This window comes from Streptomyces sp. NPDC127100, from assembly GCF_042724095.1.
Taxonomy (GTDB): domain Bacteria; phylum Actinomycetota; class Actinomycetes; order Streptomycetales; family Streptomycetaceae; genus Streptomyces.
The window spans coordinates 1-54,682 of sequence record NZ_JBHXFL010000019.1 but is presented as its reverse complement, the minus strand read 5'-3'; the positions used below and the strand labels follow the sequence as shown (position 1 = coordinate 54,682).

The window sequence follows — 54,682 nt, the reverse complement described above, 5'->3', positions numbered from 1 at the left end:
CGCGCGTCGACCCCGGCGAACGGCCGCGTGGACACGGCCGCGCCCCCGGTGTGCGCGAGGCGCTCCAGCACCAGCACGGAGCGCCCGGCCCGGGCCAGGTAGGCGGCGGCGACCAGTCCGTTGTGGCCGCCGCCGACGATGACGGCGTCGTAGGTGCGCGGTGTGCGCGGTGGGGTCATGGCTCTTGGTAGCACGAGGTGATCCCGGGCGGCCAGGGGCGGAAGGCCGGTGGCGGTACCCGTCGAGGCACGCCGCGCCAGGCCGTGACGACGCACGGCCGGGCCGCTCACCCGCGCGGCGCCGGTTCCGTCTCAGCGCAGCGTGGCGAGGAACTCTCCGCAGGCCCGGGCGCAGGCGCGGCACGCCTCGGCGCTGTCCTCGGCGCCCGGCTGCCCGTCGAAGGCGTGCGCGCTCTCCAGGCACACCTGCATGCACCACTCCAGCTGGACGCGGATCGCGGCCTCGTCCACCTGGTTCTGCTCGGACAGCACCCGGCACGTCGCGTCGCACACCTCCGCGCACATGATGCCCTTGCGCCGTACGAGTTCCTGGTGCTCGCCCCCGTCCGGGTCCACCAGACTCGCCCGCAGCGCGCAGGCCCGAGCACACTCGGTACACGCCTGTGCACACGCAAAGCGGTCCTCGAGGAAGCGGAACAGTTCCTGCTGGGAAGTCGTCGTCGATGTCACACCGCGCGGGTTGCCGCCGCGGTCGGCGCCAAACCCGCCGAGGCCCGTGTTCCCAAGGGATCCGGCCCGTTTTCGCCGGTGCGTCGCCGGGCACCCGGCGACGCACCGCAGGCGAGACCCGACGATGCGTGGAGGTGCATGACATGCCGGGACGACAGGAACTGCCGTCGACCCTGGAGCGGTCCCCCGAGGGCGCCCGGCGCACGTGGATCGAGGCCCACGACTCGGCCGTGAAGGAGTACGGCGAGGGTGAACGCGCCCACCGGGTGGCGTACGGGGCGCTCAAGCACACGTACGAGAAGGTCGGCGACCACTGGGAGCGCAAGGAGGGTGGCCGCAAGGGCCCCTCGGACCCGCAGTCGGGACGGCCCCGGCAGCAGGGCGGGCGCAGCGGCGAGGGGGTGGACGAGAAGGCGTCGAAGGAACACCTCTACGGCGTCGCCAAGCGGCTGGACGTGGCGGGGCGGTCGCGGATGTCCAAGGCGGAACTGCTCGCCGCGATCCGGAAGGCGAACCGTTCGCGGACGCGAGCGGCCCGGTCGGACTGAGCTGGTTCGTCCGGTCGGCCGGGGGTACACGCGGTCCATGACTAGCACAAGCATGGACATGGCCGCCGGCTCCGGTGCCGCCGGCGTCTGGCTGGTGGTGGCGGCCGTCGTGGTGGTGGCGGTACTGATCGGCGCCTTCGTCTTCGGAAGCCGCATGAAGCGCAAGGAGCCGCCGCCGCCCCTTCCCGAGGAGCAGCCCCGCATGCCGGACGGCGGACCGGTCCGGGAGGTCCGGGAGAACCGGGAGCCCGAGGAGATGCCCCGAACCGACGACCGGACGCTGCCGCACGAGCTCCGGCACCAGGGCAGCCGCACCGCGTCCGGCCAGGACCGGCCGCGCTGGGGCGAGGGCACCAGTGGTTCGTTCGGCGGTGGCGGCCCGGGCGGCGGACGCTGACCGTCAGCCGTTCCGCTTCCGGGCGGACACCGCTCCCGACGGCCCGTGCACGGTCTCGCCGACCGTGCACGGGCCGTCGGCGTGTCCCCGCACGGCACACCAGGGCGTGACTGTGCGTAACGATGGTGCGACGCACGGCTAGTTTCCGTCGCGGGCACCGGGGAATCCATGCGCCGTGCTGTTGAAGAGGAGAAGGGCCCGCGCCGGCGCGCGGGCCCGCATCGCGGCCGAACGCACCGCCGACTGGGCCGACGGACGCCTGCCCGTGTCCGAGGGCGGGGGCCTGCTGCGCAAGGCCTTCCCCGAGCACTGGTCGTTCCTGCTGGGTGAGATCGCCCTCTACAGCTTCGTGGTCCTGCTGCTGACCGGCGTCTGGCTGACCCTGTTCTTCCATCCGTCGATGACGGAGGTCGTGTACGACGGCTCCTACGAGCCGCTGGCCGGGGTGCGCATGTCGGAGGCGTACCGCTCGACCCTGGACATCGGTTTCGACGTCCGCGGCGGACTGCTGATCCGGCAGCTTCACCACTGGGCGGCCCTGGTCTTCCTGTCGGCCATCGGAGTGCATCTGCTGCGGGTGTTCCTCACGGGCGCGTTCCGCCGCCCGCGTGAGGTCAACTGGCTGATCGGCGTCACGCTGTTCGTGCTCGCGCTCGCCGAGGGCTTCGCCGGCTACTCCCTCCCCGACGACCTGCTGTCCGGGACGGGACTGCGCATCGCGCAGGGCATCATGCTCTCCGTCCCCGTGGTGGGGACGTACGTCAGCATGTTCGTGTTCGGCGGCGAGTATCCCGGCCACGACTTCATCCCGCGTCTGTACTCGGTGCACATCCTGCTGGTCCCGGGACTGCTGCTGGCGCTCGTCACCCTCCACCTCGTCCTGGTCTTCTACCTCAAGCACACCCAGTGGGCGGGCCGGGGCCGCACGGAGCGCAACGCGGTCGGCAAGCCGATGTTCCCGCAGTTCGCGGCGAGTTCGACCGGCCTGTTCCTCATGGTGTCCGGGGTCCTGACGGTGCTCGCGGCGGTGGCGCAGGTCAACCCCATCTGGGCGTACGGCCCCTACCGCACCGACGTCGTCTCGACGGGCTCGCAGCCGGACTGGTACGTCGGCTTCCTGGAGGGCTCGCTGCGCCTGATGCCGCCCTTCGAGACCACGGTGGCCGGTCACACCGTGATGTGGAACGTCCTGGTCCCGGCCGTGCTGCTGCCGACCCTGTTCTTCGCCGTGCTGTACGCGTACCCGTTCGCCGAACAGTGGGTGACGGGCGACCGCCGGGAGCACCATCTGTGCGACCGGCCCCGGGACAGGCCGGTGCGGACCGGTCTCGGGGTCGCCGGGATCGTCTTCTACGCGGTGCTGCTCACCGCGGGCGGCAACGACATCATCGCCTACACGTTCGACCTGTCCCTGAACGTGCTGACGTGGGTGTTCCGGGTCTGCCTGGTGGTGCTGCCGCCGGCCGCCTTCATGGTGACCAAGCGGGTCTGCCTGGCGATGCGGGAGTCGGAGCGCGTCCTGCTGGCCGAGGGCGAGGAGACGGGCGAGCTGCGGCAGACCCTCGCGGGCGGTTACACCGAGAGCCACGCGCCGCTCGACGCCGAAAAGCGGTACGTGCTGCGGTCGAGCGAGGAACCCGAGCCGCTCGCGCGGACCGCGCCCGACGCCGAGGCGCCGCACGTGGGGCGGCTGCGCGCGACGCTCAGCGAGTGGTACTACGGCGACCGGGTGGACGTCGAGGAGCCGGAACGGGAGCCCTCCCCCTCGGGCCCGGGCGACGCGGAGCGCTGAACGCCCCGGCCCGCGTACTGGAACACCAGCCCGCAGACGGCGAGGGCGAGCAGGCCGAAGCCGATCAGGGCGAGCCACAGGCCGAAGACGATGCCGAGCGCGAGGACGACGGCGCCCAGCGCGATCGTGACCGGCCAGGGGCTGTGCGGCGGGAAGAAGTCCAGCGGGCCCGCGGAGTCGGCGACCTCGGCGTCGTCGAGGTCCTGGGCGCGCGGCCCGCGCTTGTGGTGCTGCACGCGGAAGAAGAAGGCGACGAGCGAGGCCATCAGGAACGCGACGGTCAGCGCGGCGGTGCCGGCCGGCTCGGACGACCACCAGCCGTAGAGGACGGCGGTGGCGGCGAAGAAGACGGCCACACCGGTGAACAGACGGGCTTCGGTCCTCAACTCACGTGCCTCTGGTCGTGTCGGGTGATCGCGGGGTGGTGCAGGTCGAACGCCGGGGACTCGGAGCGCACCCGGGGCAGCGCCGTGAAGTTGTGGCGCGGGGGCGGGCAGGACGTGGCCCATTCGAGGGAACGGCCGTAGCCCCAGGGGTCGTCGTGCTCCACCCGGGCGCCGTACTGGTGGGTGCGCCAGACGTTGTAGAGGAACGGCAGCGTGGACAGGCCCAGCAGGAAGGCGCCGACGGAGCTGACGGTGTTGAGCAGGGTGAAGCCGTCCGCGGCCAGGTAGTCGGCGTAGCGGCGCGGCATGCCCCGCTCACCGAGCCAGTGCTGGACGAGGAACGTGGTCTGGAAGCCGACGAAGAGCGTCCAGAAGTGGATCTTCCCCAGGCGTTCGTCGAGGAGTTTGCCGGTGAACTTGGGCCACCAGAAGTAGAAGCCGGCGAACATCGCGAATACGACCGTGCCGAACAGCACGTAGTGCAGGTGGGCGACGATGAAGTACGAGTCCGTCAGCTGGAAGTCCAGCGGCGGCGAGGCGATGAGGACGCCGCTCATGCCGCCGAGCAGGAACGTCACCAGGAAGCCGGCCGACCACAGCATGGGTGTCTCGAAGGACAGCGAGCCGCGGATCATCGTGCCGATCCAGTTGAAGAACTTCACGCCCGTGGGCACCGCGATGAGGAACGACATCACCGAGAAGAACGGCAGGAGCACGGCCCCGGTGGCGAACATGTGGTGGGCCCACACCACCGCGGAGAGCATCGTGATGGCGATGGTGGCGCCGATCAGGGTGACGTAGCCGAAGATCGGCTTGCGGCTGAACACCGGGATGATCTCGGAGACGATGCCGAAGAACGGCAGCGCGACGATGTACACCTCGGGATGCCCGAAGAACCAGAACAGGTGCTGCCACAGCAACGCCCCGCCGTTCGCGGGGTCGAAGATGTGCGCGCCGAGCTTCCGGTCGGCCTCCAGCGCGAACAGGGCCGCCGTGAGCACGGGGAAGGCGGGCAGCACCAGGATCGACGTGAACAGCACGTTCCAGGTGAAGATCGGCATCCGGAACATGGTCATGCCGGGGGCACGCAGACACACGATGGTGGTGATGAAGTTGACCGCGCTGAGCGTGGTCGACACGCCGCTCACCACGAGGCCCATGGTCCACAGGTCACCGCCGGACCCCGGGCTGAACGTGGCGCTGTTCAGCGGTGCGTAGGCGAACCATCCGAAGGAGGCCGCCCCTCCCGGGGTGAGGAACCCGGACACCACCATCAGGCCGCCGAACAGGTACATCCAGTAGGACAGCGCGTTCAGCCGGGGGAACGCCATGTCCGGCGCGCCGATCTGCAGCGGCATGACGGCGTTGGTGAAGCCGGCGAACAGCGGGGTCGCGAACAGCAGCATCATGACGGTGCCGTGCACGGTGAAGAGCTGGTTGTACTGCTCGGCGGAGAACAGCTGCAGGCCCGGGCGGGCGAGTTCGGTGCGCATCAGCATGGCCAGCACGCCGCCGAGGAGGAAGAAGCCGAACGCCGTGGTCATGTACAGGTTGCCGATCACCTTGTGATCGGTCGTCCTCGCCCACCGCGCCAGCGCCCGCCCGAGGGTGCGGTCGGTCCGCTGCCGCGTCGGCGTCCGGCGCGGCGGTTCGGTCGTTTCGTCCACCGCCATGCGGCGGAGGGTACCCAGGCGGCCGAGCGACGGATGCCCGGCCACGCCGCACCGCCGTCGGTCGCCGCGCCGATCGTCCTCCCGGGACGGGTCGGGTGGGCCACCTGGCGGGTACCCCGGCGTCCACGACGGCCTCGGCTCCCGGCCGGCCGGCATGCTCAGCCCACGGGCTCGGCGACGGTGGGAACGGCGGTTTCCAGGCCCGGGCAGTCGTCGCTGGAGCGGCCGGCCAGCCGGCCGCCGGGCTGCTCCACGGTCACCTGTGCACTGCCCAGCTCGGGGTCCTGGTGCAGCCGGGCCCCGGCGACCGTGCAGGCCAGCTGGTCGACGGCGGTGTCGCTCAGCCCGGCGGCGGCCGGCGGGAGTTCGACGGTGACTGTGGCCCCGTCGGTCCGGATGGTGGGGGCGGTGGCGGTGGGCGGCAGGTCGGTCGTGAGCCCCTTCCTCCGTTCCTCCGCGTCCGGTCCCTTGAACAGCATCAGTACCGTGCTGCCGAGCTCCGCCCCGCCGGGCAGGGTGCGGGTGACGGGGACCAGGGCACCGTCGGAGACGAAGTACAGCGGCACCACGGCGGCCGGCACGGCCCGGGTCTCCCTCGGTTCCGGGGTGGCGCCCGGCGGTTCGAGGATGCCGGTGGCGGGCTCGCCCGCCTCGACCACGCCGGTCGCGGGGATGTCGCAGGCGGACAGGGCGAGGGCCGCCGTCAGCAGGGCCGGCAGCGCGCGCCGGACGTTCGTCACCGGTCCTCCTTCGTCGGGGTCCCCGTTCCGTCCGCCGCGCCGTCCTGGCGCAGGGGGAGGACGACCGTGAAGACGGCGCCGCCGTCCGGATGGTTGGCCGCCCGCACGGTGCCGCCGTGCAGGCGGACGTTCTCCGTGGTGATGGCCAGCCCGAGCCCGCTGCCCTCGCTCCGGACCCGGGCGGTGTCCGACTTGTAGAAACGGTCGAAGACGTGCGGCAGGACGCTGTCGGGGATGCCGTCCCCGCTGTCGCGGACCTCGACGACCGCCTGCCGGCCCGTCACGGGATCGTTCCCCTCGCGGAGGTCGAGGCGCACCGGGGGACGCCCGTGGCGGAGGGCGTTCGCGACGAGGTTGGCGACGACGACGTCGAGGCGGCGCGGGTCGACCTGCCCGCGCAGGGCGCCGGGTTCCGGCAGGCCGGTCTCCACCGTGCGGGTCCAGCCGCGGGCGGCGAGGGTGCGCCGTACGGACTCGGCGAGGTCGATGTCGTCGAGGTGGAGGGCGGCCGCGCCCGCGTCGAACCGGGAGATCTCCATCAGGTCGTTCACCAGGCCGGCGAGCTTGGTCGTCTCCTCGCTGATGAGGCGCACGGCCGTCGCGGTGTCCTCGTCCAGGGCGGCCGCGTCCTCGTCCAGCACGTCGGTGACCGCCGTCATCGCCGCCAGCGGGGTGCGCAGCTCGTGCGAGACGTCCGCGGCGAAGCGCCGGGCCCCTGCCTCCATACGCCGCAGTTCCGCCACCGACCCCTCCAGCGCCTCGGCGGTCTCGTTGAAGGTGCGGGAGAGCTCGGCGAGTTCGTCGGTGCCCTGCACCGCGAGGCGGGTGTCGAGCCGTCCCTCGGCGATGCTGCGGGTCGCCCGGCGCAGCTCCCTGACGGGCCGCAGCACCCCGCGCGCGGCCAGCAGGGCGAGGACGACGGCCAGGGCGAGGGCGGGCACGGTGGCGCGTTCCGCGGCGGCGACCAGGGCGTCGACGTATCCCTGTTCCTCGGTCTGGGGCACCGTGAGGTAGACCTCGAGCCCGGACGCCGGCCTCGAGGTGACGTACGGGCCGGCGAAGGTGACGGGCATGCCGACGACCAGGGAGGACCTGCCGTCCCTCGTCACCCGCTGGAAGACCGTGGCGCGGCGCGACCGGACGGCCTCGCGCATCCCCGGGGACAGTTCGGCGAAGGCGTCGCCGGGGACGGAGGTCGCACTCGACGCCCGGTAGGCGGCCAGCACCCGCCAGTTCTGGGACCGGCCGCCGCGCGCCACGTCGGCGGCGAACGACTCGAGATCGGTCCGGTCGGGCGGGAACCGGTAGTTGGGCACCAGGGTGTTCACCCGGTCCCGGAAGTCCTCGATCACCGTGTCCTGGCTCTGCTGGAGGATGCCGGTCCGCGCCTCGCGGAAGGTCAGGGCGCCCGTGGTGACCGTGGCCGCGGCGGCGACGAAGGCGAAGGCCACCACCAGCCGCACCCGCAGTCCGCCCAGCGTGCGCAGCAGCCCGACGGTCCTCACCGGGCACCGAAGCGGTAGCCGAATCCGCGCACGGTGTGGATGTGACGCGGCCGGTCGGCGGGCTCCCCGATCTTGGACCTGAGCCGCTTGACGCAGGCGTCCACGAGCCGCGCGTCCCCGTGGTAGTTGTGCTCCCACACGGCCTCCAGGAGCTGCTGGCGGCTGAAGACCTGGCCGGGCGAGGCGGACAGGGTGAGCAGCAGCCGCAGTTCGGACGGCGCGAGGGCGACGGGCCGCCCCTGGTGGGTGACGGTGAGTCCGGCGCGGTCGATGGTCAGGTCGCCGTGCTGCTCGGGGCGCGGGCCGCCGTGCTCGTCCGGCGGGCCGCCGGCGCGGCGCAGCACCGCCCGGATGCGCGCGTCCAGGACGCGTGCGCGGACGGGCTTGACCACGTAGTCGTCCGCTCCGGCCTCGAGGCCGACGACGACGTCGGCGTCGTCGCCGCGGGCGGTGGCCATGATGATGGGCACCTGGTGGTGGTCGCGGATGCGGCGGCACACCTCCAGGCCGGACATGCCGGGCAGCATCAGGTCGAGGACGACGGCGTCGGGCCGGAACGACCGCAGTTCCCGCAGTCCGTCCTCGCCGGTCGCGGCGGCGGCGACCTCGTGCCCCTGGCGGCGCAGGGCGAGGCGGACGCCCTCCCGGACGGCGCGGTCGTCTTCGATGATCAGGACCCGTGGCATGGGTCTCAGTATGCGTCGGGACGAACGGGTGTTCGCGCACGGGTGGGTGGCTGTTACAGAGCGGTCCACAAGCGGTCCACGGGCGATCACACGGCCGGGGCACGCTGCGTGATCATGAACGCGCACCGATCGACGCCCTCACAGTCCGCCGACAGGGCCCGCCGCCGCCGGCGCGCGGGACGCGCCCGCCGGCGGCGGGGCCGGAAGACACCGGCACTCTGGGCGGGACTCGCGGCCGCCGTCGTGCTGCTGCTCGCCGGGGGGCTGGCCCTGAAGGGCGGTACGTCCGCCCCCGGGCGTCCCGCCGGCGCCGCCGGACCGGTCACGACGGTCGAGGCCCGTCCGCCCGCCGGTGCCCCCTCCCCCGCCGGGCGCCCCGTGCCGGGCACGGCGGCGCAGGAGGAGGAAGAGGTCCGGCCGGAGGACTCCGGGACCCCCGGCCCGATCCCGTCGTCGGGACCGGGGACGTTCGTCACCGCACAGGGTGGTGGCGACCGGGTCGGCGGGAGCGGGCGCACGCTGACCTACGCGGTCCAGGTCGAGGACGGCATCGGGCTGCCGGCGGGGGACGTCGCCGCGGAGGTCGAGCGGATCCTCGCCGACGACCGGGGCTGGACGGCCGACGGCGAGGTGGGCTTCCGCCGCGTGTCCGGCGGCGCGTCCGACTTCCGGGTGCGCCTCGCCACGGCGGGGACGGTGGACGACATCTGCGGCAGGTACGGCCTGGACACCGGCGGCGAGGTCAACTGCAACGTCGGCCAGGACGTCATGGTCAACCTCAAGCGGTGGCTGCTGGCGACGCAGTACTACGCGGACGACGTGACGTCGTACCGGGCGCTCATCGTCAACCACGAGGTCGGGCACTTCCTGGGCCACGGCCACGAGGGGTGCCCCGGCCCCGGGCGGCCCGCCCCGGTGATGATGCAGCAGATCAAGGGGCTGCACGGCTGCACCACCAACGTCTGGCCCTACGACGAGGCCGGCAGGCCGGTCACCGGCCCCGGCGTCGGCTGAGTCGACGTCCCCCGCCGGCCCGCGCGAGCCACCGCCGGCCGCTTCGGGCGCGCGCCCCGCGGGCACCCGTGGCAGGCTCCGGATGAGGACGGGTCCCCCGGCCGGGGAACCGGACGTCACGGGCGACAGGGGCGTGGAGGTACGGGCATGACCGAACAGAGCGCCGGCGCCGGCGGCCGTACGAAGCACGCCCACCGGCTCTCCGGGCCGGAGCCCGACGTGGCGGCCGCGGCCGGTCATCCGGACCCCCCGCCCCGCGTCGGCTTCTTCACCGACACGTCCGTGTGCATCGGCTGCAAGGCCTGCGAGGTGGCCTGCAAGGAGTGGAACGCCGTCCCCGAGGACGGCCTGCTGTTCACCGGCATGTCCTACGACAACACGCAGGGGCTCGGCGCCGACACCTGGCGGCACGTCGCCTTCGTCGAACAGCGCAAGCCGCTCGGCGGCCAGGAGCCGGGGATCGGTCACGGGAGCGTGGACGTCTTCGAGGCCGCGCGGAGTCTCGGGCCCCCCGAGGCGGCGACGGTGACCGCCCCGCCCGTGGCACCGGACGGGCGCACCGAGCTGCGCTGGCTCATGGCCTCCGACGTGTGCAAGCACTGCACCCACGCCGCGTGCCTGGACGTGTGCCCCACCGGGTCCCTGTTCCGCACCGAGTTCGGCACGGTCGTCGTGCAGGAGGACATCTGCAACGGCTGCGGCTACTGCGTCCCCGCCTGCCCCTACGGCGTCATCGACCAGCGCCGGGACGACGGACGGGCCTGGAAGTGCACGCTGTGCTACGACCGGCTCGGCGTGGGCATGGAACCGGCCTGCGCCAAGGCGTGCCCGACCGACTCCATCCAGTTCGGCCCGCTGGACGAACTGCGGGAGCGGGCGGCGTCGCGGGTAGCGCGACTGCACGCGGCCGGCGTGACCGACGCCCGGCTGTACGGGGAGAGTCCGGACGACGGGGTCGGTGGCGACGGCGCCTTCTTCCTGCTGCTGGACGAGCCGGAGGTGTACGGGCTGCCGCCCGACCCGGTGGTCACCACCCGGGACCTGCCCTCGATGTGGCGGCACGCGGCGGTGGCCGCCGCCTCGCTCGCCGCGCTCGCCGCCGCCGGTTTCGCCGGGAGGTCCCGATGAGCGGTTCGGACGTCACGCGCGACGGGGTCAGGGGCGCGCGGCCCGGCCGGGACGCCCCGACGGGAGCGCACGCCGGACGCCGCCGGCGCCGCCGTGGGCGCGGCGAGCAACCGGTGGTGCCGGACGCCGAGTTCTCCTCGTACTACGGCAGACCGGTGCTGAACGAGCCGAGCTGGGCGGCCCTGGACATCGCGGGCTACCTCTGGCTGGGCGGGCTCGCGGGCGCCTCGTCGCCGCTGGCGGCCGGCGCGCACGCCACGGGGCGTCCCGCCCTGGCGCGGACGGCGAAGCTGGGAGCGGCGGGCGCCGTCTCGCTGTCGCTGGCCGCGCTGGTCCACGACCTGGGCAGGCCCGCCCGTTTCCTCAACATGCTCCGCGTGTTCAAGCCCACCTCGCCGATGAACGTGGGGTCCTGGCTGCTGGCCGGATACGCACCGCTCGCCCTGGCCGCCGCGGCCGCCGACGTGACGGGCCGCTTCCGGCCCGCCGGGGCCGTCGCCACTGCGGCGGCCTCCGTGCTCGGCCCGGCGGTCGCCACGTACACCGCCGTGCTGCTGTCGGACACCGCGGTGCCCTCCTGGCACGGCGGCTACCGGGAGCTGCCGTTCGTCTTCGCCGGTTCCGCGGCGACCGCGGCGGCGGGGCTGGCGCTGACCTCCGTGCCGTCGGCGCAGACGGGGCCCGCGCGCCGCACGGCGGTGCTGGGGGCGGCCCTGGAGCTGGGGGCGTTCCGGCTGATGAAGCGGCGGATGGGACTGGTGGCCGAGCCCCTCGAGCGGGGCAGGGCGGGCCGGCTGCTGCGCGGGGCGGAGGCGCTGACGGCGGGCGGCGCGGTCCTCGCCGTCGTGGCGGGCCGGCGCCGCGGCGCGGCCGCGCCGGCCGGGATCGCGCTGCTGGCGGGTTCGGCGGCCCTGCGGTTCGGGGTGTTCCACGCGGGCGTGGCTTCCGCCCGGGATCCGAAGTACACCGTCGTTCCGCAGCGGGAGCGGCTGGAGGCCCGCACGGACTGACCGGTCCGCGCGGGCCGCGGTCCGCCGGACGACAGGAGCATGAGACTGGACCGCCGGAACCGGGACACCCGGGGCCGGCAGAACACACCGCGAGAGGGCGGAGGGACGGCATGGGCGTACGGACCTGGATCGACTCCTGGCCGGTCTACCGCCAGCTCAAGGGAACCGATCCCCTGGGCCGCGGAGCCGCCGCCAGGAGCGCGGCCACGGCACGGCTCACTCCCCGGGTGGCCTCGGCCGACCGGGTGGTCAAGTCCGTCTGCCCGTACTGCGCCGTGGGCTGCGGCCAGAACGTGTACGTCGAGGACGGGCGCGTCACCCAGATCGAGGGCGACCCCGACTCCCCCATCTCGCGCGGCCGGCTGTGCCCCAAGGGCTCGGCCAGCCTCCAGCTCACGACCGGCGGTGCACGCGAGCACCACGTCCTGTACCGGCGCCCGCACGGCACCGACTGGGAGCGCCTGGACCTGGACACGGCGATGGACATGATCGCCGACCGGGTGATCGAGGCACGGCGCGCGGGCTGGCAGTGGGAGGTCGACGAGACCCGTACCCGCCGCACCCTGGGCATCGCGAGCCTCGGCGGGGCGACCCTGGACAACGAGGAGAACTACCTGATCAAGAAGCTGTTCACCGCGCTGGGCGCGGTGCAGATCGAGAATCAGGCGCGTGTTTGACACTCCTCCACCGTTCCCGGTCTGGGAACCTCGTTCGGCCGCGGCGGCGCGACCACCTTCCAGCAGGACCTGCAGAACTCGGACTGCATCGTCATCCAGGGCTCGAACATGGCCGAGTGCCATCCGGTCGGGTTCCAGTGGGTGATGGAGGCCAAGGCACGCGGCGCGAAGGTGATCCACGTCGACCCGCGGTTCACCCGCACCAGCGCCCTGGCCGACGTGCACGTGCCGCTGCGCGCGGGCTCGGACATCGCCTTCCTCGGCGGGATCGTCAACCACGTCCTCTCCCGGGACGCGTACTTCCGCGACTACGTGGTGGCCTACACCAACGGCCCCGTGGTGCTGCGCGAGGACTTCCGCGACACCGAGGACCTCGACGGCGTCTTCTCCGGCCTCGACCCCGACAGCCGTAGCTACGACAACGGCAGCTGGCAGTACGAGGGCACGGAGATGCAGGCCGCGTCCGGTGAACGGGACCTGCAGTACGGCAAGCGCGCCGGCGGCGGCTCCTCGGTCACGGAGGCGGCGCGCGGCGAGTCCCACGGCTCGGGCGGCGCCGACATCGGCGAGGGGGAGATCGAACGGGACGAGACCATGACGCACCCGCGCTGCGTCTTCCAGGTGCTGAAGCGGCACTACGCCCGCTACACACCCGAGATGGTCGAGCGTGTCTGCGGGGTGCCGCAGGACCTGTTCCGGCAGGTGTGCGATCTGGTCACGGAGAACTCGGGCCGCGACCGGACCACCGCCTTCGCCTACGCGGTCGGCTGGACGCAGCACACGGTGGGCGTGCAGTACATCCGCGCGGCCTCCGTGCTGCAGAGCCTTCTCGGCAACATCGGCCGGCCCGGCGGCGGCATCCTGGCCCTGCGCGGACACGCCTCCATCCAGGGGTCCACGGACATCCCGACCCTGTTCAACCTGCTGCCCGGCTACATCCCGATGCCGCACGCGCACCAGCGGGAGGACCTGGACGCGTTCGTGCGCGCCGAGGCGGCCCGAAAGGGCTACTGGGGCAACATGCGCGCCTACCTGGTGAGCCTGCTCAAGGCCTACTGGGGCGACGCGGCGACGGCCGAGAACGACTTCTGCTTCGACTACCTGCCGCGGCTGACGGGCTCCCACTCCACGTACGAGACGGTCGTGGAGCAGATGCGGGGGACCTGCAAGGGCTACTTCCTGATGGGCGAGAACCCGGCGGTCGGCTCGGCCAACGCCAAGATGCAGCGGCTCGGCATGGCGAACCTGGACTGGCTGGTGGTGCGGGACTTCTCGCTCATCGAGTCGGCGACCTGGTGGAAGGACGGCCCGGAGATCGAGACCGGCGAGATGCGCACGGAGGACATCGGCACCGAGGTGTTCTTCCTCCCGGCCGCCGCCCACACCGAGAAGGACGGCAGCTTCACCAACACCCAGCGGCTGCTGCAGTGGCACCACCAGGCGGTCCCGCCGCCGGGCGAGGCGCGCAGCGACCTGTGGTTCACGTACCACCTGGGGCGGATCATCCGCCACAAGCTCGCCGAGTCGACCGACCCCATGGACCGGCCGCTGATCGACCTGGCCTGGGACTATCCGGTGAAGGGTGAGCTGTCCGAGCCGGACGCGGAGGCGGTGCTGGCCGAGATCAACGGCTACGACGCCGACGGCGGTCCCCTGTCCTCCTACGAGCAGCTGAGCGGCGACGGTTCCACGGTGTGCGGCTGCTGGATCTACTGCGGTGTCCACGCCGACGGCGTCAACCAGGCCGCCCGCCGCAAACCGGGTGAGCAGCAGGACTGGGTGGCGAGCGAGTGGGGCTGGGCGTGGCCCGCCAACCGCCGTGTGCTGTACAACCGCGCCTCGGCCGATCCCGACGGCAGGCCGTGGAGCGAGCGCAAGGCGCTGGTGTGGTGGGACGAGGGCCAGGAGAAGTGGGTCGGGCACGACGTCCCGGACTTCTCGCCCGGCAAGTCGCCCCACTACGTGCCCCCACCGGACGCGACGGGGCCCGAGGCCCTCTCCGGCACGGACGCGTTCGTCATGCAGGCCGACGGCAAGGCGTGGCTGTACGCGCCCACCGGGCTCACCGACGGCCCGCTGCCCGCGCACTACGAGCCGCAGGACTCCCCCTTCCCCAACCTGCTGTACGGGCAGCAGCGCAACCCCGTACGGCACTTGCTGCCACCTCACCCCGACAACCGCTACCAGCCGAGTGCGGGCGCGCCCGGCACCGAGGTGTTCCCGTACGTCGCCACCACGTACCGGCTCACCGAGCACCACACAGCGGGCGGCATGTCGCGCTGGCAGCCGTATCTCGCGGAGCTGCAACCGGAGTTCTTCTGCGAGGTCTCCCCGGAGCTGGCCGCCGAACGCGCCCTGGAGCACACCGGCTGGGCGACGATCGTCAGCGCCCGGGGCGTGATCGAGGCGCGGGTCCTGGTCACCGACCGCATGGCTCCGCTGACCGTGCACGGCCGGACCCTGCACCAGGTGGGGCTGCCCTACCACTGGGGTCCGAACGGCTACAGCACGGGCGACGCGGCCAACGAGCTGGTGCACCTGTCCCTCGATCCGAACACGCACATCCAGGAGACCAAGGCGCTCGCCGTGGACATCCGGCCGGGACGGCGCCCGAGGGGACCGGCGGCCCCGGAACTGGTGCGGGAGTACCGGGCCCGTGCGGGCATCGACGAGCACACCGGCACGGAGCTGTGAGGCGCGTCCGGCGGGCGCGCACCGGTCAGCGCAGGACGACCGAGTGCGACCCGCGGGCGACCAGTTCGCCGATCACCGGCGCCCCCGGCACCTCGCCGGCCACGAGCAGTCCGCCGGAGGTCTGGGCGTCGGCCAGCAGCAGGCGGGTGTCGGCGTCGGTCTCCCCGAAGTCGGTGAACGGCGCGACCCACTCCAGGTTGCGCCGGGTGCCACCGCTGACGTAACCGTCCCGCACCGCCTCCCGGGCGCCGTCCAGGAAGGGCACGGCCGCGGTGTCGAGCACGGCGGTCACGCCGGAGGCCCGGGCCAGCTTGTGCAGATGGCCGAGGAGACCAAAACCGGTGACGTCGGTGGCGCAGACCGCTCCGGCGTCCAGGGCCGCCGCGGCGGCGTCCCGGTTGAGGGCGACCATCGTGGCGACCGCCTGCTCGAACCGCTCACCGGTCGCCTTGTGACGGTTGTTCAGCACCCCCAGGCCGAGCGGTTTGGTCAGCGACAGCGGTACGCCGGGCCGGCCGGCGTCGTTGCGCAGCAGCCGGCCGGGGTCGGCGAGGCCGGTGACGGCCATGCCGTACTTGGGTTCGGGGTCGTCGACGCTGTGGCCGCCGCCCACGTGGCAGCCGGCCTCGGCGGCGACGTGCAGGCCGCCGCGCAGCACCTCGCGGGCCAGCTCGAAGGGCAGGACGTCGCGCGGCCAGGCCAGCAGGTTGACCGCGAGGACCGGGATGCCGCCCATCGCGTAGACGTCGGAGAGCGCGTTGGCGGCGGCGATGCGCCCCCAGTCGTAGGGGTCGTCGACGACCGGGGTGAAGAAGTCGGCCGTGGACACCACGGCCCGCGCGGGACCGCCGGGCGGTGCGGGCAGGGTGACGACGGCGGCGTCGTCGCCGGTGGCCAGTCCGACCAGGAGCGGGAAGTCGCCGGTGGCGGTCCGCGTCCGGGCCAGCGGACCGAGTACGTCCTCGAGTTCGCCGGGCGGGATCTTGCAGGCGCAGCCGCCGCCGTGGGCGTACTGGGTCAGGCGGACGGCCGTGTCGCGCGTCGATGTCATGCCGGTGCTCCTTGGTGGTGAGGGACCCGGTGGTGACGGGACCCGGTGGTGACGGGCCGCGGTGGTGCCGGGCCGTGGCCGGGGGTCCGTGTAGCCTGGCCGGGCGGTGGAGGCGTGTGGGTGCCTGGTGGCCCTCCCGGTCTTCAAAACCGAGGTGTCCGAGGATCTCGGGCAGGCGGGTTCGATTCCCGTCCGCCTCCGTCCCCGCCGTTCGCGGGGGCCGGCCGGCAGCGCCGGCGCTGGTCGTCCACCCGCTCCGTCAGTCCTCGCGCGTCCAGGTGCTCCAGCAGCGGTACGGCCACCCGGCGGGTCGTGTCCAGCGCCCGGCGGGCCTCGCTGAGGGTGAACGGCTGGGGCAGCCGGGCCAGGACGGCGGCGGCCTCGGTGTCCGCACCCGGCAACAGCACGGTGTCGCCGACCCGCAGGAGCGCCCCGGCGGTGACGGCCGCGGCCAGCGCCCTGCGGGTGAGGCCGAGTTCGCTCAGCCGGTCCGCCTCGGGCGCTCGGAAGGGCGCACGGGCCAGGTCCCGGCGTACGGCGTCGACGGCGTCGCGCAGGCCCGGCGGCAGGGTGGGCCCGGTGGCGGACCCGTACAACCGCCCGTTCCTGCAGTGGACTTCGGGGCGGCCGGAGGTCCGGGCGAGGGCGTCGATCAGCGTCCGGTCGGGCAGGCCGAGCAGGCGGCGCGCGGCCTCGGCGGGCAGCCCCGGCTCCATCGGGTGCTGCCGGGCGTGCCGCTCGACCTCCTCGACGAGGCGCGCGCGCAGCCGTGCCCAGTGGCCGGCGTCGGCCAGCCAGTCCCCGGCGACGGGCTCGGCGGGCGGGGGCACTCCCATCGCGAGCAGTTCCGCACGCCGGACGAGCCGGCGCCGCCGGAGCTCGGCCGCGCCGTCCGGGCATCCGGTCGTCGCGGCCAGCTCCTCGGCGCGGGCGCGGCCGGCGCCCCGCCGGATCAGCGGTGGCGGACGCACGTCGAGGACGGTCACCGCGCAGGGGACGCGGGTGCCGCCCGGTTCGCGCAGGACGGCGCGGTCACCGACGCGCAGGGGCAGCGGGCGGCTCAGCGTCAGCCTCGCGGTGCCCGCGCCCAGCGGGCGGACGGTCACCGGCACCGCGGCCGTCCCGATGTGCAGCGTCGGGTTCCGGGGCAGTTCGGCGACCGGTTCCCCGGTGACGCGGACGTCGGTCAGCGCGGTGAGCAGCCAGCGGTCCGGTGACAGCAGGACGTGGCCCCGGCGCAGGCCGGCCTCGGCGGCCCCGTGCACGTCGACGGCCACCCGGGCCACTCCGCTCACGGCGGTGCGTTCCTCGTGCAGGCACTGCAGCCCGCGCACCCGCAGCTCCCCCGTGCCGTCCCCCGTGAGCAGCCGGTCGCCGACACGCAGGGTGCCCGCCCCGAGCGTGCCCGTCACCACCGTGCCGCGTCCGCGGACCGTGAAGGCCCGGTCCAGCCACAGCCTGACGTCCGCGTCGGCCGGCGGGACGGGCAGCGAACGGGCCATCCGCCCCAACTCGCCGCGCAGCTCGTCGAGTCCGGTACCGGTGACCGAACTCACCGCGACGGAAGGCACCTTGCCGAGCGAGGTGGCGGCGAGGCGTTCGACCGCGTCGGCCCGTGCGGGTCCGGGGTCGGCGAGGTCGCTGCGGGTCACCGCCAGGACCGCGTGCCGTACGCCGAGGGCGTCGATGATCGCCAGGTGTTCCTGTGTCTGCTGCTGCCAGCCCTGGTCGGCGGCGACCACGAAGAGCACGGCGGGCACCGGTCCGACGCCCGCCAGCATGGTGGCGACGAACCGCTCGTGTCCGGGCACGTCGACGAAGGCGAGGTCCCCGTCGTCTTCCGTACGGGTCCAGACGAATCCCAGGTCCAGGGTGAGTCCGCGCCGGCGCTCCTCCTCGTGGCGGTCGGGCTCCATGCCGGTCAGCGCCCGCACCAGAGCGGACTTGCCGTGGTCGACGTGACCGGCGGTGGCCACCACCTGCATGGCGCTCACCTCTCCGCCGCGGCGCGCACGGCCTCGGCCAGCCGCTCGTCGTCCTCGGCCGGTACGGCGCGCAGGTCGAGCAGGCAGCGGCCGCCCTCCAGCCGCCCGACCACGGGGGTCCGCCCGGTGCGCAGCGCGGCGGCGTACGCCTCGGGCAGGGACAGCGCGGCGCTGGGCAGCGTCACACCGGGGGCACCGCCGCCGCCCACCGTCGCGTCGCTCGGCACGGCCCGCGCGTCGACCCCGTCGGCGCCCAGCGCGGCGGCCAGCCGCTCGGCGCGCCGCGCGAGCCGCGCCGGGTCGGCGGCGAGGGCGCCGGCGGTCGGGGTGGCGGGTCCGGTCAGGGTGGCCTGCAGCGCGGCCAGGGTCAGCTTGTCCACCCGCAGAGCACGGGCGAGGGGATGCCGGGACACCGTCCGCACGAGGTCCTCGTCGCCGAGCAGCAGTCCGCACTGGGGTCCGCCGAGCAGTTTGTCGCCGCTGGCCGTCACCAGGGAGGCACCGGCCCGCAGATGGCTCTCGGCGTCCGGTTCCTCGCGCAGCACCGGGTGGGGCGCGAGCAGTCCGGAGCCGATGTCGACGACGACCGGGACGCCCAGCACGGCCAGTTCGGCGGTGCCGGCGGCGCGGGTGAATCCGCTGATGCGGAAGTTCGAGGGGTGCACCTTCAGGACGAAGCCCGTCTCCGGGCCGAGGGCGTCGGCGTAGTCGTCGACGGAGGTGCGGTTGGTGGTGCCGACCTCGCGCAGCCGGGCGCCGGTCGACACCAGCAGGTCGGGCAGGCGGAAGCCGTCGCCGATCTCCACCATCTCCCCCCGGCTGATGACGATCTCGCGGCCCGCGGCGAGCGCGGTCGCCGCCAGCACCAGTGCGGCGGCACCGTTGTTGACGACGTGCGCGGCACCGGCCGAGGGCACCCGGGCCCGCAGGGCGGCGAGTGCGGTGCGTCCCCGGCGGGCGCGTACGCCGGTGCCCAGGTCGAGTTCCACGTCCGTCGGACCGGCGGCGTCCCGCACGGCGCGGAGGGCCGCCTCGGACAGCGGGGCACGGCCGAGGTTGGTGTGCAGCAGCACCCCGGTCGCGTTGATCACCGGCCGCAGTCCGCCGGCCGTGGGCGGCAGGAGTCCTAGGGCCGTGTCCGTCACCTCCTCGGGCGGGACCGTTCCCGCCCTGGCCTGCTCCTGGGCCTGCCGGACGGCCGATCCCACCGCCTCGGGGCCGAGCCGGCGCACCGCCTCCGCGAGCCTCGGGTCCCGCAGCACGGTGTCGGTGCGGGGGATGCGCCGCCGGGCGTCCGGCGCCCCGCCGCCCCGAGTGCGGGCCGGGGCCGGCCCGCGTCGCGGCGCGGCTGCCTCCCGTACGGCCCGCTGGTCCACGTGCCCTCCCTGTCCGGCCGGTCCCGTTTGTCTGCCCGGGGAACGTCCATCGTCCCTCAGCGCCCAGCGGGGACGACACGACACGCCGGGGCGTTGCGGCACCCCCCTCAACGTTCATGGTGATGAACAGGAATCATGTACACATCCATTGACGCGTTCACGGCAAGCCCTTACGGTCCCGCTTGAAAGCGCTCTCCCCCCACTGTTCCCGCTCACCGAGTCCTGGTGTGCCCCGACCCACCTGGAGACACGATGCACGTGAGACCCCTGGCCGCATGCGCCGGCCTGCTGGCCGGCACCCTCGTCGCCCTGTCCGGACCCACGGCGCAGGCCGCGTCCGTCCGCCAGGAGGCCGAGAGCTCCCCGGCGGTCTGTACCGGCACCATCGACTCCGACTGGACCGGCTACTCCGGCAGCGGATTCTGCAACGGCACCAACAAGACCGGCGCCTACGCCCAGTTCACGGTCGACGCCGCCGCCGCGGGCACGGCGACGCTGAAGGTCCGCTTCGCCAACGGCACCACCGGAACACGGGCCGCGGACATCATCGTGAACGGCACCACCGTCGCCTCGGCCGCCTTCGAGACCACCGGCACCTGGACGGCGTGGACGACGAAGACGCTCACCGTGCCGGTGAGGGCGGGCGGCAACACCGTACGGCTCAGCCCCACCACCTCCGCCGGCCTGCCCAACGTCGACTACCTCGACGCCGAGGTGGTGGGCGACGGCACGACACCGCCGCCCGCCGGTTCCGCGCTGTACGTGTCGCCCACCGGCAGCGACGGCGCGGCCGGCACGCTGTCCGACCCCACGACGCTCACCGCCGCGATCGGCCGCGTCGCCCCCGGCGGCACGATCCACCTGCGCGGCGGGACCTACCGCTACGCACAGACCGTCACCATCCCGCAGGGCGACGACGGCACCTCCGCCGACCGCACGGAACTGTCCGCCTACCCGGGCGAGACCCCGGTGCTGAACTTCTCCGCGCAGAGTGAGGACCCGGCCAACCGCGGCCTCGCCCTGAACGCCTCGTACTGGCACATCAAGGGCCTCGTCGTCGAACACGCCGGGGACAACGGCATCTTCGTCGGCGGCAGCGGCAACGTCATCGAGCGCACGGTCACCCGCTTCAACCGCGACACCGGCCTCCAGCTCTCCCGGACGGCCTCCACGACGCCCCGCGACCAGTGGCCGTCGAACAACCTGATCCTGAGCGCGGAGTCGCACGACAACGCCGACTCCGACGGCGAGGACGCCGACGGCTTCGCCGCGAAGCTCACCGTCGGGCCGGGCAACGTCTTCCGCTACGCCGTGTCCCACAACAACATCGACGACGGCTGGGACCTCTACACCAAGATGGTCACCGGCCCCATCGGCCCGGTGACCATCGAGGACTCCCTCGCCTACAGGAACGGCACCCTCTCCGACGGCACCCAGAACTCCAGCGGTGACCGCAACGGCTACAAGCTCGGCGGCGAGGACATCGAGGTCGACCACGTCGTCCGGCGCAGCATCGCCTACGCCAACGGCAAGCACGGGTTCACCTACAACAGCAACCCGGGCTCGATGACGGTGTCGGACAACGTCAGCATCGACAACGCCCAGCGCAACTTCTCGTTCGACAAGGGCACATCGGTGTTCCGCGGCAACACCTCGTGCCGCGGCGACGACGGTTCGAACGACAAGACCGTGGGCGACGCCGACGGCACGAACCAGTTCTGGACCGGCTCGAACGGCTCCCGGTGCTCCGCCTACGGCGGTGCCCTGAAGTGGTCCTTCGCCTCGGACGGCCGCCTCGTCGTGACCTTCGGCGGCACCGCGGTGGCGCCCTGACCGACCCGGGCCGCCGGCCGGGCGCCCGCTCAGCCGGCGGTCCGCTCCACCGGGATCCACACCTCCGCCTCCGCCTCCGCCTCCGCCTGGGCCCCGTCCCCGGACACACGGACACGGAGGATCTCGGGGCCCGGTCTGCTCCGGTACGGGTTCGAGGGGAACCACTGCGTGTACACGTCACGCCACAGGTACTGGAGGGCCAGCGGGAACGGGCCGGAGCTGTCGAAGACCGCCCACGTCCCCGCGGGCACCTCGAGGACGTCCATGTCCCCGGGGGCCTCGGCCCCGGTCACCACCGCGTGGTAGTAGTCGAGTTCCGTCCCCTCGGCCCGGCTCGGGTCGAGCCGGTCGCTCACCCCCACGACGCCCTCCGGTTCCTGGTCGGACAGTTCCTCCAGGCGCCGCAGCGTCTCGGGGCCGACGCCCCGGACGAACTCGGCGATCGCCGGATTGACCCCCTCGTGGACCAGCGGCACCCGGGCCTTCCTGCCGACGACCCGGAACTCCTTCTTGTCGAGGATCCGGTACCGGATGCTGCTGCTCCCTTCCACGACGATCCGGAAGGACATCCGGGGCTGGGAGCGCAGCGCCGCACCGGTCCGCCGGGCCTCGCCGGGTCCGACACCGTGCATGGCGCGGAACGCCCGCGCGAAGGCCTCGCCCGAGCCGTAGCCGTGACGGACCGCCACCTCCAGCAGCGTCCGCTCACCGGCGAGCACCTCGGCCCCTGCCACCGTCAGCCGCCTGCGCCGGACGTACTCCGACAACGGCATGCCGGACAGCGCGGAGAACATGCGCCGGAAGTGGTACTCCGACGTCCACGCGATACGCGCCAGTTCCGCCGCGTCGACCTGCCGGTCGAGATGCGACTCGATGTGCTCCATGGCCTGGTTCAGCCGCTCCAGCACCCCGGCCTCCTTCCCTTCGGACCCGCTCACGCTACAGAGCGCTCGCGGGGGCGGACCCGACATCCTGTGCCCGGTCCGGTCGGGTCGGTGGAGGCGGGGGTGCGGGAAGGGCCGGGGTGGCGAGGGAGCGGCGGCGGCCGTGCCGGCCGGGGGCGGGGGCCGGCGGGGAGCGCCGGGCGTCACCGCGTGCCGCGCTCCTTGCGGGCCTGCTGGAAGGCGTCCGAGATGGTCTCCGCGGCCCCGGACAGGATTCCCTTGGTCGCGCCGTGGGCTCCCGACTCCTTCATGCGGCCCGGCAGCTCCGCCAGCCCGGCCGGCTTGCGCGGTCCTGCCTCCAGGTCGAGCCGGTTGCAGGCCTCGGCGAAGCGCAGGTAGGTGTCGACGCTGGCCACCACGATGCGTATGTCGATCTTCAGGATCTCGATGCCGACGAGGGAGACCCGTACGAAGGCGTCGATCACCAGACCCCGGTCGAGAATCAGTTCCAGCACGTCGTAGAGGCCGCTGGAGCCGCCCCCGCCGCCCTGCCGCGCCACTGTGGTCACCGCGACCAGTCCCTTCCCCAGATGGTGTGGGTCCGCCTCGGCGGCCTGCCGGCCTCCCGGTCCGCCGCGCGCGGGAGGCGGCCGCGGCCGCGGGCGCCCCACGGCTCTCGGCTGCCCGGCGGGCAGCGTCCCCCATGCGGATAACCGTTGCCCCGCCGGTCAAACAGGTGTCCGGGTCCGGGCGGAGTGCCCGTCGGGACCGGCCCGGCTCAGTTCTGCTCCGGATGCAGTCCCGGGCCGTCTCCGTGGCCGGTGAGCGGGGTCGGGGACAGGGCCGTCTGCTCCTCGCCGGGCTCCAGCAGGGTGTCCGCCGCACCGACGATCAGCGGATCGGGCTTGCCGACGACGTCCAGGTCCTTGGCCGGATAGTCGCAGCGGTAGAGCAGGCTCCGCATGGCCTCGAGCCGTCCGCGGCGCTTGTCGTTGTTCTTCACCACCGTCCACGGCGCGTGCACGGTGTCCGTGGCGCGGAACATGTCGACCTTGGCGGCCGTGTAGTCGTCCCAGCGGTCCAGCGAGGCCAGGTCGGTCGGTGAGAGCTTCCAGCGGCGCACCGGGTCGACCTGCCGGATGGCGAAGCGGGTGCGCTGCTCGGCGCGGGAGACGGAGAACCAGAACTTGACCAGCATGATGCCGTCGTCGGTCAGCAGTTGCTCGAACATCGGCGCCTGAGCCAGGAAGTGGCGGTACTCGGCGTCCGTGCAGAAGTCCATGACGCGTTCCACGCCGGCCCGGTTGTACCAGGAGCGGTCGAAGAAGACGATCTCCCCGCGGGCCGGCAGATGGGAGACGTACCGCTGGAAGTACCACTGCCCGGCCTCGCGCTCGGTGGGCTTCTCCAGGGCCACCACCCTGGCGCCGCGAGGGTTCAAACGTTCGGTGAAGCGCTGGATGGTGCCGCCCTTGCCGGCCGCGTCCCGGCCCTCGCACACCACGACGACACGCCGTCCGGTCTCCTTCACCCAGCGCTGCATCTTCAGCAGTTCGATCTGGAGCACGCGCTTGGTCCGCTCGTACTCGCTCCTGCGCATCTTGCGGTCGTAGGGGTAGTTCTCCCGCCACGTCTCGACGGGACTGCCGTCGGCGTTCAGCAGGAGCGGCCGCTCCGGCCGCCGGTCGTCCACGCGCAGCCCGTCCAGCAGCTCCGACTCCGTCGTACCGTCGTCGGACCCGCCGGTCCCCGTGCTCACCTTGCCGTCGTTCGCCACCGCACCGCCCTCTCTGCTCACAGCCCCAGTGCCCCGCAGGACGCCCGCGAACCGTGGCGCCGGTCCGGCGGCCGGGGCGCGCCCATGGCGTTCCCGCGCGTGACCTTCGCTGCCGCAAGACCGATACTGCCGAGAGCGGCACCCCAGCCGGGACCCGCCCGTCCGTCCGACCGCCGGAATCCGTTCCCGCCGTCGCGCACGCCGGGAGCACGACTGTCCGTGACCGCTCCGACCAGCACGAAGACTTCCCAGGAGGTACCCGTGAAGATGCTCATCAACGTCCACGAGACCGTTGTCGCGGACGCGCTGCGGGGTATGGCCGCCGCCCATCCCGAGCTGACCGTGGATGTCGAGAACCGGGTGATCGTGCGGCGGGACGCCCCCGTGGACGGGAAGGTCGCCCTGGTGTCCGGCGGCGGATCGGGGCATGAGCCGCTGCACGGCGGGTTCGTGGGCCCGGGGATGCTGTCGGCGGCCTGTCCGGGCGAGGTGTTCACCTCGCCGGTCCCCGACCAGATGGTGCGGGCCGCGGCCGCCGTGGACAGCGGGGCCGGGGTGCTGTTCGTCGTGAAGAACTACACCGGTGACGTGCTCAACTTCGACATGGCCGCCGAGCTGGCCGAGGACGAGGGCATCCGGGTCGCGAAGGTACTGGTCAACGACGACGTGGCGGTGACGGACAGCCTGTACACGGCGGGGCGGCGCGGCACGGGCGCCACGCTGTTCGTGGAGAAGATCGCGGGCGCCGCGGCGCAGGAGGGCCGCCCGCTGGAGCAGGTGGAGGAGATCGCCCGCCGGGTCAACGAGTCCTCCCGGAGCTTCGGCGTCGCGCTCAGTGCCTGCACCACGCCGGCCAAGGGCAGCCCCACCTTCGACCTGCCCGCCGGTGAGCTGGAGCTCGGCATCGGCATCCACGGCGAGCCCGGCCGGGAGCGGCGGCCGATGATGACCTCGGGCGAGATCGCCGAGGCCGCCGTGGAGGCGGTCCTGACCGACCTCGCCCCCCGCGGTCCCGTGCTGGTCCTCGTGAACGGCATGGGCGCGACGCCGCTGCTGGAGCTGTACGGCTTCAACGCCGAGGTGCAGCGGGTGCTCGCCGAGCGCGGCGTCGCCGTCGCCCGTACCCTCGTCGGCAACTACGTGACGTCCCTCGACATGGCGGGTGCCTCGGTCACCCTGTGCGAGATCGACGAGGAGCTGCTCGGGCTCTGGGACGCGCCGGTGAGCACGCCCGGGCTGAGGTGGGGCATGTGACGGTGGACGGGGAAAGGATCCTCACGTACCTACGAGGCAAGGAGACCCAGTGCTCGACGCCGACTTCTTCCGCCGCTGGATGACGGCGACCGCCGCGTCGGTCGACCGCGAGGCGGAGCGGCTCACCGCCCTCGACTCGCCCATCGGCGACGCCGACCACGGCAGCAATCTGCAACGCGGGTTCAGGGCCGTGACGGCCACGCTGGAGAAGGAGGCCCCCGGCACGCCCGGTGCGGTCCTGACACTCGCCGGGCGGCAGCTCATCTCGACGGTCGGCGGCGCCTCGGGACCCCTGTACGGCACGCTGCTGCGCCGCACCGGCAAGGCGCTCGGCGACGCCGCCGAGGTGAGCACGGAGCAGCTGGCCGACGCCCTGCGGACGGGGGTGGACGCGGTCCGGACCCTCGGGGGCGCGGCGCCGGGCGACAAGACGATGATCGATGCCCTGGTGCCGGCCGTGGAGGCCCTCGGTGACTCCTTCGCCGCGGCCACCGCCGCCGCCGAGGAGGGTGCCGTGGCGACCACTCCCATGCTGGCGCGCAAGGGCAGGGCGAGTTATCTGGGCGAGCGCAGCATCGGGCACCAGGATCCCGGTGCCACGTCCGCGGCGCTGCTGATCGCGGGACTTCAGGAGGCGTCCGGTGAGTGACGAGAGGCTGGTCGGGATCGTGCTGGTGTCGCACAGCGCCGAGGTCGCCGCGTCGGTGGCCGAGCTGGCGAAGGCGCTGTCGGGTGGTGGCGTGGCGGTGCCGGTGGCGCCGGCGGGCGGCACCGCGGCCGGCGGGTTCGGTACCAGTTCCGAGCTGGTGTCCGCCGCCGCCGCGTCCGTGGACCGGGGTGCGGGCGTCGCCGTGCTGGCCGATCTGGGCAGCGCGGTGCTCACCGTGAAGGCCCTGCTGGCCGAGGGGGACGAGCTGCCGGACAACACCCGCCTGGTGGACGCCCCGTTCGTCGAGGGCGCGGTGGCCGCGGTCGTGACGGCGGCGACGGGCGCGGACGTCGCGGCGGTGGAGGCGGCGGCCGCGGAGGCGTACTCCTACCGGAAGGTGTAGCGCGCCGGGGCGGGAGGTCGTCGCCCCGGCCGCTCAGTCTCCGTCGACGAAGTGGCGGGCCAGCCGCTCCCCCGTGCGCCGGGTGGCGGCCGTGTCCTCGATGGGCCCGGTCCCGGTGTCCTTGAAGACGATGTACGTCACCCCGGAGGCGACGCCGCCGGTGCTCGGGTCGGCGGGCACGCCGAGGGCCTCGGCGGCCGCGTAGGACGCCTCGCCGATGATGTCGCGCGGGCCGACGTCGCCGACGACCGCGTAGCCCACCCGGTCCCCGTGGACGAGGGCCACGACCGAGCCGCCCTGCACCCCGTCCGCCCGGTGGTCCCAGATGCCGCTGGGCTGGGGCACGACGACGTAGGGCAGCTTCTCCGCGTCCAGCGGGCCGCCGTCGGACCGGGTCCAGGCCGTGGCGTCGGTGAAGTGCGGGTCGGTGCGGGCGTTGCAGTGCTTGCCGCGCCGGCCGTCGCAGTCGATGTCCAGGTCGGCCTGCCAGAACACGGCGTCCCGGGTGCCGCAGACCGGGATGTCCGCCGGGGTGCCCGCGTCGCTGCGGTAGCGGCCGCGGGAGACGGGCGTGCAGTCCCGGGTCCTGGCCAGCAGGTCGGCGGCGCGGACGGGCTCCTCGGACGCGCCGTCCGCCGGCCGGGGACCGGCGTCGCGGCGCGGTACCGGCCGGACAGCGGAGCGGGAGCCGGCCCCGCGCTCCGGCCTGAGGCGGGAGAGGACCTCGGGCACGGACGCCGCCCGGGGCCGGGGGCCGGCCTCCGGCGTGGGCCGGGTCTGCGCGTGCGGCCCCGGCCGGGACGGCAGGGGTGCGGCGGGGAACGCCGTGGGGGCGAGCAGGGCGGCGCTGGCCGCGACCAGTGTCAGCGACTGGACACGCACGTTGGGGCCTCTCCTGGGGGACATGGACGGACACTCGGCCCCATCTGTCCCCGGATCGGGCGCGCGGACCACCAGGACAGGGCCAGACGGTGCACACCCGGGACGCGTCGGGCGGCGGGCGGGCCGGCTCGGGTGCCGGTCACGGCCCGCCCGGCCGCCCGTGCCGGCGCGGGATCAGCGACGACAGCGGCCCGCGCCGCCGGCCGCAACTCCCGTGTCCTCGCGGGCAGTCGGGCCGTCAGTGGGTTCAGGATACGTAACCCCTCCGGGTGATCGCTCGGGACCACCCTCTTGATGTGATCGCGTCACGACGGCATATTGGTCCGGACCATTGCCGTCTGGCCGCCCCGGGAGGCAGAGCCATGCGAGGCGTTCCCGTTCCCGCCGTCCACCACGTCCCGCCCGGCTCCGTCCTGCGCCGCGGTCTCCTGCTCTGCGGCGCCCTCGCGCTCGTCTCGTCCTGCGGCTGGGGCACGGGCGGAGACAGCGGGGGCGACCGTCCGCCCGGGGCACCGACGGGCGTCACCGCCGCGGCGGGCAGCGCGACGAGCGTGCACGTGATGTGGAACGCCGTCGGCGAGGCCGAGACGTACGAGGTGTACCGCGGCTCCACCAAGGTGAAGGAGGTGCCGGCCGCCGACCGCATGACCGACGTCACCCGGCTCCGCCCGTCGACCGCCTACGTCTTCACCGTGCGGGCGCGCGACGCCGGCGGGCGGCTCGGGCCGAGCAGCACGGAGGTCCGGGCGACGACCCCGGCGGCCGCGGCGGCGGACCGCACCGCTCCCACGGTTCCGACGGGTGCGCACGGCCGGGCGGCGGGCAGCCGGGCGGTCCAGCTCACCTGGTCCGCCGCGACGGACGACCGGGGCGTCGTCTCGTACGACGTCTACCAGGGCGGCGCGAAGGTCCACAGCGTCGGCGGCGCCCAGACCGCGGCCGTCGTCACCGGACTGCGCCCGGGCACCCGCTACGCGTTCACCGTCCGGGCGCGGGACGCCGCCGACAACGTCTCCCCCGCCAGCGCCGCGGTCCGCCTCGCCACCCCGGGCTCGGACGACGGCCGCGCCACCGCGCCCACCGGCCTGCGCGCGGCGACCCACCGCGCCGACGGGGCCTACTACATCGACCTCGGCTGGGTGCCGCCACGGACGGACGGTGTGGTCACCGAGTACGAGATCCACCTGGACGGCAGCCGGGCCACCTCGCTCGTGTACGGCGGCGACGCGCCGCGCGACCGGGCCGAGTACAGCTTCTACGCCGGGCAGGAGGCCGGCGTCTCGCACCGGGTGCGGCTCCGCGCCAGGCTGCCCGACGGCACCTGGGGCGGTTTCTCGGCGGAGCGGACGGTGACGACGGGCGGGCAGCGGTGACGTCCCGCCGGCCGCCCGCACGGCCGGCGGGCGCGTCACCTGGCCGGTCCCGTTCCGCATGCGGGCCCGGCCGCCGCCCTGTTGGCTGCCTCTGAGGGGCACGGGCGATCCGATCGGGCGGCGCAAGGCATGTCCCGACCGTGCCGCCGGAGGGCAGTCCACATGCGCATCCCGTCACCACTTCTCCGCTCCGGCCTGACCGTCGCGGCCGCCGCGGTGCCCATCGCCCTGGCCACCGGGCCGGCCGCCGCGGGTCCGGGGATCTCGGTGAGCACCACCGGGAGCACGGTCTCGGTCACGACCACCGCCTGCGCACAGCTGAACGGAAGCTGGGGCACGGCCTCGCTGCTCACCGGCGGCCAGGGCAGCTTCGCCGAGGGCCGTCAGGTCGCGCTTTCGGGGAGCGCCGCGGGCCAGTCCGCCGCGTGGTCGGGCATCGCACCGGGCACCTACACGGTCGTCGTGGTGTGCTCGAACAACAGCACCGCCGGCACCCAGACGGTCATCGTGTCCTCGGCGCCCTCGCCCTCCGCCTCCCCCGGCCGGCCCGCCTCCCCCTCGCCGTCCGCCTCGCGCGGAGTCCTCGGCGGTCTCGGCGGGGCCGTCCAGGACCACGGCACGGCCACCCTGGTGACGGGCGGCGCGCTGGTGGGGAGCGGGGTCATCGCGGCGGCCTGGTTCCTGCGCCGCCGCTCGAAGCCGTACCGGTTCTGAGCGCGTCCGGCGGGCGTCAGGACGGGCCGTCGCCCGGCAGTCCGGTCAGTTCCGCCAGCGCGTGCCGGAGCCACTGGGTCCAGAAGGTCTCGAGGTCGATGCCGGCGCGCAGCACCAGGTGCCGCAGCCGGTCCTCGGCGCTGTCCTTCCCGGGCGGGAAGTCGCGCTTCTCGATCTCCTCGTACTCCGACAACTGCCTCTCGTGCAGCTCCAGATGGCGACGCAGGTCCGCCTCGATGCCGCTGGTGCCGACCACTGCGGCCGCCCGCAGCCGCAGCAGCATGGTGTCCCGCATGGGGCGCGGGTCCTGCGGGGCGGCGGTCCACCGGGCCAGTTCGTCCCGGCCCGCGGGCAGGACCTCGTAGCTCTTCTTCTGTCCGCGCGCGGGCGCCTGCGCGGGCAGTGCGCGGATCAGCCCCTGGGCCTCCAGCCTTCCCAGCTCGCGGTAGATCTGCTGGTGCGTCGCCGACCAGAAGTAGCCGATCGACTTGTCGAACCGGCGGGTCAGCTCCAGCCCCGACGACGGCTTTTCGACCAGGGCGGTGAGGATCGCGTGCGGGAGTGACATGGGCTCATCCTAGGGACGGCCCACGCCGCTCCCCCGCGCCTCCTACAGCGCCGCCGCCACCTCGGTGCCCTGCTTGATGGCGCGCTTGGCGTCCAGTTCGGCGGCCACGTCGGCGCCGCCGACGAGATGGGCGCTGCGCCCGGCGGCGACCAGCTCCTCGTACAGGCCGCGGCGCGGCTCCTGTCCGGTGCACAGGACGACCGTGTCGACCTCGAGCACCGTGGACTCGTCGCCGATCGTGACGTGCAGGCCGGCGTCGTCGATGCGGTCGTAGCGGACGCCCGGGACCATGGTGACGCCGCGGTGCCTGAGCTCGGTGCGGTGGATCCAGCCGGTGGTTCTGCCGAGTCCGGCGCCGACCTTGGAGGTCTTGCGCTGGAGCAGGTGGACGGTGCGCGGCGGGGCCGGGCGCTCGGGTGCGGCGAGGCCGCCGGGCGCGCGGTACTCGGTGTCGACGCCCCACAGGCGGAAGTACGTCTCGGGGTCCTCGTGCGCCTTGTCGCCGCCGTCGGTGAGGAACTCGGCGACGTCGAAGCCGATGCCGCCGGCGCCGAGGATCGCGACCCGGTCGCCGACGGGGGCGCCGTCGCGCAGGACGTCCAGGTAGCCGACGACACAGGGGTGGTCGACGCCGGGGATGTCCGGCGTGCGCGGGGTGACGCCGGTGGCGACGACGACCTCGTCGTGGCCGGTGAGGTCGTCGACTCCGACCCGGGTGTTCAGCCGTACGTCTACGCCGTGCGCGTCGAGCTGGGTACGGAAGTAGCGCAGCGTCTCGTCGAACTCCTGCTTGCCGGGGACCTTGCGGGCGACGTTCAGCTGCCCGCCGATCTCGCTCGCGGCGTCGAACAGGGTGACCATGTGGCCGCGTTCGGCCGCGCTCACGGCGCAGGCCAGCCCGGCGGGTCCGGCGCCGACGACCGCGACGCGCTTGCGCCTCCGGGTCGGGGAGAGGACCAGTTCGGTCTCGTGGCAGGCGCGCGGGTTGACCAGGCAGGAGGTGATCTGCCCGCTGAACGTGTGGTCCAGGCAGGCCTGGTTGCAGCCGATGCAGGTGTTGATGGCCTCGGGCCGGCCGGCCTCGGCCTTGGCGACGAAGTCGGGGTCGGCGAGCATCGGGCGGGCCATCGACACCATGTCCGCGGTGCCCTCGGCGAGCAACCGCTCGGCCACCTCGGGGGTGTTGATGCGGTTGGTGGTGACCAGTGGCACTGACACCTCGCCCATCAGCCGCTTGGTCACCCAGGTGTACGCGCCGCGCGGCACGGAGGTGGCGATGGTGGGGATGCGGGCCTCGTGCCAGCCGATGCCGGTGTTGATGATGGTCGCTCCGGCGGCCTCGACGGCCTTGGCGAGCGTGACGACCTCCTCCAGCGTCGAGCCGCCGGGGACCAGGTCGAGCATGGACAGCCGGTAGACGAGGATGAAGTCCTCGCCGACCGCCGCGCGCACCCGGCGGACGATCTCGACGGGGAAGCGCGTGCGGTTCTCGTAGGAGCCGCCCCAGCGGTCGGTGCGCCGGTTGGTGCGCTCGGCGATGAACTCGTTGATCAGGTAGCCCTCGGAGCCCATGATCTCGACGCCGTCGTAACCGGCCTCGCGGGCGAGGCGGGCGGCGCGGACGTAGTCGTCGATCGTGCGCTCGACCTCGTCGTCGGTCAGCTCGCGGGGCACGTGCGGGCTGATCGGCGCCTGGAGCGCGCTCGGCGCGACCAGGTCGGCGTGGTAGGCGTAGCGGCCGAAGTGCAGGATCTGCATCGCGATCCGGCCGCCCTCACGGTGCACGGCCTCGGTGACGACCCGGTGCCGCGCGGCCTCCCCTTCGGTGGTGAGCTTGGCGCCGCCCTCGTAGGGCCGGCCCTCGTCGTTGGGGGCGATGCCGCCGGTGACGATGAGGCCCACCCCACCGCGGGCCCGGGCGGCGTAGAAGGCGGCCATGCGCTCGAAGCCCCGCTCGGCCTCCTCCAGGCCCACGTGCATGGAGCCCATGAGGACCCGGTTGGGCAAGGTGGTGAAGCCCAGGTCGAGCGGGCTCAGCAGGTGGGGGTAACGGCTCATCGGGCCCTCCGTGCGCGGTGTGGTGCCTCTGTTGTAGAGGACGGCCGCCTCTTTGTGCAACTAGTTGCACAAAGAGGCGGCGCACGCCACACCGCCGCGTCCGGCGGGCCTCGGTCAGCGGCTCTCCAGCCGTACGTGCAGTTCGCGCTCCTGGTCACCGGAGGCCGTGCTCATGTCCTGCACGGTGAACAGGGAGTCGAGGGTGGTGCGGAACCGTTCGATCGCCCAGTAGCCTCCCTGCACGTCGGCCTCCACCGACGCGTGGAGCCGGGTCGGACCGCACTCGCCCTGGTGGGTGTCGGCCACGTCGAAGGTGCCGAGCCACACGGTCGGGCGCACCTCGTCGTACTCCCGGGTCACGTCGCCCGCGTGCCGGTCGGACGAGAAGCACGCGCACAGGGCGTCGAACACGGTGCAGGCGTCCTCCTTGTCGCACCCGCTCAGCTCCACCGAGACGGACTCCGGATGCATTCGCTCGCCGTCCATCGTGATCGCTCCTCTCCTGGCCGCGGTGCGGTGCCGCGGGCCGCTCCACGGCGTGGACGCCCCACGGAGACCGCACCCGTACCCCCAGAAAAGCACCACCCGGGGCGGAGCACTACCGGCGCGGGCCGGCGGCCGGCTCAGCCGCGCGTGAACCGGTACGTCTTGCTGTCGGTCAGCACGCAGAAGCCCGGGGAGACGACGATCACGCGCAGGGTGCCGGTGCGGCGGTCGTAGTCGATGCCCTCCGCCTCGAAGCTGCCGGAGCAGGAGCTGCGCAGCGGCAGCTGCCGCAGGGCGGTGACGTGGCCCGTGACGTCGGCGGCGCCGGTCGGCGCGGCCGAGAGGTCGATCCTCAGCAGCGGCTTGGTGAGGCCGAAGAGCGTGCCCTCGGGGTCGTCGGAGGAGCACAGCAGGGTGGTCGCGTCGAGGAAGTCGCAGCCCTGGACGTCGCGCACGGCGTGGTCCAGGCGGACGGTGGCCGCCTGCGGCAGGTTCGCCGAGGGCGAGGTGTCCGGGTTGACGCCGGGCGTCGGGAAGACCAGCAGCCGGTCCATGGTGCCCCACTCGCCGGAGAGCATCCACCGGCCGTCCGGCGAGATCGCGACCCAGGAGTTGTTCAGCGCCTCGCCCGCGCTCAGCGTGTGCACGTACTCCGACCAGCGCCCGTCCGGCGCCTGCACGCGGAACAGCTTCGCGTTGCCGTCGTCGCGCTGGTACGGCTCGACGTAGTACCCGTCGTAGGACGCGTCGGGATCGCCGACGTGGTTCCAGCCCCGGCCGGCGAGACCCCAGTCGACGGTGCCGATCCCGGTGTAGCGGTTGGGACTGCCCGCCGGCACTTCCACCGAGGCCAGCCCCTGGCTCTCGGTGAGCGGATCGGCCCGGTCCGAGCCGGCCTCCGTCCAGGTGCCGGCGGCGGGGGCGGCTGCCGTGGCGGGCGGAGCGGCGAGGAAGAGGGCGAGGGCGGCGAGTCCGGTCAGGACGGCATGACGGCGCAGCCGGGCGCGCAGAGGCATGGGTCGGCTCCTCGGTGGGGGGGGGTGGGCGGCACGCACTCGGCGCACAGTGTGACCGGCCCCCCACAGTCATGTACAGACCAAAACGCACCGGATGCGGACGTCCCGTGGAGCGGTCGCCGCCGCGCGGGGAGATGCTGGAAGGAACGGCGGATGCCTCGGAGAGGGGGCTCCGTGTGCGGTGGAACGCGGTAGAACGGGGAGTCGGTACCGGTAGGACGTGCCGCGTGGAACGGCGAAGGCGGGGCGTGGGATGAATGCGACCGGGTCTGCCGGAATCGAGGGCGCCGTGCCACCGCGCGGACCGATGCGCCCCAGCGGACTGCTCGACGTGCTGAACGTGGCCTCGGTGGTGCTGGACACCGAGGGCAGGATCGTCCTGTGGAGCCCGCAGGCCGAGGAGTTGTTCGGTTACTCCGCCCAGGAGGCACTGGGCGAGTACGCCGCCCGGATCATGGTCCACGAGGAGCACGTCGACCTCGCCGTGAAGCTGTTCACCGAGGTGATGCGGACCGGCCGGAGCTGGGCCGGAGCCTTTCCCGTCCGCCGCAAGGACGGCGGCACCCGGCTGGTGGAGTTCCGGAACATGCGGCTGCTCGACGACCGGGGCGACGTCTACGCGCTCGGGCTCGCCGCCGACCGGTCGACCGTGCGCCGGCTGGAGCGCGACGTGGCACTGTCCGCCCGGGTGATCACGCAGTCCCCGATCGGGCTGGCCGTCCTGGACACGGAGCTGCGGTACGTGTCAGTCAACCCGGCGCTGGAGCGGATCAACGGTGTCCCCGCGGAGGCCCACATCGGCCGGACGGTCCGGGAGGTGCTGCCGCAGGTCGACACCGACGCGCTGGAGGGCGCGGCACGCAGGGTGCTGGAGACCGGGCGGCCGGTCATCGACCGGTCCGCGACCGGCCGGACCCCGGCCGACCCGGACGAGGACCACGCCTGGTCGGTGTCGCTGTACCGGCTGGAGGACGCCTTCGGTGCGGTGCTGGGCGTGGCCGTCTCGATCGTGGACGTCACCGAGCAGTACCGGGCGGGCGTGGAGGCCGAGGCCGCGCGGCGCCGGCTCGCCGCCGTCGCCGACGCCTCCGCCAGGATCGGCACCACCCTGGAGCTGGACCGCACGGCCCGTGAACTCGCCGAAGTGGCCGTGCCGGACCTCGCCGACATAGCGGCGGTGGATCTGCTGGAGGCCGTGGTCAAGGGCCGGCGCAGCACCCTGAGCCCGGCCGAGCCGGCGGTGATCAGGGCCCTGGCCGTCCAGGCGGACGACGCCCCCGATGCGCTGCGGGCGGCCGACCCACCCGGACAGGTCGCCAGGTACGGGCCGGACCGCCTGGTCACCGAGTGCGTGCGCACCGCCCGGCCCGTGCTGGTGGCACGGGTGACGGACGAGGACCTGGGCCGTATCGCCCGCTCCCCCGAGGCGACCGGGATGCTGCGCCGGGCCGGCGTGCACTCGTACCTGGCCGTGCCGCTGATCGCGCGCGGCGAGGTGCTCGGCGCCCTGGACCTGAAGCGGATCGGCAATCCGCTGCCGTTCGACGAGGACGACCTGCTGCTGGCCCGGGAACTGGCGTCGCGGGCGGCGGTGCAGATCGACAACGCCCGTTGGTACCAGAACGCCCGCGACGCCGCCCTCACCCTGCAGCGCAGCATGCTGCCGAGCCACCCGCGGGAGACGGGCGGTCTGGAGGTCGCCTCCCGCTACCAGCCCGCCGAGGCCACCAGCGAGGTCGGCGGCGACTGGTTCGACGTGATCCCGCTGGAGGACCGCAAGACGGCGCTCGTCGTGGGCGACGTGATGGGCAGCGGCATCGCGGCGGCGGCGTCCATGGGGAGGCTGCGCACCGCGACGAACACGCTGGCCGCCCTGGACCTGGACCCGGCGCTGCTGCTCGAACACCTCGACCGGACCACGGCCGGTCTCGACCATGCCATCGCGACCTGCCTCTACGCCGTCCACGACCCGCACGCCCGGCAGTGCCGCATCGCCAACGCCGGGCACCTGCCGCCGGTGCGGGTGCGCGCCGGCCGCCCTCCGGAGCTGCTGGACCTGCCCACCGGGGTGCCGCTCGGGGTGGGCGGCGTCGCCTTCCGCACCACCACGGTCGATCTGGACCCCGGCGACCGGCTGGTGCTCTACACCGACGGACTCGTCGAGACGCGGCAGCAGCCGATCGACGAGCGGCTGGCCGCGCTGCTGGCCGTGCTGGAGGGCCCGGACCGTCCTCTGGAGGAGGTCTGCGACCTGCTCCTGCGCACGCTGCCCGAGCCGCGGAACTCCGACGACGTGGCCCTGCTGATCGCACGGGCCACGCCGCCGGAGTAGACCCGCGCCCCGTTACCGCCCGACGCCGACCACCACATGGGCGTAGAGCTCGTCGCTGACGGCGAGGCGGGTGGTCAGGCCGGCGCGGGTGAAGGCCTCGACGGCGGCCTGAGCCTGGCGTTCACTCGTCTCGACCAGCAGGCAGCCGCCGGGCGCGAGCCAGCCGGACGCCTCGGCGGCGACCCGGCGGAGCACGTCGAGACCGTCGGAGCCGCCGTCGAGGGCGACCAGCGGCTCGTGGTCGCGGGCCTCGGCGGGCAGCAGGGCGACCTCACCGGTGGGGACGTAGGGCACATTGGCGGCGAGTATGTCGACTCGGCCGCGCAGCGCGACGGGCAGCGCCTCGAACAGGTCGCCGGTGTGCACGTGGCCGCCGGCGGCGGCGAGGTTGCCGCGGGCGCAGCGCACCGCGGCCGGGTCGACGTCCGCGGCGTGCACCTCGGGCCGGTCGAGGGCGGCGGCCAGGGCCGCTCCGACGGCGCCCGAGCCGCAGCACAGGTCCACCACGACGCCCGCGTCGGGCGCGTGGGCGAGGGCCTCGGCCACCAGGAACTCGGTACGGCGCCGTGGGACGAAGACGCCGGGGGCCACGGCGATGCGCAGTCCGCGGAACCCGGCCCAGCCGAGGACCAGTTCGAGAGGCAGGCCGGAGACGCGGCGGTCGACCAGGCCGGCGAGTTCGCCGGGGGTGCGGGCGGCGTCGATGATCAGCTCCGCCTCGTCCTCGGCGAAGACGCACCCCGCGGCGCGGAGCGCGGCCACGACGGAGTCACGGGAGGGGAAGGCGGAGTCGGAGGAGGACGCGGAGAAGAGTGGAGGCATGGAAGCCGGGAGCCTTTCGAGAACCGAAGGGCGCTCTCCCGGTCACCCGTTGCCGGTGACCGCGCTGCCGAGAGGTGAGAGCACCCGGGCCGACACAGCGGTAATGGGTCTCACCTCCCAGGTGTCCGGCGGCCGGGACGGTCCGCGGCCGTCGGTCACACTACCCCAACGATCAGACGCCGACGGTCTCCTCGGCCTCTTCCTCCGCCTCCTCCCGCTCCTCTTCCCCGGCCTTCCCGCCGGCTGCCGCTTCCGCCTGCTCCCCGTCCGGCCGCGCGTGCTCCGGACGGTCCGGGGCGACGGCCCGCTCGCGGAGGGCGGCGACACCGGTCACCACGAGGCCGAGCAGCAGCCAGGCGACCAGCGTCCAGACGCTGCGGCCCAGTCCGTCGCCGTCGAAGTACAGCAGGCTGCGGATGCCCTCGACGAAGCCGGCGCCGTTCCAGAAGGCGTGCAGGGTGCCGAAGAAGCCGTTCTGCAGCTCGGGCCGGAACAGGCCGCCGGAGGAGGTGAAGTTGAGCATCACGAACAGCACCATCATGGCGAGGGTGGTCCACCGCTTGAGGAAGGTGTGCAGACCCACGCCGATGAACAGGATGCCCGCGGCGTAGAGCCAGGCCATGCCCCACAGGCCGGCCAGGTCGTGGTGCGCGAGGTGGAAGACGGGCCCGGCGAGCAGGGCGCCGATGCCGGCGACCACGGCCGAGACGCCGAGCGTCAGCAGGGCGCGGATCCGCATCGGCAGCGCCGACCCGGCGGCGCCGAGCGCGGCCACGGAGGCGTAGGAGCCGATGCTCACCGCGATCAGCAGGAAGAACAGGCCCTGTCCGGTGGGGTCGTCGTCGACCGGGACGGCGACGTCGGTGACCTTCAGCGGGACACCCTGCCGCTCGGCGAGCGGGGTGAAGACCTTCTCCGCGGCCAGGGCGCCCATGTCGGAGGCGGCGGTGGCCACGACGGCCTCGGGCGCCTTCCCGCCGGGCACGTAGACGCCGGTGATGGCACGGTGCCGGAGCAGGTCGACGGCGTCGGCCCGGGTCGGGACGGTCCGTACGTCGAGCGCGTCGCCGCCTTCGTCCTTGACCGTCTGGGCGAGCACCTTGGCCTCGGGGCCGGAGCCGACGACGGCGACCGGCAGGTGGTTCGGCTCGGGGGTGACGAAGGCCCCCATGTAGGCGAGCCCCATCCCGATGCACATCAGCAGCGGAGTGATCAGGTGTGTGAGCACGTGGCGCAGGGCGTGCGACCTCATCGGCCCGCGACCTCCAAAGGTTGGCTTATACAACTCATCTTCAAGTTGTACTATACAACCAACACTGCGAGGGAGGATCCGTGACGGCAGCCGACAGGCCCGACGAGACGACCGCCACCCCCGGCGCCCGTGCGGCGGACGCGGCCGTGGAGACCATCCAGCGGGAGATGACGGCCTTCGCCCGCCGTGCCCGCGCCTCGGCGGGGCGCATGCACCCCGAGCTGTCGCTGGTGTCGTACACGCTGCTGGGGCACCTGGAGGAGCGGGACGGCTGCCGGGCCACGGACCTGGCCGCCCACTACGCCCTGGACAAGTCCACCGTGAGCCGCCAGGTGGCCGCCCTGGAGCGCATCGGCCTGGTCGAGCGGCGCGTCGACCCGGACGACCACCGCGTCCAGGTCCTGCACCTGACGGACGCCGGCCGCAGCATCCTGGCGCAGGTCACCGAGAGCCGCAGGACCGCCTTCCGGGAACGGCTCGCGGACTGGTCCGCCGAGGACCTGACCCGCTTCGCCGCGTACCTGGAGCGCTACAACGCGTGGCAGCAGGCCGGGCCCGGCGAGGACCGGGACCGAGCTGCCGTCGCGGGCACGTACCGTTGACCGCGTACGCACCGATCACGCCGACCGCGGGCCCTCCTCCCCGTCGGCCGAAAGGCCCCGCCGCATGAACACCACCCGAGGCTTCACCGGGCGCGCGCGCTCCGCCCGGCCCGGGCTTCCGCCCGGCCAGTACGACGCGGGCGACGACTGGCCCGTACTGTCCGCCGAGGTCACGCCCGACCTGGCCCCCGACGACTGGTCCTTCCGCGTCGGCGGGCTGGTGGCCGGGCCCCGCACCTGGAAGTGGGCCGATCTCGACGCCCTGCCCCCCTCGGCCTACGCGGGCGACATCCACTGCGTGACCGGCTGGTCGAAGTTCGGCGTGCGGTTCGCGGGCGTGTCCCTGGACACCTTCCTGGACGCGGCCGGTCCGCTGCCGGCCGCCACGCACGCCGTCGCCTACGCCCACACCGGCTACACCGCGAACCTGCCGCTGGCGGACCTGACCGGCGGGCGCGCCTGGATCGTGCGGGAGTACGACGGGCGGCCGCTGGCCCCCGAGCACGGCGGTCCGGCGCGGCTGGTGGTGCCGCACCTGTACTTCTGGAAGAGCGTCAAGTGGATCGCGGGCCTGGAACTCCTCGACCACGACGAGCCGGGTTTCTGGGAGCAGAACGGCTACCACGCACGCGGCAATCCCTGGGAGGAGCAGCGGTACTCCGGTGACTGAGACGGTGACGACACACAGGGCACCCGCCTTCACCCCACCGACGCGGTTCGCCGTGCCCGGGCGCATCGAGGTGGACGGCGGGGCGGCCGGGACGTGGCAGACGGCCACGCTGACGGAGATCCGCCGCGAGACGCCACGCGCGGCCACCTTCCGGCTGGCGGTGCCCGGCTGGGCGGGCCACCTGCCCGGCCAGCACCTGATGCTGCGGCTGACGGCGCCCGACGGGTACGTGGCCCAGCGCCACTACTCCCTGGCGTCCGCACCCGACGACTCGGGGCACATCGAGCTGACCCTCGACCACGTGGCGGACGGCGAGGTGTCGGGCTGGTTCCACACGGTGGCCCGGCCCGGTGACCGGATCGAGGTGCGGGGCCCGCTGAGCGGCTTCTTCGCCTGGCCCGGCGACCGTCCCGCACTGCTGCTCGGCGCCGGCTCCGGCGTGGTGCCGCTCATGTCGATGGTGCGCCACCGGCGGGCACGGGGACTGCGGGTGCCGGTGCGGCTGCTGGTGTCGGCGCGCAGTCCGGAGGAGCTGATCTACGCGCGGGAGTTCGGCGCGGAGACGACGCCCCTGTTCACCCGGAGCGCTCCCGAGGGGACGCCGGTGGGGCGGCTGGCGGCCACGCACCTGGCGCCCCTGCTCGCCGACCCGCCCGCCGGGGGCTGGGAGGCGTACGTCTGCGGCTCGAACTCCTTTGCGGAGCACGCCTCGCGGCTGCTGGTGGCGGCGGGACAGCCGGTGGACCGGATCCGCATCGAGCGCTTCGGCTGACCCCGCGGCGGGCCGTGTTTCCCCGGCTCTCCGGTGGGGCACTTGGGCGGCGGCACGGCCGTCCGGCGACGCGGCGCGAGCGACGCGTCGGACGGTGAGCGGTACCTGCCGGACGGGCATCCAACCTGTGCGGACACTCGCACGCGTGACGCGACGGGGACGACGGCGGCCCACGCACGGCCACTTGTCCGGTCCTCCGGTCGCGGTGATCGCGAGGAGGTCGACATGCGAACAGGGGTGCGCGGCTGGCGCTGGCGGCGCAATCCGCTGCGGCGCCGGTCGGACGTCGTCGAGGCGTGGACCGCTCTGGTCGTCGCCGTCCTGCTGGTCGTCGGTGCCCCGCTGCTGGGGGCGGTCGCGGCCCGGTGGGCCCAGGGAACGGCGCAGGCGGTCGCGGCGCAGCAGCGCGCCGAGCGCCACCGGGTCCAGGCCACGGTGGTCGAACGCCTCCCCGAGACCCTGTCGTCGGTGGAGGGCGGCGGGCAGCAGACGTACCACGCGACCGTGCGCTGGACCGCGCCGGGCGGTGACGCGCGGACCACCACGAGCCAGGTCCCGGCCGGTGCCCGGCAGGGCGACGTGGTCGCCCTGTGGCTCGACGCCCGCGGCCGGAACGTGCCGCCGCCGGCGGGCGAGTCCGCGGTCTGGGAGCACACCGTCACCGTCGGCGCGTTCACGGCGCTGGGTGCCGCCCTCACGGTCCTGCTCGGCAACTGCGTCGTGCACCGGACGGCGCTCCGGCGCCGGATGGCCGAGTGGGAGCGCGACTGGGCGCGCACGGAACCGCGGTGGACGCACCGCCGGGCATGACGCCGGCGCCGCCGCCCGCACGCCTCGGGGCCGGCTTCCGGCGCGGGTGACCCGACGACCTGGCCCGGCCCGGCCGGGCGCCCGGCCACGTCGTGACCGCTCCCGGAACCGGCGCACCCCTGTGACCAGTGACGTCGCGGGGTCACTCGGTCGCTGCACCGCGCCCGGGGCGGAGCCGGGTCCGGCAGGACCTGGTCAGTCGTCCGACCATTCACGTACGGTGTGATCATCAGTACGGTCCGGCACTGTCTCCCCGCAAAGGCGGTTCTCGATGGCCCTGTTCGACCTCTCGCGCGAGGAACTGCGCGCGTACCGCAGCGAGTCCGCTGAACCCGGGGACTTCGACGCGTTCTGGGGCAAGACGCTCCAGGAGGCACGCGCACACGACCTCGACGCCCGCTTCGAACCGGTCGACACGGGACTGTCCACGGTACGGGTGCACGACGTGACGTTCGCGGGCTTCGGCGGTCACCCGGTGAAGGGCTGGCTGATCCTGCCCGCCGCGGCCGAGGAGCCGCTGCCGCTGGTCGTGGAGTTCGTCGGGTACGGCGGCGGGCGCGGGCTGCCGCACGAGCATCTGCTGTGGGCGTCCACGGGCCGGGCCCACTTCGTGATGGACACCCGCGGCCAGGGCAGCGCGTGGGGCGGCGGTGGCGGGACCGCGGACCCGGTCGGGGGCACGCCCGCGTACCCGGGCTTCATGACCCGCGGCCTCGACGCCCCGGAGAACTACTACTACCGCCGTGTCTTCACCGACGCGGTGCGCGCGGTCGAGGCGGCCCGCTCGCACCCGCTGACCGACCCGGCGCGGACCGTCGCGCTCGGCAGCAGCCAGGGCGGCGGCATCGCGATCGCGGTCGGCGGCCTGGTGCCGGACCTGGCGGCCGTCGCGCCCGACGTGCCGTTCCTCTGCGACTTCCCCCGCGCGGTGACGCTCACCGACCGCCACCCGTACCGGGAGGTCGGCCTGTACCTGAAGACGCACCGCGGCCGTACCGAGGACGCCCTGCGCACGCTGTCCTACTTCGACGGCGTGCACTTCGCGGCGCGCGGCCGGGCTCCCGCCCTGTTCTCGGCGGCCCTGGAGGACCAGACCTGCCCGCCGTCGACCGTCTTCGCGGCCTTCAACGCGTGGGCGCAGGAGGACAAGGCGATCGAGGTCTACGACTTCAACGACCACGAGGGCGGCGGTCCCTACCAGGAGGCCGCGAAGCTCCGCTGGCTGCGCTCGTACGCCTGATCCCGGGCGGGCGGTGTTCGCGGGCTTCCGCCCGGTCCGACCAGTCGGTACGTTCTTCGGGCCCGGACCGTGACACGGCGGTCCGGTTCCCGGCGTACGACGGAGGGCCCATGGCAGAGCACGAGGCACCGGTTCACGGCCGCTGCGACGCCCGCTTCGCGGCGGTGCGCACCGCGTTCGAGGAGAACTTCCGGGAGCGGGGGGAGCTGGGCGCCGCCGTGACCGTCACCGTCGACGGCGCGACGGTGGTGGACCTGTGGGGCGGCTGGGCCGACGAGGCCCGCAGCCGTCCCTGGGAGCGCGACACCCTGGTGAACCTGTGGTCGACCTCCAAGGGCCCGACCGCCCTGTGCGCCCACATCCTCGCCGACCGCGGACTGCTCGACCTCGACGCGCCGGTGGCCGCCTACTGGCCCGAGTTCGCCGCCTCGGGCAAGGAGAAGGTGCTCGTACGGCATCTGCTGTCGCACCGCGCCGGACTGTCCGGCCTGCGGGAGCCGCATTCGGTGGCCGAGCTGTACGACTGGGCGGCGACCACCGCGCGCCTGGCGGCCATGGAGCCCTGGTGGGAGCCGGGCACCCGGTCCGGCTACCACGCGGTCACCTACGGTTTCCTGGTCGGCGAGGTCGTGCGGCGGGTGTCGGGGCTGCTGCCCGGCGCGTTCCTCGAGCGCGAGGTGACCGGACCGCTCGGGATCGACTTCAGCGTCGGACTGCCCGAGCGGGAGGCGGGCCGGGCGGCCGAGCTGGTGCATCCGCGCGCCGCGGCCGGCAGCGAACAGGCAGCGGTCCTCTCCCAGTTGGCTCCGGCGGCCCTCGCCGCGCTGGCCAATCCCCCGGTGGGTGCGGCGGAGGCCAACACGGCCGCGTGGCGGGCCGCCGAGATCCCGGCGGCCAACGGGCACGGTACGGCGCGCGCGGTGGCCGCGCTGTACGGGATCTTCGCGGGGCGGGGCGAGTACGGGGGCCGCCGGGTGCTGTCCCCGGAGGCCGCCGAGCGGGTGCGCGAGGGGCAGGGCGCCTGCCGCGACCTGGTGCTCGGTGCCGGTTTCGCACACGAGACGGAGATCGGGCTCGGACTGTGGCTCAGCGGCCCGAACGGCTCCTACGGGCCCAACCCGCGCGCTTTCGGACATGACGGCTTCGGCGGGTCCTGCGGTCTGGCGGATCCCGAGGCCGGGGTCTCACTGGGCTACGCGATGAACCGCATGGGGCCGCACATCGCCGACGACCCCCGGAAGATGGCGCTGGTGGAGGCCCTGTACGGCGCCCTGTGAGCGGCCGGGGAGGGGCGGGCGGCACGGTGGCGCACCCGGACGGCGTGCCGTGCGGGCGGCCGGTTCCGGCCGAACCGGCGGGCCGCACTTCCCTACTGGTTTAGACCAATGGTACTTCTGGTGGCGCACCGAGCCGGCACGGCTACCGTACGTCACCCACAGGAGGGCTCGGCATGGCCCGCACCACCCCGCACGACCACTCTCTCCCCCACGCGCCGTCACCCCTGTACCGGCAGGTCGCCGGACGGCTGCTCGACGAACTGCGGTCCGCCACGCCCGGCGGACGGCTGCCCGGCGAGCGGCGGCTGGCCGAGCGGTTCGGGGTCAGCCGGGAGACGGTGCGCCAGGCACTGGAGGTGCTGCGCCGGGACGGCCTGGTCGTCACCGACCGGCGCGGCACCCATGTCACCCTGCCGGGGCCGCCCGCCGGGAGCCCGGCGGCCCTCGCCTTCCCGGTCGGCTCCCGGGCGGCCGAGCCGTGCAGCGGCGACCGGGCCGGCGTCGCCTGGGAGGTCCCGCCGCCGGAGCACGCCGCGGCGCTGGGGCTGGCGCCCGGCCGGCCGACCCTGGTGCACCGCTACGTGTCCGCGGCCCCGGACGGGAACGGCCGGCGGACGGCCGTGACCTCGTTCTCCGCCGTGGCACTGGCCGAGGTCGAGGAGCTGGCCCGCTATCGCGGCCGCGCCGACGGCCGCGCCTGCGCGCAGCTGCGCCGGGCCTACGACTGGATGCGCGGGGCGGGGCTGGCCCTGCACCACCGCGACACGATCACCCGGCTCGCGGACACCCCGGCGGTCCGGGTCACCAGGCGGGTGCACGACCAGTACGCGCGCCCCCTGGAGATCACCGATCTGGTGGTGGACGCCCGGCAGGACGCGCTCGTCTACGAGTTCGTCCTGCCGGCGGCGGGCTGATACGGACCGTGGCCCTCACGGCAGCCGGCGGGCCGTGACCAGCCGGGCACGGGGGCTCCCGTCGGGCCGCACCCCGAAGGCGGGCAGGGCGTGCAGGTCGGCCCGGAATCCGGCGCGTGCCAGCTCGCGGCCCACGTCGCCGAGCCGGAACGTCCGGTAGTACATGACGAACGGCGGCTTCCACAGCGCGTTGCGCACGCGCATCGCCGCGTCGAAGCCCAGCAGCGTCCAGTACGCCCGGGAACCGGGGCGGGACGGGGCACCCACGGGGAAGGCGAAACAGCCGCCCGGCCGCAGGACGGAGCGCACCTGGGTGAACAGGCCCGGCAGTTCGCGGGGCAGGAAGTGCCCGAACGCCCCGAAGCTCACCACGAGGTCGAACACGGGCCCGAACGGCAGGGCACGGGCGTCCCCGCGCACCCAGGAGACCTCGGGGCCCTCGGGCAGCGGGCGCCCGCGCGCGGCGGCCAGCATGCCCGCGCTGAAGTCGACGCCCGTGACGCGCTCCCGGCACACCCGGCCGAGGACGCCCATGCCGGCGCCCGTGCCGCAGCACAGGTCGAGCCCGGTGCCGAACGGCCCCATCGGCTCCAGCGCCGACGCCACGGCGTCCAGCACCCGGTCCGGTGTGCGGTACGGGGTGTGGTCGAACTTCGGGGCGAGCAGGTCGTAGCCGTGCTCGACCGACGACAGCGCCTGGACGGCGAGTTCGCGCAGGGTGGGGCCTTCGGGGCTGAACATCCGGTCAGCCTAGGGGCTGTCGCGCCGACCCCGCGGGAGCGCGCCGTTCCAGCACCGCGAGGACGCGCTCGCACCAGCGGACGTTCTCCTGCTCGAAGGTGATTCCGGCGGCCAGGGTGAGGTAGGGGCCCACGCGGTCCGCGTCACGCAGGTGCTCCTCCTCCGTGCGGCCGCCGAGGAGGCGCTCGCGGACGCGTTCGTAGCGGGCGAGCTTGCCCAGGGCCCAGGACCTGCGCTCCTCGACCAGCGCACGGACCTCCGCGGGGTCGACGCCGTCCATGGCCTGGATCTTGATCAGGAACTCGTCGCGGACGGCGGTGGGACGCCTGGTCGGCGCGGCGGCGAAGGCGTTCAGCCGCTCCCGGCCGGCCCGCGTCAGCGAGAACAGGCGCTTGGTGGGCCGCCGCTCCTGCGGCACCGTCCGGGACTCGATCAGCCCCTCGGCGGCGAGGCGGTCCAGCTCCCGGTAGAGCTGCTGGGGGGTCGCGGGCCAGAAGTTGGCGAGCGAGACGTCGAAGACCTTGGACAGCTCGTAACCCGATGCCTCGCCCTCCAGCAGGGCGGCCAGGACGGCGTACTTGAGAGACATGTCGACACGCTAGCAAGAACTGGCTACCCTACTCCGCACTTATTCAAATAGTTTAATAGGGAGGAACGATGCGGGCATTCCGCGCGGCCGTCGAGGCGCACGACATGGACGCCGTCGAGGCGCTGCTGGCCGAGGACGTGGTCTTCACCAGCCCGGTCGTGTTCAAGCCGTACCGCGGCAGGGCGATCACGGCGGCGATCCTGCGCGCGGTCGAGCGCGTCTTCGAGGACTTCCGGTACGAGCGGGTCATCGGCGAGGCGGACGGCCCCGACCACGCACTGGTGTTCAGCGCGCGGGTCGGCGACCGGGAGATCGGCGGCTGCGACTTCCTGCACCTCGACGAGGCCGGCCGCATCGACGAACTGACCGTGATGGTGCGGCCGCTGTCGGGCGCTCAGGCGCTGCAGGCCGCCATGGCCGCACAGTTCGAGCGGATCGCCGAGGAGGCCGGCGGCGCCTGACGGTCGCGCACCGTCCAGGGCCCCGCCGGGCGCCGCGCCCCGGCGGGGCTTCGGCCCGTGCGGCACGGAACACGCGCGGCACCGGCCGCGTTCCCCGGGTGCGACGGTCCGGCCGTCCCGCCCTCCCACCACTGCGCCACCCATGGTGGTACAGTGCGAGGAGCACTTGTGCACGCCCCTCCCTCTAAGGGTTTCTCCGGGCGCCGGTGCGATTCTCCCTTCGGTTCGCCGACCCGCCCGTCCTGATGCGACCGGCGCGTCCGCTTCCCGGCACCACCTCGTGAGCAGGGTTCTCCCCTCGAGGTCCGAGGTGCCGTTCCCCGCCGTCCCCAGGGCGTCGTCCGACCCCACGCACGGCTTTCCCCTCCTCCTCCGTATGCCTCGTGCCCGCGTCCGCGAAAGGACCACCATGACCACCACACTCGAACGCCCCCCTGCGCAGCAGTCCCCGGCCGACATCGCCTCCGGCGTCCTCGACATCGACGCGGCAGGCAAGGGGCGCCTGCGTACCGGAGACCTGCTGCCCGAGCCGTCCGACCTCGCGCTCTCCCCGGCGCTGATCCGCCGTCACGGCCTGCGCAAGGGGGACCTGGTCGAGGGCGTACGCGGCGACCGCCGCGCCCTGACCGACGTCGTCCGGGTCAACGGGCGCACGCCCGCGGGACAGGACGGCCGACGGCACTTCCGGGACCTGACCCCGCTGCACCCGCACGAGCGGCTGCTCCTGGAACACCCCGCCTCCGGCCTGACCGGACGCCTCACCGACCTGATCGCCCCGGTCGGCAAGGGCCAGCGCGGCCTGATCGTCGCCCCGCCCAAGACCGGCAAGACCGTCCTGCTCCAGCAGATCGCCGCCGCCGTCGCCGGCAACCATCCCGAGGCCCACCTGATGGTGGTGCTGCTCGACGAACGGCCCGAGGAGGTCACCGACATGCGGCGCTCCGTCCGGGGCGAGGTGTACGCCTCGACCTTCGACCTGGGCGCAAGGCAGCACATCGCGCTCGCCGAGCTGGTGATCGAGCGGGCCAAGCGGCTGGTCGAGGCCGGCGAGGACGTCGTGATCCTCCTCGACTCCCTCACCCGGCTGTGCCGGGCGCACAACAACGCCGCCGCCTCGGGCGGCCGCACGCTCAGCGGCGGTGTCGACGCCGGGGCGCTGCTCGGGCCGAAGCGGTTCTTCGGGGCCGCCCGGAAGGCGGAGGAGGGCGGGTCGCTCACCGTGCTCGCCACCGCACTGGTGGAGACGGGCTCGCGCGCGGACGACTTCTACTTCGAGGAGCTCAAGAGCACCGGCAACATGGAGCTGCGGCTCAGCCGGGAGCTCGCCTCCCGGCGCGTCTTCCCGGCCGTGGACCTGGCCGGCTCCGGCACCCGCCGCGAGGAGCTCCTGCTCACCACCGCCGAGTCGACGACCGTACGGGGGCTGCGGCGGGCCCTGCAGTCCCGGGACGGGCAGTCCGGCCCGGAGGCGCTGCTCGAACGGATGCGCCAGACGCCGGACAACGCCACGTTCCTGCGGCTGGTCCGGCCGACGCTGCCGGCCGACTGACGGCACGGCGGGCAGCGCAGGCCGCGGCCGGCAGGGCCATCCGGGTGCTCGCGGGCGCGGCTCGGCCCGGGCAGCGTGGCGTCGTGAGGGCACATTCCTACGTTTGCGGTATGACTATCGGCTTTTCATCACGGGCGACTCGGTCCACCTGCGTGCTCTGCGTCGCGGGTCTGCTGACGCTGGCGCCCGCCGCCGCGGCCGCCCGTCCGGTGCGGCCGGACGCCGGTGCGCCCGGTGCGCCCGGTGGGCCGAGGGCCGCGGCACCGCAGCCGTCCCTGCTCGACCGCCCCGGTACACAGGTCCGGCTCCACCCCGGCGCGCCGGCGGTCCCCGATGTCTCCGCGCTGGCCTGGGTGGTGGCGGACGCCGGCAGCGGCGACGTGCTGGCCGCGCACGACGCGCACCGCAAGCTGCCGCCGGCCAGCACCCTGAAGACCCTGTTCGCGCTCACGGTGCTCCCGGTCCTGCCGGGCGGCCTCAGCCACCGGGTGAGTACCGAGGAGCTGTCGGACATCGGCCCCGGCAGCAGTCTGGTCGGCGTCGTGGAGGGCCGCACGTACCAGGTCTCCGACCTCTGGAACGGCGTGTTCCTCAACTCCGGCAACGACGCCGTCCGCGTCCTCGCCTCGCTCGTCGGCGGCTGGAGCGCCACCGCCGCCCGGATGCAGGCCGAGGCCCGTGCCCTCGGGGCCCGCGACACGCACGTCCTTTCCCCCGACGGCTACGACGCGCCGGGCCAGGTCTCCTCGGCGTACGACCTGGCGGTCTTCGGGCGCGCGGGGCTGCGCAACCCGGACTTCGCGCGGTACTGCGCCAGGATCGACGCGATGTTCCCGGACGGCGACGGGGACTCGTACGGGATCATGAACACCAACCGGCTGCTCACGGGCGCGGACGGGGTGGAGGCCTACCCGGGGCTGATCGGCATCAAGAACGGCTACACCAGGAGCGCCGGCAACACGCTCGTCGCCGCGGCCCGGCGGAGCGGGCTCACCCTGGTGGTGACCGTGATGAACCCTCAGGAGGGCGGCGGCCTCGCCGTGTACGAGGAGACCCGCTCGCTGCTCGACTGGGGGTTCGGCGCCACCGGACGGGTCGACCCGGTCGGTTCGCTGGAACCCGGCGGCATCCGGCCGCGGCCGGGCCCCGAGTCCGCGCCCACGACGGCGAGCGCGCAACCGGCCCCGGGCGAGCCGGGCCGGCCGGACACCGGCGTGCTGCTGGGCACGGCGGGGCTCGGCGCCGGCGCCCTGGCACTGGCCCTGTGGCTCAGGTTCGGCCGGCTGGAGCGGGACTGACCGGCCGGCCGCCGGGCCGGGTCAGAACACCGACAGTCCCGTCAGCGTCGTGAAGCGGTCCAGGGCCGCCACCCCGGCGACCGAGTTGCCCCGCTCGTCCAGACCGGGGCTCCACACGCACAGCGTGCAGCGTCCCGGTACGACCGCGATGATGCCGCCGCCGACCCCGCTCTTGCCCGGCAGGCCCACCCGGTAGGCGAAGTCGCCGGCCGCGTCGTACGTCCCGCAGGTCAGCATCACCGCGTTGACCTGCTTGGCCTGGCTGCGGCTCAGCAGCCGGGAGCCGTCGGCGCGGACCCCGTGCCGGGCGAGGAACCCGGTGGCGAGGGCGAGGTCGGCGCAGGAGGCGGCGACGGAGCACTGGCGGAAGTACTGCTCCAGCAGCACCGGTACGGGGTTGTCGATGTTGCCGTAGGACGCCATGAAGTGGCCGAGGGCGGCGTTCCGGTCGCCGTGGGCCGTCTCGGACGCGGCGACCTCCTCGTCGAAGGTCAGCTCCGGGTTGCCGCTCTCGGCGCGCAGGAAGGCGAGGAGCTCGCCCGCCGCGTCGCCGGTACGGGTGTGCAGCCGGTCGGTGACGACCAGCGCACCCGCGTTGATGAACGGGTTGCGCGGGATGCCGTTCTCGTACTCCAGCTGCACCAGCGAGTTGAACGGGTTGCCGGACGGTTCGCGGCCGACGTGCTCCCACAGCGCGTCGCCCTCGCGGGACAGGTCGAGGGCGAGGGTGAAGACCTTGGTGATGGACTGCGCGGAGAACGGCTCCCGCCACTCCCCCACGCCGTACACCGTGCCGTCCGGCTCGGCGACGGCCATGCCGAAGCGGCGGGGGTCGCAGGCGGCGAGCGCCGGGATGTAGTCGGCGGGCCGGCCGCTGCCCGGGGTGCGCTCGATCTCCTCGGCGATGCGCTCCAGGATCGGCTGGAAGGTCGTCGGCGTGCTCATGGTCACCATCTTCCCTCCGGGTGCGACCCGGCGTCCGGGAGGTGGGGTCAGCCACACCGTCCCTTCGGGGGCAGACGTCATTCTGCGGGCGGCCGCGCCTTCACATACTGAGGCGCATGGCCAATCCAACGATGCTCATCGAGACGTCAGACCCCCGCGAGAAAGAGGAGCGACGGGAGAAGGGAAGCGACTTCGCCGAACTGTCACGGCGCATAGCCGGCGCGGGGCTGCTGCGGCGGCGCCCGCTGTATTACACGGTGCGTTTCGGTACCGTCGCCCTCGCGCTCGCCGGCGTCGTCGCGGCCTTCGCCGTCCTGGGTGACAGCTGGAGCCAGCTGGCCGTCGCCGCGTTCTCCGCCGTCGTCTTCGGTCAGCTCGGACTCGCCGCCCACGACCTCGCCCACCGGCAGGTCTTCTCGCGCCGGCGTCCGAGCGAGGCGGGCGGTCTGCTGGTGGCCAACCTGTTGCTGGGCATGAGCTACGGCTGGTGGATGAACAAGCACACCCGTCACCACGCCCATCCCAATCACGAGGAGAAGGACCCGGACGTCTCCCCCGACATCCTGGTCTGGTCACGGCGTCAGGCGAGCAGGGCCACGGGGCTTCCGCGTTTCGTCGGAAGGCATCAGGCGGCCCTGTTCTTCCCGCTGCTGACGCTGGAGGGCCTGAACCTGAGTTTCAACAGTTTCAAGGCGTTGCGCAGCCCGTCGATGAAACGGCCGGTGCTGGAGGGGACGCTGCTCGTCGCCCATTTCGTCCTCTACTTCGGCGGCCTCTTCACGGTCCTCTCCCCCGGCCGGGCGCTCGCCTTCGTCGCCGTGCACCAGGGCCTGTTCGGGATCTACCTCGGTTCGGTCTTCGCGCCCAACCACAAGGGCATGCCGATGATCGAGGAGGGCACGCGGCTCGACTTCCTGCGCCGGCAGGTACTCACCTCCCGCAACGTGCGGGGCGGCGCCTTCGTCGACGCCTTCATGGGCGGTCTCAACTACCAGATCGAGCACCACCTGTTCCCCAGCATGCCCACGCCCGCCCTCGCCGAGGCCCAGGTCCTCACCGAGCGGTACTGCGCCGAGCTGGGCGTCCCGTACCACCAGACGGGGCTGCTCGCCTCGCACCGGGAGGCGCTGCGTCACATGCGCAGCGTCGGCGAGCCGTTGCGCGACGCCCGCTGAGGCACCCGGCCGTCGGGGACCCTGCGCGCGGCGGTCAGCTGTGCAGCACGCCCGTACCGAGCAGCCCGAACAGCAGGACGCCGACCACGATCCGGTAGACGACGAAGGCGTCGAAGGAGTGCTTGGCGACGAATCTCAGCAGCCAGGCGATGGAGGCGTAGGCCACGCCGAAGGACACGAGCGTGCCGACGGCCAGCGGGGCCGCGCCCGCTCCGGTGCCGAGGGCGTCCTTCAGCTCGTACAGACCGGCGCCCGTCAGGGCGGGGATGCCGAGGAAGAAGGAGAGCCGGGTGGCGGCCACCCGGTCGAGGTCGAGCATCAGCGCGGTGGACATGGTGGCGCCGGAGCGGGAGAAGCCGGGGAAGAGCAGGGCGAGGATCTGGGAGCCGCCGACCAGCATGGCGTCCTTGAACGAGGTGTCGTCCTCGCCCCGCTTGTGCCGGCCGGTCCGGTCCGCCACCCACATGACGCCGCTGCCGGCGATCAGCGAGCCCGCGACCACCCACAGCGAGGCGAGCGGGCCTTGGATCAGGGGCTTGGCCGCCAGGCCGACGACGACGATCGGGACGGTCGCGAGGATGACCCACCAGGCGAACTGGTAGTCGTGGTGGTAGCGCTCCTCGCGGTCGCGCAGGCCGCGCAGCCAGGCGGAGACGATCCGCAGGATGTCCTTGGAGAAGTAGACGAGCACGGCGGCGATGGCACCGACCTGGATGACGGCCGAGAAACCCACGACGGCGTCGTCGTCGACGGGAATGCCCATCAGTCCCTCGACGATCTTGAGGTGACCGGTGGAGGAGACGGGCAGGAACTCGGTCACCCCCTCGACGGCTCCGAGGACGACGGCCTGACCGATGCTGATGACGCTCATGGGATCCAGTTCTGCTCGGGGCGGGCGCGGGGCGACAGTCGCGGACGGGCCAGTCCTACTACACGCAGGTCAACGCCACGTCTTACGCCCAGAGCGCGTCGGCCAGCGTCACCCCCGCGAAGGCCGCGCCGAGGCCGGCCGCCACACTCGCCGCCACGTTGACGGCGGCGTGCAGGCGCGCTCCCGTCCCGGTCAGCCGCAGCGTCTCGTAGGAGAAGGTCGAGTACGTCGTCAGGGCGCCGCACAGGCCGGTGCCGATCAGCAGCTGGAGGCGGGAACCGGCGGCCCCCGCCAGCACCGCGCCGGTCAGCACGCCGAGGACGAGGGATCCGGCGACGTTCACCGTGAAGGTGCCCCAGGGGAAGACCGAGTCGTGCCGGGACTGCACCGCGCGGTCGGTGAGGTAGCGGAGCGGAGCGCCGACCATGGCACCCGCGACGACCAGCAGCCAGTTCACAACGACTTCTCACCCTTCGTGTCCGACCCGTCCGGCCCATCGGGCGCCTGTCCGCGGCCGGTGTACCGGACGACCTCGCAGTCGTCGAGGATCACCAGGCCCTCGGTGACGAGCTCGTCGAGCTGCGGCAGGAAGGCGCGTACGCGCTCCTCGGTGTCCACGACGACGACGGCCACCGGCAGGTCCTCGCTCAGGGACAGCAGCCGGGTGGTGTGGATCAGCGACGAGGCGCCGAAGCCCTCGACGCCCCGGAAGACGCTCGCGCCGGCGAGGCCCGCCCGGTGGGCCCGGTGGACGATCTCCGTGTACAGGGGCCGGTGGTGCCAGGTGTCGTTCTCGCCGACGAGGACGGTCATGCGCAGGGCGTTGCCGGTGAGCCGTGTCATGGCTGCCTCCGCTCCAGGACGCGGCGGGTCGCCCATGCGGCGAGGCCCACCGCCGTGAGGGCCGCGACCGGGGTCGCGGCGAGGTAGGCCAGGCCCGTGCCGGCGTGGCCGGTGGCGAACAGCTGCCTGCTGTCGACGGCGTAGGTGGAGAAGGTGGTGAAGCCGCCGAGCACGCCGGTGCCGAAGAACGGCCGGACGAGGCGGTGGGCGGCCCACACGTCGGTGATCACGACCATGAACACGCCGATCACGGCGCAGCCGGTGACGTTGACCCAGAACGTCGCCCAGGGGAAGCCGCCGGGGTGGACGGGCCATCCCAGCGAGACCGCGTAGCGGGCGACGGCGCCGATGCCGCCGCCGAGCGCCACGACCCCGACGACCGGTGCCTGTGCCCGTACACGCCGGCGTCGTGGTGGCGGGGCGGGGCGCGTCCGGCCGAGGCGGTCCGTCTCCGGGGCTGTCATGGTCGTACGTCTCCTACTCGCCGGGCATGGGGGTGCCCCCGTTCGCAAGTAGGGACCGTTGGCGGCCGCTGTGCCGCGGTTCGGGTACGGCGGGCCCCACCGCCGCGCCGCGCGCACCGGCGCGGCTGTGCCGGCCAGCCTAACGCCGGGGACCCGCCCGGGGCACCTCGGGGGCGGGGCCGGCGCCCGCGGCCGTCGGCCCGGCCGGCGATGGCACGGGCGGCGAGGGCACGGGCGGCGTTCCTGGAGTGGACGGCCGCCCGTCGGGTAACCGGACGACGAAACAGTCCGAAAGCGGCGAAAGTGGCGAGTGCGGCAAGGAGGCCTCGCGCGGCCACCCCGCCGAGCCCTGCAGGAGGCAGCCGACATGAGCACCGACGAGCACGTCCCGCTGTGCTACGGCGAGGCCTGGGGGCAGGGCGCGGCCCGCGCCGCCGACGCCCGGCGGGCCCTGCGCGTCTTCCTCGACCACGCCCCGGACGCGGGCGGCGCGGCCGTGCCGGCCGACGTGGCGATGGACGCGGAACTCGCCACCAGCGAACTGGTCACCAACGCCCTCCGGCACGCCCCGGGCCCCTGCGGCATGAACCTGCGCCTGTCCGGCGACCTGCTGACGATCACCGTGTGGGACAGCTCCACCGGCGCGCCGGCGGCCCGGAAGGCCGACCCGCGCCGCATCGGCGGGCACGGGCTGCATCTGGTGCACACCGTCAGCGCCGGGGTCGCCGTCGCCTTCCGCGCCACGGGCAAGCTGATCACCGCTCACCTTTCCCTGGCGCCGCGCCACGCCGGCGGGACCGCCTCCCCGGCCGTCCCCTCGCACTGAGCGCCCGCTACCGGGTACCGCCGGCACCGGCCAGGCGGGGCGACAGGGTGCCGGGCCGCGCGCGGTCGGTCTCGTCCTGGACGAGCAGGGAGAGCAGCGCGGCGACCGACAGTCCCGCCTCCGCCGGGTGCCGCAGCACCTTGTCCGGCTCGATGCGGTAGGTGTTCGTACGTCCGTCGCGCGTGTGCGAGAGGTATCCGTCCTGCTCGAGGTCGGAGATGATCCGCTGGACGGCGCGCTCGGTGAGCCGGCAGTGGGCGGCGATGTCGCGGATCCGGACGTTCGGATTGTCGGCGATGGCCGCCAGTACACGCGCGTGGTTGGTGACGAACGTCCATCCGGTGTGAGATTCAGGCACTTCAACCATGCACAGCATTCTACGGACCGCACTTGCCTGACACTGGTTACCTGACATATTTTTCGTGCAACGGATGACAGGATCCGGTGGAGCGGCACAGGAGGGACCCGAGGGTGTCTTTGGACGAAGCGGTCGCGAGGTGCTCCGGCGGAGCCCGCGGGAGCCGGGCGCAGGCTCCGGACCAGACCGTGGTGGTGCAGTACGAGCGGTGCGGCGCCCGGGTCGTCGGCGCACGGGGTTCCTACGACATGTACTCGGTGCCGCCCCTGGCGGACGCGCTGGACGCCGCGGCCAGGGAGTGTCGGAGGGTGGTTCTGGACGCCTCCGGCATCACCTTCGCGGACTCTGCGCTGGTGAACCTGCTGGTCCTCACCCACCATGCGGCGGACCTGCGCATCGCCGCGCCGACGCAGCAGGTGCGGCGGCTCCTGGAGCTCACCGCGCTCGACACGGTGCTGAAGGTGCGGGCGACGGTGGAGGAGGCCGCCGCCTGCTAGGGGGTGTCTGACAAATGAGCGCGGGAGAAGGAGCGGCGTCCGGTGCGTGCGATCGCAAGGCGCCGGAGCGCCCTCGTGGCGGAGCCACGTGGGCGGTCCGGCAACGCGGCGAGCGTGCGTACCGGG

Annotated in this window: 54 protein-coding genes, 1 tRNA gene and 1 pseudogene (1 of these 56 cut by a window edge); 28 read left to right on the top strand and 28 right to left on the bottom strand. The window is 73.7% G+C overall.

Annotated features, from left to right (window positions below; translation table 11 throughout):
- Nucleotides 1-179: the 5' end (the start) of a phytoene desaturase family protein gene (locus tag ACFWJB_RS19115; protein WP_386923512.1), read on the bottom strand. The gene continues 1,390 nt to the left of window position 1, outside the view; the window shows 179 of its 1,569 coding nt (coding positions 1-179); it begins with the start codon at nt 177-179; its stop codon lies beyond the left edge, outside the window.
- A 132-nt stretch (nt 180-311) separates the two neighbouring features.
- Entirely contained in the window at nt 312-689 is a 378-nt protein-coding gene (locus ACFWJB_RS19110; protein WP_385472840.1) for a four-helix bundle copper-binding protein, read from the bottom strand.
- Nucleotides 690-832: 143 nt separating this feature from the next.
- Between ACFWJB_RS19110 and ACFWJB_RS19105 the strand changes: the two genes are divergently transcribed.
- The 3 genes from ACFWJB_RS19105 (at nt 833) to ACFWJB_RS19095 (ending at nt 3,426) form a co-directional block, all read left to right on the top strand.
- Complete coding sequence (locus ACFWJB_RS19105; RefSeq protein WP_385472843.1) at nt 833-1,237, top strand: ChaB family protein; 405 nt, start codon at nt 833-835, stop codon at nt 1,235-1,237.
- A 37-nt stretch (nt 1,238-1,274) separates the two neighbouring features.
- Complete coding sequence (locus ACFWJB_RS19100; protein ID WP_385472846.1) at nt 1,275-1,634, top strand: DUF6479 family protein; 360 nt, start codon at nt 1,275-1,277, stop codon at nt 1,632-1,634.
- 175 nt (nt 1,635-1,809) lie between these two features.
- Nucleotides 1,810-3,426, top strand: a complete 1,617-nt coding sequence (locus ACFWJB_RS19095; protein ID WP_386923509.1) for a cytochrome bc complex cytochrome b subunit — start codon at nt 1,810-1,812, stop codon at nt 3,424-3,426.
- On the opposite strand, the gene ACFWJB_RS19090 is transcribed toward ACFWJB_RS19095, so the two are convergent.
- The 5 genes from ACFWJB_RS19090 to ACFWJB_RS19070 all read right to left on the bottom strand — a co-directional run bounded on the left by ACFWJB_RS19090 (nt 3,351) and on the right by ACFWJB_RS19070 (nt 8,416).
- On the bottom strand, nt 3,351-3,812 hold the full coding sequence (locus tag ACFWJB_RS19090; RefSeq protein ID WP_386923507.1) for a cytochrome c oxidase subunit 4: 462 nt from the start codon (nt 3,810-3,812) through the stop codon (nt 3,351-3,353). The genes ACFWJB_RS19095 and ACFWJB_RS19090 overlap by 76 nt on opposite strands.
- Complete coding sequence (gene ctaD / locus ACFWJB_RS19085; RefSeq protein ID WP_386923505.1) at nt 3,809-5,485, bottom strand: cytochrome c oxidase subunit I; 1,677 nt, start codon at nt 5,483-5,485, stop codon at nt 3,809-3,811. The genes ACFWJB_RS19090 and ctaD overlap by 4 nt, the downstream gene beginning before the upstream one ends.
- Nucleotides 5,486-5,643: 158 nt before the next feature.
- On the bottom strand, nt 5,644-6,225 hold the full coding sequence (locus ACFWJB_RS19080; RefSeq protein WP_385461617.1) for a hypothetical protein: 582 nt from the start codon (nt 6,223-6,225) through the stop codon (nt 5,644-5,646).
- The gene (locus ACFWJB_RS19075; protein WP_386923583.1) at nt 6,222-7,715 is read right to left on the bottom strand and encodes a sensor histidine kinase; all 1,494 of its coding nucleotides are present in this window, start codon (nt 7,713-7,715) and stop codon (nt 6,222-6,224) included. Before ACFWJB_RS19075 ends, ACFWJB_RS19080 begins: the two co-directional genes overlap by 4 nt.
- An 11-nt stretch (nt 7,716-7,726) precedes the next feature.
- Entirely contained in the window at nt 7,727-8,416 is a 690-nt protein-coding gene (locus tag ACFWJB_RS19070; RefSeq protein ID WP_385461620.1) for a response regulator, read from the bottom strand.
- Nucleotides 8,417-8,530: 114 nt separating this feature from the next.
- Here ACFWJB_RS19070 and ACFWJB_RS19065 point away from each other — a divergent pair, with 114 nt between their 5' ends.
- The 4 genes from ACFWJB_RS19065 (at nt 8,531) to fdh (ending at nt 14,939) form a co-directional block, all read left to right on the top strand.
- The gene (locus ACFWJB_RS19065) at nt 8,531-9,430 is read left to right on the top strand and encodes a DUF3152 domain-containing protein (protein WP_386923503.1); all 900 of its coding nucleotides are present in this window, start codon (nt 8,531-8,533) and stop codon (nt 9,428-9,430) included.
- Nucleotides 9,431-9,577: 147 nt separating this feature from the next.
- The gene (locus tag ACFWJB_RS19060) at nt 9,578-10,558 is read left to right on the top strand and encodes a 4Fe-4S dicluster domain-containing protein (RefSeq protein ID WP_386923501.1); all 981 of its coding nucleotides are present in this window, start codon (nt 9,578-9,580) and stop codon (nt 10,556-10,558) included.
- Nucleotides 10,555-11,568, top strand: coding sequence for an NrfD/PsrC family molybdoenzyme membrane anchor subunit (gene nrfD, locus ACFWJB_RS19055; protein WP_386923499.1), 1,014 nt, complete (start codon nt 10,555-10,557; stop codon nt 11,566-11,568). Before ACFWJB_RS19060 ends, nrfD begins: the two co-directional genes overlap by 4 nt.
- Nucleotides 11,569-11,678: 110 nt before the next feature.
- Entirely contained in the window at nt 11,679-14,939 is a 3,261-nt protein-coding gene (gene fdh / locus ACFWJB_RS19050) for a formate dehydrogenase (RefSeq protein WP_386923497.1), read from the top strand.
- Nucleotides 14,940-14,964: 25 nt separating this feature from the next.
- Here the strand turns inward: fdh and selD are convergent, their stop codons facing one another.
- On the bottom strand, nt 14,965-15,990 hold the full coding sequence (gene selD / locus ACFWJB_RS19045) for a selenide, water dikinase SelD (RefSeq protein ID WP_386923495.1): 1,026 nt from the start codon (nt 15,988-15,990) through the stop codon (nt 14,965-14,967).
- Nucleotides 15,991-16,098: 108 nt separating this feature from the next.
- Between selD and ACFWJB_RS19040 the strand changes: the two genes are divergently transcribed.
- Nucleotides 16,099-16,191: transfer RNA gene (locus tag ACFWJB_RS19040), tRNA-Sec, on the top strand.
- 92 nt (nt 16,192-16,283) lie between these two features.
- On the opposite strand, the pseudogene ACFWJB_RS19035 reads toward ACFWJB_RS19040, so the two are convergent.
- Nucleotides 16,284-17,975: pseudogene (locus ACFWJB_RS19035) on the bottom strand (GTP-binding protein); the annotation flags it as partial.
- 5 nt (nt 17,976-17,980) lie between these two features.
- On the bottom strand, nt 17,981-19,351 hold the full coding sequence (selA, locus tag ACFWJB_RS19030) for an L-seryl-tRNA(Sec) selenium transferase (protein ID WP_386923493.1): 1,371 nt from the start codon (nt 19,349-19,351) through the stop codon (nt 17,981-17,983).
- A gap of 252 nt (nt 19,352-19,603) precedes the next feature.
- Here selA and ACFWJB_RS19025 point away from each other — a divergent pair, with 252 nt between their 5' ends.
- Nucleotides 19,604-21,184 (top strand): carbohydrate-binding protein, encoded by a 1,581-nt coding sequence (locus tag ACFWJB_RS19025; RefSeq protein ID WP_386923491.1) that lies wholly within the window; start codon nt 19,604-19,606, stop codon nt 21,182-21,184.
- Nucleotides 21,185-21,213: 29 nt separating this feature from the next.
- Here the strand turns inward: ACFWJB_RS19025 and ACFWJB_RS19020 are convergent, their stop codons facing one another.
- From ACFWJB_RS19020 to ppk2, 3 genes are all read right to left on the bottom strand, one after another.
- Nucleotides 21,214-22,092, bottom strand: a complete 879-nt coding sequence (locus tag ACFWJB_RS19020) for a GyrI-like domain-containing protein (protein ID WP_386923581.1) — start codon at nt 22,090-22,092, stop codon at nt 21,214-21,216.
- 179 nt (nt 22,093-22,271) lie between these two features.
- Nucleotides 22,272-22,637: a gas vesicle protein GvpJ gene (gene gvpJ, locus ACFWJB_RS19015; RefSeq protein WP_385461641.1), complete on the bottom strand. Its 366-nt coding sequence runs from the start codon at nt 22,635-22,637 to the stop codon at nt 22,272-22,274.
- 209 nt (nt 22,638-22,846) lie between these two features.
- Nucleotides 22,847-23,827 (bottom strand): polyphosphate kinase 2, encoded by a 981-nt coding sequence (gene ppk2, locus ACFWJB_RS19010; RefSeq protein ID WP_385461752.1) that lies wholly within the window; start codon nt 23,825-23,827, stop codon nt 22,847-22,849.
- Nucleotides 23,828-24,106: 279 nt separating this feature from the next.
- On the opposite strand from ppk2, the gene dhaK reads away from it, so the two are divergent.
- Genes dhaK through ACFWJB_RS18995 form a run of 3 tightly spaced genes read left to right on the top strand, consistent with a single transcriptional unit; the run spans nt 24,107 to nt 26,151 of the window.
- Nucleotides 24,107-25,099: a dihydroxyacetone kinase subunit DhaK gene (gene dhaK / locus ACFWJB_RS19005; protein WP_385461644.1), complete on the top strand. Its 993-nt coding sequence runs from the start codon at nt 24,107-24,109 to the stop codon at nt 25,097-25,099.
- Between the two features lie 49 nt (nt 25,100-25,148).
- Nucleotides 25,149-25,748 (top strand): dihydroxyacetone kinase subunit DhaL, encoded by a 600-nt coding sequence (dhaL, locus tag ACFWJB_RS19000; protein ID WP_386923488.1) that lies wholly within the window; start codon nt 25,149-25,151, stop codon nt 25,746-25,748.
- Nucleotides 25,741-26,151 carry a PTS-dependent dihydroxyacetone kinase phosphotransferase subunit DhaM gene (locus ACFWJB_RS18995; protein WP_385461650.1) on the top strand — a complete coding sequence of 137 codons (411 nt, stop codon included), beginning with the start codon at nt 25,741-25,743 and terminating at the stop codon, nt 26,149-26,151. Before dhaL ends, ACFWJB_RS18995 begins: the two co-directional genes overlap by 8 nt.
- Before the next feature lie 33 nt (nt 26,152-26,184).
- Here the strand turns inward: ACFWJB_RS18995 and ACFWJB_RS18990 are convergent, their stop codons facing one another.
- Nucleotides 26,185-27,033, bottom strand: coding sequence for a glycoside hydrolase family 75 protein (locus tag ACFWJB_RS18990; protein WP_385461653.1), 849 nt, complete (start codon nt 27,031-27,033; stop codon nt 26,185-26,187).
- A gap of 362 nt (nt 27,034-27,395) precedes the next feature.
- Here ACFWJB_RS18990 and ACFWJB_RS18985 point away from each other — a divergent pair, with 362 nt between their 5' ends.
- Complete coding sequence (locus ACFWJB_RS18985) at nt 27,396-28,406, top strand: fibronectin type III domain-containing protein (RefSeq protein WP_386923486.1); 1,011 nt, start codon at nt 27,396-27,398, stop codon at nt 28,404-28,406.
- Nucleotides 28,407-28,568: 162 nt separating this feature from the next.
- Nucleotides 28,569-29,120, top strand: a complete 552-nt coding sequence (locus ACFWJB_RS18980; RefSeq protein ID WP_386923484.1) for a hypothetical protein — start codon at nt 28,569-28,571, stop codon at nt 29,118-29,120.
- 16 nt (nt 29,121-29,136) lie between these two features.
- Here ACFWJB_RS18980 and ACFWJB_RS18975 read toward each other — a convergent pair whose 3' ends face one another.
- From ACFWJB_RS18975 to ACFWJB_RS18960, 4 genes are all read right to left on the bottom strand, one after another.
- Nucleotides 29,137-29,688, bottom strand: coding sequence for a PadR family transcriptional regulator (locus ACFWJB_RS18975; RefSeq protein ID WP_385461661.1), 552 nt, complete (start codon nt 29,686-29,688; stop codon nt 29,137-29,139).
- A gap of 42 nt (nt 29,689-29,730) precedes the next feature.
- A complete protein-coding gene (locus ACFWJB_RS18970; protein WP_386923482.1) occupies nt 29,731-31,746 on the bottom strand; it encodes an FAD-dependent oxidoreductase in 2,016 nt (671 codons plus the stop codon).
- A gap of 114 nt (nt 31,747-31,860) precedes the next feature.
- On the bottom strand, nt 31,861-32,232 hold the full coding sequence (locus ACFWJB_RS18965) for a hypothetical protein (RefSeq protein WP_386923480.1): 372 nt from the start codon (nt 32,230-32,232) through the stop codon (nt 31,861-31,863).
- Nucleotides 32,233-32,369: 137 nt separating this feature from the next.
- Entirely contained in the window at nt 32,370-33,248 is an 879-nt protein-coding gene (locus tag ACFWJB_RS18960; RefSeq protein ID WP_385461670.1) for a hypothetical protein, read from the bottom strand.
- 253 nt (nt 33,249-33,501) lie between these two features.
- On the opposite strand from ACFWJB_RS18960, the gene ACFWJB_RS18955 reads away from it, so the two are divergent.
- The gene (locus tag ACFWJB_RS18955) at nt 33,502-35,580 is read left to right on the top strand and encodes a SpoIIE family protein phosphatase (RefSeq protein WP_386923478.1); all 2,079 of its coding nucleotides are present in this window, start codon (nt 33,502-33,504) and stop codon (nt 35,578-35,580) included.
- Nucleotides 35,581-35,592: 12 nt separating this feature from the next.
- Here the strand turns inward: ACFWJB_RS18955 and ACFWJB_RS18950 are convergent, their stop codons facing one another.
- Together ACFWJB_RS18950 and ACFWJB_RS18945 are read right to left on the bottom strand one after the other, a co-directional pair.
- On the bottom strand, nt 35,593-36,402 hold the full coding sequence (locus ACFWJB_RS18950) for a putative protein N(5)-glutamine methyltransferase (protein ID WP_386923476.1): 810 nt from the start codon (nt 36,400-36,402) through the stop codon (nt 35,593-35,595).
- 172 nt (nt 36,403-36,574) lie between these two features.
- The gene (locus tag ACFWJB_RS18945) at nt 36,575-37,654 is read right to left on the bottom strand and encodes a hypothetical protein (RefSeq protein ID WP_386923474.1); all 1,080 of its coding nucleotides are present in this window, start codon (nt 37,652-37,654) and stop codon (nt 36,575-36,577) included.
- Nucleotides 37,655-37,734: 80 nt separating this feature from the next.
- On the opposite strand from ACFWJB_RS18945, the gene ACFWJB_RS18940 reads away from it, so the two are divergent.
- The 7 genes from ACFWJB_RS18940 to ACFWJB_RS18910 all read left to right on the top strand — a co-directional run bounded on the left by ACFWJB_RS18940 (nt 37,735) and on the right by ACFWJB_RS18910 (nt 43,939).
- The gene (locus ACFWJB_RS18940; protein ID WP_386923472.1) at nt 37,735-38,256 is read left to right on the top strand and encodes a MarR family winged helix-turn-helix transcriptional regulator; all 522 of its coding nucleotides are present in this window, start codon (nt 37,735-37,737) and stop codon (nt 38,254-38,256) included.
- A gap of 64 nt (nt 38,257-38,320) precedes the next feature.
- Nucleotides 38,321-38,926 carry a sulfite oxidase-like oxidoreductase gene (locus tag ACFWJB_RS18935; RefSeq protein WP_385461686.1) on the top strand — a complete coding sequence of 202 codons (606 nt, stop codon included), beginning with the start codon at nt 38,321-38,323 and terminating at the stop codon, nt 38,924-38,926.
- Nucleotides 38,927-38,978: 52 nt separating this feature from the next.
- On the top strand, nt 38,979-39,698 hold the full coding sequence (locus tag ACFWJB_RS18930; RefSeq protein ID WP_386923578.1) for a ferredoxin reductase: 720 nt from the start codon (nt 38,979-38,981) through the stop codon (nt 39,696-39,698).
- 225 nt (nt 39,699-39,923) lie between these two features.
- Entirely contained in the window at nt 39,924-40,508 is a 585-nt protein-coding gene (locus tag ACFWJB_RS18925; RefSeq protein WP_385461689.1) for a DUF3592 domain-containing protein, read from the top strand.
- A gap of 271 nt (nt 40,509-40,779) precedes the next feature.
- On the top strand, nt 40,780-41,748 hold the full coding sequence (locus ACFWJB_RS18920) for an acetylxylan esterase (protein WP_385461692.1): 969 nt from the start codon (nt 40,780-40,782) through the stop codon (nt 41,746-41,748).
- Between the two features lie 110 nt (nt 41,749-41,858).
- Nucleotides 41,859-43,025: a serine hydrolase domain-containing protein gene (locus tag ACFWJB_RS18915; protein WP_385461695.1), complete on the top strand. Its 1,167-nt coding sequence runs from the start codon at nt 41,859-41,861 to the stop codon at nt 43,023-43,025.
- A gap of 173 nt (nt 43,026-43,198) precedes the next feature.
- Entirely contained in the window at nt 43,199-43,939 is a 741-nt protein-coding gene (locus tag ACFWJB_RS18910) for a GntR family transcriptional regulator (RefSeq protein ID WP_385461698.1), read from the top strand.
- Between the two features lie 15 nt (nt 43,940-43,954).
- Here the strand turns inward: ACFWJB_RS18910 and ACFWJB_RS18905 are convergent, their stop codons facing one another.
- Together ACFWJB_RS18905 and ACFWJB_RS18900 are read right to left on the bottom strand one after the other, a co-directional pair.
- A complete protein-coding gene (locus ACFWJB_RS18905; RefSeq protein ID WP_386923468.1) occupies nt 43,955-44,680 on the bottom strand; it encodes a class I SAM-dependent methyltransferase in 726 nt (241 codons plus the stop codon).
- Nucleotides 44,681-44,684: 4 nt separating this feature from the next.
- A complete protein-coding gene (locus ACFWJB_RS18900; protein ID WP_386923466.1) occupies nt 44,685-45,269 on the bottom strand; it encodes a PadR family transcriptional regulator in 585 nt (194 codons plus the stop codon).
- A gap of 68 nt (nt 45,270-45,337) precedes the next feature.
- On the opposite strand from ACFWJB_RS18900, the gene ACFWJB_RS18895 reads away from it, so the two are divergent.
- From ACFWJB_RS18895 to ACFWJB_RS18885, 3 genes are all read left to right on the top strand, one after another.
- A complete protein-coding gene (locus ACFWJB_RS18895; protein WP_385461707.1) occupies nt 45,338-45,730 on the top strand; it encodes a nuclear transport factor 2 family protein in 393 nt (130 codons plus the stop codon).
- A 409-nt stretch (nt 45,731-46,139) separates the two neighbouring features.
- Complete coding sequence (gene rho / locus ACFWJB_RS18890; RefSeq protein ID WP_386923463.1) at nt 46,140-47,279, top strand: transcription termination factor Rho; 1,140 nt, start codon at nt 46,140-46,142, stop codon at nt 47,277-47,279.
- Between the two features lie 110 nt (nt 47,280-47,389).
- Nucleotides 47,390-48,577: a D-alanyl-D-alanine carboxypeptidase family protein gene (locus tag ACFWJB_RS18885; RefSeq protein WP_386923461.1), complete on the top strand. Its 1,188-nt coding sequence runs from the start codon at nt 47,390-47,392 to the stop codon at nt 48,575-48,577.
- Nucleotides 48,578-48,598: 21 nt separating this feature from the next.
- Here the strand turns inward: ACFWJB_RS18885 and ACFWJB_RS18880 are convergent, their stop codons facing one another.
- Nucleotides 48,599-49,522 carry a glutaminase gene (locus ACFWJB_RS18880; protein ID WP_386923459.1) on the bottom strand — a complete coding sequence of 308 codons (924 nt, stop codon included), beginning with the start codon at nt 49,520-49,522 and terminating at the stop codon, nt 48,599-48,601.
- A 116-nt stretch (nt 49,523-49,638) separates the two neighbouring features.
- Between ACFWJB_RS18880 and ACFWJB_RS18875 the strand changes: the two genes are divergently transcribed.
- A complete protein-coding gene (locus ACFWJB_RS18875; RefSeq protein WP_385461719.1) occupies nt 49,639-50,697 on the top strand; it encodes a fatty acid desaturase family protein in 1,059 nt (352 codons plus the stop codon).
- A gap of 34 nt (nt 50,698-50,731) precedes the next feature.
- On the opposite strand, the gene ACFWJB_RS18870 is transcribed toward ACFWJB_RS18875, so the two are convergent.
- The 4 genes from ACFWJB_RS18870 to ACFWJB_RS18855 form a co-directional block, all read right to left on the bottom strand.
- Nucleotides 50,732-51,568 carry an undecaprenyl-diphosphate phosphatase gene (locus ACFWJB_RS18870; protein ID WP_386923457.1) on the bottom strand — a complete coding sequence of 279 codons (837 nt, stop codon included), beginning with the start codon at nt 51,566-51,568 and terminating at the stop codon, nt 50,732-50,734.
- A gap of 82 nt (nt 51,569-51,650) precedes the next feature.
- Complete coding sequence (gene crcB / locus ACFWJB_RS18865) at nt 51,651-52,025, bottom strand: fluoride efflux transporter CrcB (RefSeq protein ID WP_385461725.1); 375 nt, start codon at nt 52,023-52,025, stop codon at nt 51,651-51,653.
- On the bottom strand, nt 52,022-52,411 hold the full coding sequence (locus tag ACFWJB_RS18860) for a DUF190 domain-containing protein (protein WP_385461728.1): 390 nt from the start codon (nt 52,409-52,411) through the stop codon (nt 52,022-52,024). Before ACFWJB_RS18860 ends, crcB begins: the two co-directional genes overlap by 4 nt.
- The gene (locus ACFWJB_RS18855; protein WP_386923455.1) at nt 52,408-52,875 is read right to left on the bottom strand and encodes a fluoride efflux transporter FluC; all 468 of its coding nucleotides are present in this window, start codon (nt 52,873-52,875) and stop codon (nt 52,408-52,410) included. The genes ACFWJB_RS18860 and ACFWJB_RS18855 overlap by 4 nt, the downstream gene beginning before the upstream one ends.
- 367 nt (nt 52,876-53,242) lie before the next feature.
- On the opposite strand from ACFWJB_RS18855, the gene ACFWJB_RS18850 reads away from it, so the two are divergent.
- Nucleotides 53,243-53,701 (top strand): ATP-binding protein, encoded by a 459-nt coding sequence (locus ACFWJB_RS18850; RefSeq protein ID WP_386923453.1) that lies wholly within the window; start codon nt 53,243-53,245, stop codon nt 53,699-53,701.
- A 7-nt stretch (nt 53,702-53,708) separates the two neighbouring features.
- On the opposite strand, the gene ACFWJB_RS18845 is transcribed toward ACFWJB_RS18850, so the two are convergent.
- A complete protein-coding gene (locus ACFWJB_RS18845; protein ID WP_385461737.1) occupies nt 53,709-54,068 on the bottom strand; it encodes a helix-turn-helix transcriptional regulator in 360 nt (119 codons plus the stop codon).
- A gap of 104 nt (nt 54,069-54,172) precedes the next feature.
- Between ACFWJB_RS18845 and ACFWJB_RS18840 the strand changes: the two genes are divergently transcribed.
- Nucleotides 54,173-54,556 carry an STAS domain-containing protein gene (locus tag ACFWJB_RS18840; RefSeq protein ID WP_386923451.1) on the top strand — a complete coding sequence of 128 codons (384 nt, stop codon included), beginning with the start codon at nt 54,173-54,175 and terminating at the stop codon, nt 54,554-54,556.
- Nucleotides 54,557-54,682: the final 126 nt, after the last annotated feature.

What these genes read in the sequence shown, in the direction of transcription:
- ctaD (WP_386923505.1), bottom strand. Translation starts at nt 5,485, where the DNA reads ATGGCGGTGGACGAAACGACCGAACCGCCGCGCCGGACGCCGACGCGG.
- ACFWJB_RS18945 (WP_386923474.1), bottom strand. Translation starts at nt 37,654, where the DNA reads ATGAGGTCGCACGCCCTGCGCCACGTGCTCACACACCTGATCACTCCG.
- ACFWJB_RS18855 (WP_386923455.1), bottom strand. Translation starts at nt 52,875, where the DNA reads ATGACAGCCCCGGAGACGGACCGCCTCGGCCGGACGCGCCCCGCCCCG.
- ACFWJB_RS18920 (WP_385461692.1), top strand. Translation starts at nt 40,780, where the DNA reads ATGGCCCTGTTCGACCTCTCGCGCGAGGAACTGCGCGCGTACCGCAGC.
- ACFWJB_RS18975 (WP_385461661.1), bottom strand. Translation starts at nt 29,688, where the DNA reads ATGTCACTCCCGCACGCGATCCTCACCGCCCTGGTCGAAAAGCCGTCG.
- ACFWJB_RS18880 (WP_386923459.1), bottom strand. Translation starts at nt 49,522, where the DNA reads ATGAGCACGCCGACGACCTTCCAGCCGATCCTGGAGCGCATCGCCGAG.
- ACFWJB_RS18955 (WP_386923478.1), top strand. Translation starts at nt 33,502, where the DNA reads ATGAATGCGACCGGGTCTGCCGGAATCGAGGGCGCCGTGCCACCGCGC.
- ACFWJB_RS18960 (WP_385461670.1), bottom strand. Translation starts at nt 33,248, where the DNA reads ATGCCTCTGCGCGCCCGGCTGCGCCGTCATGCCGTCCTGACCGGACTC.
- ACFWJB_RS18860 (WP_385461728.1), bottom strand. Translation starts at nt 52,411, where the DNA reads ATGACACGGCTCACCGGCAACGCCCTGCGCATGACCGTCCTCGTCGGC.
- ACFWJB_RS19105 (WP_385472843.1), top strand. Translation starts at nt 833, where the DNA reads ATGCCGGGACGACAGGAACTGCCGTCGACCCTGGAGCGGTCCCCCGAG.
- ACFWJB_RS18885 (WP_386923461.1), top strand. Translation starts at nt 47,390, where the DNA reads ATGACTATCGGCTTTTCATCACGGGCGACTCGGTCCACCTGCGTGCTC.
- ACFWJB_RS18935 (WP_385461686.1), top strand. Translation starts at nt 38,321, where the DNA reads ATGAACACCACCCGAGGCTTCACCGGGCGCGCGCGCTCCGCCCGGCCC.
- ACFWJB_RS18870 (WP_386923457.1), bottom strand. Translation starts at nt 51,568, where the DNA reads ATGAGCGTCATCAGCATCGGTCAGGCCGTCGTCCTCGGAGCCGTCGAG.
- ACFWJB_RS18980 (WP_386923484.1), top strand. Translation starts at nt 28,569, where the DNA reads ATGCGCATCCCGTCACCACTTCTCCGCTCCGGCCTGACCGTCGCGGCC.
- ACFWJB_RS18970 (WP_386923482.1), bottom strand. Translation starts at nt 31,746, where the DNA reads ATGAGCCGTTACCCCCACCTGCTGAGCCCGCTCGACCTGGGCTTCACC.
- ACFWJB_RS18895 (WP_385461707.1), top strand. Translation starts at nt 45,338, where the DNA reads ATGCGGGCATTCCGCGCGGCCGTCGAGGCGCACGACATGGACGCCGTC.
- ACFWJB_RS18850 (WP_386923453.1), top strand. Translation starts at nt 53,243, where the DNA reads ATGAGCACCGACGAGCACGTCCCGCTGTGCTACGGCGAGGCCTGGGGG.
- ACFWJB_RS19060 (WP_386923501.1), top strand. Translation starts at nt 9,578, where the DNA reads ATGACCGAACAGAGCGCCGGCGCCGGCGGCCGTACGAAGCACGCCCAC.
- ACFWJB_RS18915 (WP_385461695.1), top strand. Translation starts at nt 41,859, where the DNA reads ATGGCAGAGCACGAGGCACCGGTTCACGGCCGCTGCGACGCCCGCTTC.
- ACFWJB_RS18965 (WP_386923480.1), bottom strand. Translation starts at nt 32,232, where the DNA reads ATGGACGGCGAGCGAATGCATCCGGAGTCCGTCTCGGTGGAGCTGAGC.
- selD (WP_386923495.1), bottom strand. Translation starts at nt 15,990, where the DNA reads ATGACATCGACGCGCGACACGGCCGTCCGCCTGACCCAGTACGCCCAC.
- ACFWJB_RS19070 (WP_385461620.1), bottom strand. Translation starts at nt 8,416, where the DNA reads ATGCCACGGGTCCTGATCATCGAAGACGACCGCGCCGTCCGGGAGGGC.
- ACFWJB_RS18905 (WP_386923468.1), bottom strand. Translation starts at nt 44,680, where the DNA reads ATGTTCAGCCCCGAAGGCCCCACCCTGCGCGAACTCGCCGTCCAGGCG.
- nrfD (WP_386923499.1), top strand. Translation starts at nt 10,555, where the DNA reads ATGAGCGGTTCGGACGTCACGCGCGACGGGGTCAGGGGCGCGCGGCCC.
- ACFWJB_RS19100 (WP_385472846.1), top strand. Translation starts at nt 1,275, where the DNA reads ATGACTAGCACAAGCATGGACATGGCCGCCGGCTCCGGTGCCGCCGGC.
- ACFWJB_RS18950 (WP_386923476.1), bottom strand. Translation starts at nt 36,402, where the DNA reads ATGCCTCCACTCTTCTCCGCGTCCTCCTCCGACTCCGCCTTCCCCTCC.
- ACFWJB_RS18910 (WP_385461698.1), top strand. Translation starts at nt 43,199, where the DNA reads ATGGCCCGCACCACCCCGCACGACCACTCTCTCCCCCACGCGCCGTCA.
- rho (WP_386923463.1), top strand. Translation starts at nt 46,140, where the DNA reads ATGACCACCACACTCGAACGCCCCCCTGCGCAGCAGTCCCCGGCCGAC.
- ACFWJB_RS18900 (WP_386923466.1), bottom strand. Translation starts at nt 45,269, where the DNA reads ATGTCTCTCAAGTACGCCGTCCTGGCCGCCCTGCTGGAGGGCGAGGCA.
- ACFWJB_RS19025 (WP_386923491.1), top strand. Translation starts at nt 19,604, where the DNA reads ATGCACGTGAGACCCCTGGCCGCATGCGCCGGCCTGCTGGCCGGCACC.
- ACFWJB_RS18985 (WP_386923486.1), top strand. Translation starts at nt 27,396, where the DNA reads ATGCGAGGCGTTCCCGTTCCCGCCGTCCACCACGTCCCGCCCGGCTCC.
- ACFWJB_RS19065 (WP_386923503.1), top strand. Translation starts at nt 8,531, where the DNA reads ATGAACGCGCACCGATCGACGCCCTCACAGTCCGCCGACAGGGCCCGC.
- ACFWJB_RS18845 (WP_385461737.1), bottom strand. Translation starts at nt 54,068, where the DNA reads ATGGTTGAAGTGCCTGAATCTCACACCGGATGGACGTTCGTCACCAAC.
- ACFWJB_RS18875 (WP_385461719.1), top strand. Translation starts at nt 49,639, where the DNA reads ATGGCCAATCCAACGATGCTCATCGAGACGTCAGACCCCCGCGAGAAA.
- ACFWJB_RS18925 (WP_385461689.1), top strand. Translation starts at nt 39,924, where the DNA reads ATGCGAACAGGGGTGCGCGGCTGGCGCTGGCGGCGCAATCCGCTGCGG.